Annotated in this window: 52 protein-coding genes (2 of these 52 cut by a window edge); 19 read left to right on the top strand and 33 right to left on the bottom strand. The window is 69.0% G+C overall.

From position 1 onward, the window contains the following. Both ACFYRH_RS08450 and ACFYRH_RS08455 read right to left on the bottom strand, forming a co-directional pair. Window positions 1–422 carry the 5' portion of an AAA family ATPase gene (locus tag ACFYRH_RS08450; RefSeq protein WP_387770154.1) on the bottom strand. Its footprint begins 91 nt before the window's first position, so the window shows 422 of its 513 coding nt (coding positions 1–422); it begins with the start codon at window positions 420–422; its stop codon lies beyond the left edge, outside the window. A gap of 71 nt (window positions 423–493) precedes the next feature. Further along, entirely contained in the window at window positions 494–1,102 is a 609-nt protein-coding gene (locus tag ACFYRH_RS08455) for a TetR/AcrR family transcriptional regulator (protein ID WP_387770157.1), read from the bottom strand. 76 nt (window positions 1,103–1,178) lie between these two features. Between ACFYRH_RS08455 and ACFYRH_RS08460 the strand changes: the two genes are divergently transcribed. The 3 genes from ACFYRH_RS08460 to ACFYRH_RS08470 are packed head-to-tail and all read left to right on the top strand — an operon-like array spanning window position 1,179 to window position 3,086. Beyond that, window positions 1,179–1,748 carry a 2TM domain-containing protein gene (locus ACFYRH_RS08460; RefSeq protein ID WP_387770160.1) on the top strand — a complete coding sequence of 190 codons (570 nt, stop codon included), beginning with the start codon at window positions 1,179–1,181 and terminating at the stop codon, window positions 1,746–1,748. Window positions 1,749–1,788: 40 nt separating this feature from the next. After that, window positions 1,789–2,430: a Pr6Pr family membrane protein gene (locus ACFYRH_RS08465; RefSeq protein ID WP_387770163.1), complete on the top strand. Its 642-nt coding sequence runs from the start codon at window positions 1,789–1,791 to the stop codon at window positions 2,428–2,430. Between the two features lie 5 nt (window positions 2,431–2,435). Next, on the top strand, window positions 2,436–3,086 hold the full coding sequence (locus ACFYRH_RS08470; RefSeq protein WP_387770166.1) for a class I SAM-dependent methyltransferase: 651 nt from the start codon (window positions 2,436–2,438) through the stop codon (window positions 3,084–3,086). Window positions 3,087–3,240: 154 nt separating this feature from the next. Here ACFYRH_RS08470 and ACFYRH_RS08475 read toward each other — a convergent pair whose 3' ends face one another. Together ACFYRH_RS08475 and ACFYRH_RS08480 are read right to left on the bottom strand one after the other, a co-directional pair. Further along, entirely contained in the window at window positions 3,241–3,879 is a 639-nt protein-coding gene (locus tag ACFYRH_RS08475) for a transglycosylase family protein (protein ID WP_387770169.1), read from the bottom strand. 261 nt (window positions 3,880–4,140) lie between these two features. Next, window positions 4,141–4,680 (bottom strand): DUF5946 family protein, encoded by a 540-nt coding sequence (locus tag ACFYRH_RS08480; protein WP_387770171.1) that lies wholly within the window; start codon window positions 4,678–4,680, stop codon window positions 4,141–4,143. 101 nt (window positions 4,681–4,781) lie between these two features. On the opposite strand from ACFYRH_RS08480, the gene ACFYRH_RS08485 reads away from it, so the two are divergent. Continuing rightward, a complete protein-coding gene (locus ACFYRH_RS08485; RefSeq protein WP_387770174.1) occupies window positions 4,782–5,381 on the top strand; it encodes a response regulator transcription factor in 600 nt (199 codons plus the stop codon). On the opposite strand, the gene ACFYRH_RS08490 is transcribed toward ACFYRH_RS08485, so the two are convergent. The 9 genes from ACFYRH_RS08490 to ACFYRH_RS08530 form a co-directional block, all read right to left on the bottom strand. Next, entirely contained in the window at window positions 5,360–7,042 is a 1,683-nt protein-coding gene (locus ACFYRH_RS08490) for an ABC transporter ATP-binding protein (RefSeq protein WP_387770177.1), read from the bottom strand. The genes ACFYRH_RS08485 and ACFYRH_RS08490 overlap by 22 nt on opposite strands. Beyond that, window positions 7,039–8,691 (bottom strand): ABC transporter ATP-binding protein, encoded by a 1,653-nt coding sequence (locus ACFYRH_RS08495; RefSeq protein ID WP_387770179.1) that lies wholly within the window; start codon window positions 8,689–8,691, stop codon window positions 7,039–7,041. The genes ACFYRH_RS08490 and ACFYRH_RS08495 overlap by 4 nt, the downstream gene beginning before the upstream one ends. Continuing rightward, window positions 8,688–10,520 carry a prolyl oligopeptidase family protein gene (locus ACFYRH_RS08500; protein ID WP_387770181.1) on the bottom strand — a complete coding sequence of 611 codons (1,833 nt, stop codon included), beginning with the start codon at window positions 10,518–10,520 and terminating at the stop codon, window positions 8,688–8,690. Before ACFYRH_RS08500 ends, ACFYRH_RS08495 begins: the two co-directional genes overlap by 4 nt. Before the next feature lie 191 nt (window positions 10,521–10,711). Further along, complete coding sequence (locus ACFYRH_RS08505) at window positions 10,712–10,849, bottom strand: SapB/AmfS family lanthipeptide (RefSeq protein ID WP_130387812.1); 138 nt, start codon at window positions 10,847–10,849, stop codon at window positions 10,712–10,714. Window positions 10,850–10,853: 4 nt separating this feature from the next. Further along, window positions 10,854–13,421: a class III lanthionine synthetase LanKC gene (gene lanKC / locus ACFYRH_RS08510; RefSeq protein WP_387770183.1), complete on the bottom strand. Its 2,568-nt coding sequence runs from the start codon at window positions 13,419–13,421 to the stop codon at window positions 10,854–10,856. A 290-nt stretch (window positions 13,422–13,711) separates the two neighbouring features. Beyond that, on the bottom strand, window positions 13,712–14,773 hold the full coding sequence (locus ACFYRH_RS08515; RefSeq protein WP_387770185.1) for an ABC transporter ATP-binding protein: 1,062 nt from the start codon (window positions 14,771–14,773) through the stop codon (window positions 13,712–13,714). Next, window positions 14,770–15,576 carry an ABC transporter permease gene (locus tag ACFYRH_RS08520; protein WP_387770187.1) on the bottom strand — a complete coding sequence of 269 codons (807 nt, stop codon included), beginning with the start codon at window positions 15,574–15,576 and terminating at the stop codon, window positions 14,770–14,772. Before ACFYRH_RS08520 ends, ACFYRH_RS08515 begins: the two co-directional genes overlap by 4 nt. Then, window positions 15,573–16,358, bottom strand: a complete 786-nt coding sequence (gene modA, locus ACFYRH_RS08525; RefSeq protein WP_387770189.1) for a molybdate ABC transporter substrate-binding protein — start codon at window positions 16,356–16,358, stop codon at window positions 15,573–15,575. Before modA ends, ACFYRH_RS08520 begins: the two co-directional genes overlap by 4 nt. Continuing rightward, a complete protein-coding gene (locus ACFYRH_RS08530) occupies window positions 16,358–16,753 on the bottom strand; it encodes a molybdopterin-binding protein (RefSeq protein ID WP_387770191.1) in 396 nt (131 codons plus the stop codon). The genes modA and ACFYRH_RS08530 overlap by 1 nt, the downstream gene beginning before the upstream one ends. Window positions 16,754–16,852: 99 nt before the next feature. Here ACFYRH_RS08530 and ACFYRH_RS08535 point away from each other — a divergent pair, with 99 nt between their 5' ends. Next, entirely contained in the window at window positions 16,853–18,775 is a 1,923-nt protein-coding gene (locus ACFYRH_RS08535) for an acyl-CoA dehydrogenase (protein ID WP_387770193.1), read from the top strand. After that, entirely contained in the window at window positions 18,768–19,394 is a 627-nt protein-coding gene (locus ACFYRH_RS08540) for a hypothetical protein (RefSeq protein ID WP_387770195.1), read from the top strand. Before ACFYRH_RS08535 ends, ACFYRH_RS08540 begins: the two co-directional genes overlap by 8 nt. 488 nt (window positions 19,395–19,882) lie before the next feature. Here the strand turns inward: ACFYRH_RS08540 and ACFYRH_RS08545 are convergent, their stop codons facing one another. Beyond that, window positions 19,883–22,447, bottom strand: coding sequence for a bifunctional FO biosynthesis protein CofGH (locus tag ACFYRH_RS08545; RefSeq protein WP_387771747.1), 2,565 nt, complete (start codon window positions 22,445–22,447; stop codon window positions 19,883–19,885). 139 nt (window positions 22,448–22,586) lie between these two features. Here ACFYRH_RS08545 and ACFYRH_RS08550 point away from each other — a divergent pair, with 139 nt between their 5' ends. Together ACFYRH_RS08550 and ACFYRH_RS08555 are read left to right on the top strand one after the other, a co-directional pair. Continuing rightward, a complete protein-coding gene (locus tag ACFYRH_RS08550) occupies window positions 22,587–23,141 on the top strand; it encodes a TetR/AcrR family transcriptional regulator (RefSeq protein WP_387770197.1) in 555 nt (184 codons plus the stop codon). 69 nt (window positions 23,142–23,210) lie between these two features. Then, window positions 23,211–25,037 (top strand): FtsX-like permease family protein, encoded by a 1,827-nt coding sequence (locus ACFYRH_RS08555; RefSeq protein WP_387770200.1) that lies wholly within the window; start codon window positions 23,211–23,213, stop codon window positions 25,035–25,037. Here ACFYRH_RS08555 and ACFYRH_RS08560 read toward each other — a convergent pair. The 10 genes from ACFYRH_RS08560 to ACFYRH_RS08605 form a co-directional block, all read right to left on the bottom strand. Continuing rightward, window positions 24,994–25,491 (bottom strand): DUF2867 domain-containing protein, encoded by a 498-nt coding sequence (locus ACFYRH_RS08560; protein ID WP_387770201.1) that lies wholly within the window; start codon window positions 25,489–25,491, stop codon window positions 24,994–24,996. The genes ACFYRH_RS08555 and ACFYRH_RS08560 overlap by 44 nt on opposite strands. A gap of 10 nt (window positions 25,492–25,501) precedes the next feature. Further along, window positions 25,502–26,032 (bottom strand): TetR/AcrR family transcriptional regulator, encoded by a 531-nt coding sequence (locus ACFYRH_RS08565; RefSeq protein ID WP_387770203.1) that lies wholly within the window; start codon window positions 26,030–26,032, stop codon window positions 25,502–25,504. 86 nt (window positions 26,033–26,118) lie between these two features. Next, window positions 26,119–28,539 (bottom strand): GH116 family glycosyl-hydrolase, encoded by a 2,421-nt coding sequence (locus tag ACFYRH_RS08570; protein WP_387770205.1) that lies wholly within the window; start codon window positions 28,537–28,539, stop codon window positions 26,119–26,121. 83 nt (window positions 28,540–28,622) lie between these two features. Continuing rightward, window positions 28,623–29,837, bottom strand: coding sequence for an MFS transporter (locus tag ACFYRH_RS08575; RefSeq protein ID WP_387770208.1), 1,215 nt, complete (start codon window positions 29,835–29,837; stop codon window positions 28,623–28,625). Next, window positions 29,834–30,280, bottom strand: coding sequence for a MarR family winged helix-turn-helix transcriptional regulator (locus ACFYRH_RS08580; RefSeq protein WP_387770211.1), 447 nt, complete (start codon window positions 30,278–30,280; stop codon window positions 29,834–29,836). The genes ACFYRH_RS08575 and ACFYRH_RS08580 overlap by 4 nt, the downstream gene beginning before the upstream one ends. Before the next feature lie 68 nt (window positions 30,281–30,348). Next, complete coding sequence (locus ACFYRH_RS08585) at window positions 30,349–31,506, bottom strand: hypothetical protein (protein WP_387770214.1); 1,158 nt, start codon at window positions 31,504–31,506, stop codon at window positions 30,349–30,351. A gap of 161 nt (window positions 31,507–31,667) precedes the next feature. Beyond that, window positions 31,668–32,279: a hypothetical protein gene (locus tag ACFYRH_RS08590; protein ID WP_387770217.1), complete on the bottom strand. Its 612-nt coding sequence runs from the start codon at window positions 32,277–32,279 to the stop codon at window positions 31,668–31,670. A 92-nt stretch (window positions 32,280–32,371) separates the two neighbouring features. Further along, window positions 32,372–33,670, bottom strand: coding sequence for a glycosyltransferase (locus ACFYRH_RS08595; RefSeq protein WP_387770220.1), 1,299 nt, complete (start codon window positions 33,668–33,670; stop codon window positions 32,372–32,374). Next, window positions 33,667–35,877, bottom strand: a complete 2,211-nt coding sequence (locus tag ACFYRH_RS08600; protein ID WP_387770223.1) for a glycoside hydrolase domain-containing protein — start codon at window positions 35,875–35,877, stop codon at window positions 33,667–33,669. The genes ACFYRH_RS08595 and ACFYRH_RS08600 overlap by 4 nt, the downstream gene beginning before the upstream one ends. A 191-nt stretch (window positions 35,878–36,068) precedes the next feature. Continuing rightward, the gene (locus tag ACFYRH_RS08605) at window positions 36,069–37,076 is read right to left on the bottom strand and encodes a LacI family DNA-binding transcriptional regulator (protein ID WP_387770226.1); all 1,008 of its coding nucleotides are present in this window, start codon (window positions 37,074–37,076) and stop codon (window positions 36,069–36,071) included. A 205-nt stretch (window positions 37,077–37,281) separates the two neighbouring features. On the opposite strand from ACFYRH_RS08605, the gene ACFYRH_RS08610 reads away from it, so the two are divergent. Together ACFYRH_RS08610 and ACFYRH_RS08615 are read left to right on the top strand one after the other, a co-directional pair. Next, window positions 37,282–38,283 carry a twin-arginine translocation signal domain-containing protein gene (locus ACFYRH_RS08610; RefSeq protein WP_387770229.1) on the top strand — a complete coding sequence of 334 codons (1,002 nt, stop codon included), beginning with the start codon at window positions 37,282–37,284 and terminating at the stop codon, window positions 38,281–38,283. A 19-nt stretch (window positions 38,284–38,302) separates the two neighbouring features. After that, on the top strand, window positions 38,303–41,041 hold the full coding sequence (locus ACFYRH_RS08615) for a sugar-binding protein (RefSeq protein WP_387770232.1): 2,739 nt from the start codon (window positions 38,303–38,305) through the stop codon (window positions 41,039–41,041). A gap of 53 nt (window positions 41,042–41,094) precedes the next feature. Here the strand turns inward: ACFYRH_RS08615 and ACFYRH_RS08620 are convergent, their stop codons facing one another. Then, a complete protein-coding gene (locus tag ACFYRH_RS08620) occupies window positions 41,095–41,391 on the bottom strand; it encodes a hypothetical protein (protein WP_387770235.1) in 297 nt (98 codons plus the stop codon). Between the two features lie 175 nt (window positions 41,392–41,566). On the opposite strand from ACFYRH_RS08620, the gene ACFYRH_RS08625 reads away from it, so the two are divergent. After that, window positions 41,567–42,727, top strand: a complete 1,161-nt coding sequence (locus ACFYRH_RS08625) for a cation:proton antiporter (protein WP_387770238.1) — start codon at window positions 41,567–41,569, stop codon at window positions 42,725–42,727. Here the strand turns inward: ACFYRH_RS08625 and ACFYRH_RS08630 are convergent. The 5 genes from ACFYRH_RS08630 to ACFYRH_RS08650 form a co-directional block, all read right to left on the bottom strand. Next, window positions 42,716–43,132 (bottom strand): lasso peptide biosynthesis B2 protein, encoded by a 417-nt coding sequence (locus ACFYRH_RS08630; protein WP_387770241.1) that lies wholly within the window; start codon window positions 43,130–43,132, stop codon window positions 42,716–42,718. The genes ACFYRH_RS08625 and ACFYRH_RS08630 overlap by 12 nt on opposite strands. Further along, window positions 43,129–43,380 (bottom strand): lasso peptide biosynthesis PqqD family chaperone, encoded by a 252-nt coding sequence (locus ACFYRH_RS08635; protein ID WP_387770244.1) that lies wholly within the window; start codon window positions 43,378–43,380, stop codon window positions 43,129–43,131. The genes ACFYRH_RS08630 and ACFYRH_RS08635 overlap by 4 nt, the downstream gene beginning before the upstream one ends. Then, entirely contained in the window at window positions 43,377–45,059 is a 1,683-nt protein-coding gene (locus tag ACFYRH_RS08640) for an asparagine synthase-related protein (protein WP_387770247.1), read from the bottom strand. Before ACFYRH_RS08640 ends, ACFYRH_RS08635 begins: the two co-directional genes overlap by 4 nt. Window positions 45,060–45,078: 19 nt before the next feature. Beyond that, window positions 45,079–45,207: a keywimysin-related RiPP gene (locus ACFYRH_RS08645; protein ID WP_387770250.1), complete on the bottom strand. Its 129-nt coding sequence runs from the start codon at window positions 45,205–45,207 to the stop codon at window positions 45,079–45,081. Window positions 45,208–45,315: 108 nt separating this feature from the next. Continuing rightward, window positions 45,316–45,852, bottom strand: a complete 537-nt coding sequence (locus ACFYRH_RS08650) for a hypothetical protein (protein WP_387770253.1) — start codon at window positions 45,850–45,852, stop codon at window positions 45,316–45,318. Window positions 45,853–46,001: 149 nt separating this feature from the next. Here ACFYRH_RS08650 and ACFYRH_RS08655 point away from each other — a divergent pair, with 149 nt between their 5' ends. The 3 genes from ACFYRH_RS08655 (at window position 46,002) to ACFYRH_RS08665 (ending at window position 48,691) form a co-directional block, all read left to right on the top strand. Next, a complete protein-coding gene (locus tag ACFYRH_RS08655) occupies window positions 46,002–46,604 on the top strand; it encodes a TetR family transcriptional regulator (RefSeq protein ID WP_387770256.1) in 603 nt (200 codons plus the stop codon). Continuing rightward, window positions 46,601–48,229 carry an MDR family MFS transporter gene (locus tag ACFYRH_RS08660; RefSeq protein WP_387770259.1) on the top strand — a complete coding sequence of 543 codons (1,629 nt, stop codon included), beginning with the start codon at window positions 46,601–46,603 and terminating at the stop codon, window positions 48,227–48,229. Before ACFYRH_RS08655 ends, ACFYRH_RS08660 begins: the two co-directional genes overlap by 4 nt. A 159-nt stretch (window positions 48,230–48,388) precedes the next feature. Then, window positions 48,389–48,691 (top strand): MTH1187 family thiamine-binding protein, encoded by a 303-nt coding sequence (locus tag ACFYRH_RS08665; protein WP_387770262.1) that lies wholly within the window; start codon window positions 48,389–48,391, stop codon window positions 48,689–48,691. A 29-nt stretch (window positions 48,692–48,720) separates the two neighbouring features. Here ACFYRH_RS08665 and ACFYRH_RS08670 read toward each other — a convergent pair whose 3' ends face one another. Next, on the bottom strand, window positions 48,721–49,461 hold the full coding sequence (locus tag ACFYRH_RS08670; protein WP_387770264.1) for an SDR family oxidoreductase: 741 nt from the start codon (window positions 49,459–49,461) through the stop codon (window positions 48,721–48,723). Window positions 49,462–49,560: 99 nt separating this feature from the next. On the opposite strand from ACFYRH_RS08670, the gene ACFYRH_RS08675 reads away from it, so the two are divergent. The 5 genes from ACFYRH_RS08675 (at window position 49,561) to ACFYRH_RS08695 (ending at window position 55,405) form a co-directional block, all read left to right on the top strand. Beyond that, window positions 49,561–50,427, top strand: a complete 867-nt coding sequence (locus tag ACFYRH_RS08675; RefSeq protein ID WP_387770266.1) for a helix-turn-helix transcriptional regulator — start codon at window positions 49,561–49,563, stop codon at window positions 50,425–50,427. Between the two features lie 42 nt (window positions 50,428–50,469). Beyond that, complete coding sequence (locus ACFYRH_RS08680) at window positions 50,470–51,744, top strand: RICIN domain-containing protein (protein ID WP_387770267.1); 1,275 nt, start codon at window positions 50,470–50,472, stop codon at window positions 51,742–51,744. A 21-nt stretch (window positions 51,745–51,765) separates the two neighbouring features. Continuing rightward, complete coding sequence (locus tag ACFYRH_RS08685; RefSeq protein ID WP_387770270.1) at window positions 51,766–52,836, top strand: WD40/YVTN/BNR-like repeat-containing protein; 1,071 nt, start codon at window positions 51,766–51,768, stop codon at window positions 52,834–52,836. Window positions 52,837–52,911: 75 nt separating this feature from the next. Beyond that, window positions 52,912–53,733 (top strand): endonuclease/exonuclease/phosphatase family protein, encoded by an 822-nt coding sequence (locus ACFYRH_RS08690; RefSeq protein WP_387770273.1) that lies wholly within the window; start codon window positions 52,912–52,914, stop codon window positions 53,731–53,733. Window positions 53,734–53,980: 247 nt separating this feature from the next. Beyond that, the gene (locus tag ACFYRH_RS08695; protein WP_387770276.1) at window positions 53,981–55,405 is read left to right on the top strand and encodes an NlpC/P60 family protein; all 1,425 of its coding nucleotides are present in this window, start codon (window positions 53,981–53,983) and stop codon (window positions 55,403–55,405) included. Window positions 55,406–55,450: 45 nt separating this feature from the next. On the opposite strand, the gene ACFYRH_RS08700 is transcribed toward ACFYRH_RS08695, so the two are convergent. Continuing rightward, complete coding sequence (locus tag ACFYRH_RS08700) at window positions 55,451–56,158, bottom strand: SDR family oxidoreductase (RefSeq protein WP_387770279.1); 708 nt, start codon at window positions 56,156–56,158, stop codon at window positions 55,451–55,453. Window positions 56,159–56,218: 60 nt separating this feature from the next. Next, a protein-coding gene (locus ACFYRH_RS08705; protein ID WP_387770282.1) for a LysR family transcriptional regulator crosses the window boundary here: on the bottom strand, window positions 56,219–56,860 show its 3' portion. 249 nt of this gene lie beyond the right edge of the window; 642 of the gene's 891 nt are visible here — the last part of the coding sequence; the start codon falls outside the window, past its right edge — the gene reads right to left on this strand; it ends in the stop codon at window positions 56,219–56,221.

Here is a 56,860-nt window from a genome sequence, read left to right on the forward strand (position 1 = left end):
CGCGGGCTGAACGCGTGCAGTTCGTAGTCGAGCTCGTCGACCAGATGCCGCGCGCCGCCGATCCGGCTGGAGATCACCTCCGGCCGTGGCGTCAGCACGACCAGATAGCGCGGCCGTGTCTGGATGCCGTCCAGGAACTCACGCAGCAACTCACCGATCACCACGTCCTGCAGTACGACGGTGAACCCCTCGCTCGCGTACTCGTCCGCGGCCATGCAGGCGAGCCGATAGCGCAGCTGCAACTGGCGTTGTGCCTCGAGTACGTCATCGGCCATCGAGGCCTGGCCGCTGACGATCATCCGCCGGAAAACGTCCCCCCGAAGATGCACGCCGTACTGGAACCTCTCGGCGAGCATCTGGGACACCGACGACTTCCCCGCCGCCATGATTCCGCTGACGACGATCACCCCCTCGGATTCCATGCGGTGATCGTGCCACGCGGTGCGGGGTTTTGGTCCGGTCCCGGCGATTCTTGTCCGAAAACCCCGATTTCTCAGGGGTTTCCGGCCGTCAGCGTCTCCAGATGATGGCGCAGCAGCTGCCGGATCCGCGGCGCCGTACTGCGGTCCGGCTGGATCGCCGCGTGCAGCGCGAGGCCGTCGATCAGGGCGTGCAGGTGTTCGGTCTCGCGCCGCAGATCGAGGCCGTCCCGCAGTGCGCCGGCCTCGGCGAGTGAGTGCAGCAACGATTCGCACAGCCGGCGCAGCCCGTTGTGCACGGTGTCGACGTGTTCCTGCAGAGTGCCGGCGCCGGTCTCGGCCCGCGCCTGCGCCATGAAGGCCAGCCAGACATCGAACTCCGCACGGCGCTCGGCGTCCAGCGGGAGCGCCTCCTCGAGGTAGCGCAGCGCGATCGTGGTCGCGCTGCCCTTCGGCTCGATCGCGCCGACCCGGTCACTGACGCGGCGCGAGACCAGGTCCATCGCGAAGCTGAGCAGACCCTCCTGGTCGGGGAAGTAGTAGCGGACCGCGCCCGCGGACCAGCCGGCCTCGGCGGCGATCGTGCGCACGGAGGCGGCCCGGATCCCGTCCCGGCGGACCACCCGCCAGAGCGCTTCGGCGATCTCCTCGCGGCGGGCGGCGTGGTCGACGATCTTCGGCATGGAGTCCTTTTTAGCACAGCTGTGTTAGTCTCGTTTCACAACACAGTCGTGTTTAAAAACTCGGGAGGGGAACACCGTGCTGCTCGCTGTGATCGCCGGGTGTGAGATCGGCTTCTGGGTCCTGCTCGCCGCCGGCCTGGTGACGCGCTACCTGCTGCGCTTGCCGAAGGTGGGTCTGGTGCTGTTGGCCGCCGTGCCGCTGGTCGACGTCGTGATGCTGGTCGCGAGCGTCCTGGACATCCATCGAGGGGCCGAGCCCGCGTTCAAGCACTCACTGGCCGCGATCTTCATCGGCGTCAGCGTCGGGTTCGGGCACCAGACGCTGAAGTGGGCCGACGGGTGGGCCGCGCACTTCCTGGCTGGTGCGCCCCGGCCGCCGAGGCCGCCGAAGAAGGGCCCGGAGCGGGCCCGCCGCGAGCGCGCCGGCTGGTTCCGCCACCTGTTCGCGTACGTCGTCGGTGTCGGCATCATGCTCGGTCTCGGCCTGCTGTCCGGCCGTGGGTACGACGCCGTCCTGGCGCCCGCGTGGACCTGGACGATCGTGCTGGTGATCGATGCGATCGTGTCGTTCAGCTACTCGTTCGACCGTGCGGGGTCCGAGGGCGAACCCGAGGAGAAGGCGCCGCGCGCGAAGCAGTCGGTGTGACGTCCGCGGTTCGCGCGGTGACTCGTCGTACATTTCCAGCATGACGAGGACGGGGCGGATCTGGGCGGCGGTCACGGTAGCGGTCGTCGCGGCCGGTCTCCTGCTGCAGGTGGTGGTGACGGCCAGAGGCCACGAGGGGTTCTACCCGGACAACCCCGAACGTGTGCTCAACATGTTCGCCTACTTCACCATTCAGTCGAACCTGCTGCTCGGCATCACTCTGCTCATGCTGGTGCTGCAGCCCGACCGCCCGCGCGGCGCTGTGTTCAACACGCTGCGACTGAACGGCGTGCTGTGCATCGCGGTCACCGGCATCGTCTACAACACGGTTCTGGCGGGTCTGTACGATCTCAAGGGCCTGGCCGTGGTCACGGACTTCCTGTTGCACACGGCGTCGCCGATTCTCGGCGTCCTGGGGTGGCTGCTGTTCGGCCCGCGCGGTGCGATCGACTGGCGGATCGCGGGCTGGTCGATCGCGTATCCGCTGCTCTGGGTCGTCTTCACCTTGGTGCGCGGCGAGTTCGTCGGGTTCTACCCGTACCCGTTCATGGACGTCGGCGAGCACGGCTACCCGCGGGTGTTGCTGAACTGTCTGCTGATCGCGGTACTGTTCCTGGCTCTGGCGGCCGGTGCGACGACTCTGGACCGCCGCCTGCGCCGGAAGACAACCGTCGAAAGGTAGGACCAGTGCTGGTGACCTCGCGCTCGTACGAGGAGTACGAAGCGATGTTCGACCTGAAGGAACTCCCGGACTCGGTGCTCGACTGCTGTGCCGGGGGTGCCGGCTTCACGGCCGAGGCCGCGGCGCGCGGCGTCGACGCGATCGCCGCCGACCCGGCGTACGAGCTGGAGACCGCCGAGCTCGTGGATACCGTTCGGCGCAGCCTGCCGGCGACGTCCGGGATCATCGACGAGCACCAGGGGAGCTTCGTCTGGCACTGGTACGGCTCACCGGAACGCAAGGACCAGTACCGGATCGAAGCGGCTGACCGGTTCCTGCAGGACGTGATGGACGCACCGGAGCGATACGTCGCCGCGGAGCTGCCCGAGCTGCCCTTCGGCGACCGTCGCTTCGAGCTGGTGCTCTGTTCGCACCTGCTCTTCACCTGGTCCGACAAGTACGACCGGGCCTGGCACGAGGCCGCGTTGCGAGAGCTGATCCGGGTCAGCAACGCCGAGGTGCGGATCTTCCCGTTGGTGCAGCAGGGTGCGGGCCAGTCGATCCCGTGGTTGCACGAGTTGCTGGACTCGCTCGAGGGCGTCACTTACGAGATCCGCAAGGTGCCCTACGAGTTCCAGGTCGGGGCCGACGAGATGCTGGTCCTCACCCGCCGCTGACCGCTTGGTGCTTCCCGCTCAGCGCGCTCACGGATGAGTTGCGCACTAACCCGCCACGCTGAGCGGGAAGCGGTCCGGGAGAGCCGGGGGGGGTGGTGGGAGGACGGAACACCACCACCCGCCCAGCAGGCTCGGGTCAGCGGACGGCGCTGCGTCAGCGCAGGTACTTGCCGCAGACCGGCCACGGGGAGGCGCCGCGCTGCGAGTAGAGCTTCTTCGCGCGCATCAGCTGCTCGCCCGCCGACGCCTTGGCCGGGTTGCCGGAGCCACCGACGCTGCGCCAGGTCTGCAGGTCGAACTGGAACAGTCCGTAGTAGCCGGCGCCGTTGACCGCGCGCGGGTTCCCGCTGGACTCGCAGTTCGCGACCTTGGCCCACGCGCCGCTCAGGTTGGCCTTGCCGCTGCTCGACTTCGGGCGGCTCTCGTCGCGGCTGGTCCGGGCGTCGCGGTTGACCTTGAAGTTCTTCTTCGCCTCGCTCTTGCGCGGCTGGACCTTCTCGGACACCTTCGGGGCGGAGGCGGCCTTCGGCGCGCCGTCCAGCGTCAGGGACTGCCCGATCAGGATGAGGTTCGGGTCCTTCAGGTGGTTGATCCGGGCCAGTTCGTGCCAGTCGGTCCCGTTGGCGGCCGCGATCTCCGAGAGGGTGTCGCCGGACTTGACCGTGTAGCCGTCGGATGCGAACGCCGCACCGGCGCCGGCGGCGGTGATGCCGGCTCCCAGACCGGCGATCGAGAGGGTTCGGGCCACCCGGCGAGTGCTTCGCCGGGCGCGCGCATGTCGAGCCTTGGACATCAGAAAGCGCTCCTTGTGAGCTAGGGCATGGCAAAACGCACCAGGCCCCCCGTGCAGGGGAGGGGCAATCGGACAGGTCACAGGACGGCGTCCGAACGGTCACGCCCCGGTAACGGCGCGACCTGAGTCATCCTCTGTGAGGTTCGCCGGAAACGCAAGCCCAGATCGTGATCTGCCCCGAACTTTTTTCGTCCACCGACCTTCCGAAACCCCAACAACAGAACGGTTTCCGGGTCGATCAGGAGGTGGGAACCGATCGGTTCAGCGGGTCCGGAAACAGCGTTCCGGAACCAGCTTCACGGTCAGTTCCCGGATCGTCCGGCGATCGTTGTCCGGCCAGGCGTCCCAGACCTGGCGGGCCCACCTGAGCAGGGTCGACTCAACCTCGTCGACGCCGCCGGCCACGAGCACGTCGTACGCCGTGAGTTCGCCGGCCCGGGCGGGTGGGACGAGCCGCGGCCAGTCGTCGTACGAGTTGGCCATGATGCTGTGCGCGGTCCGGACATCGACGTTCCCGGAGCCGCGTTCGAGGAACATGTAGAGGCCGTTCAATGCGAACACCGGGCCGATCCGTGGGCCCTCGGGGTTCACGTGCTGAGCGCCGTAGGCATCGATGCGGAGTTGATGCAGGTAGCCGAGCCGGGCGGCGTTCTGCACCTCGAACCCGAGCAGCTCGCCGGCGACCTCCGCGCACTCCGGTGATGCGTTGTACTTCGGTGTCTCCGGCCACTGTGAACCCGGCAGTACGGCGCCGCACCCGGGGCAAGTTGTCGAGTCAGGCGTGTCATCCGGTGAGTTCACTCGTTGATCGAAACACGGGCACCGTCGTCCGGCAGCTGCTTTTCCGCCGGGGGCGTGGGTGAACGGCGGATGAGGCGACGGATGTGATGGGGGCAGGAGCGGTGATCCGAGTGGCTCTCGGCCATCGCGGCACGTTGGTGCGTGGTGCACTGGCCGCGGTGCTGGCAAGGGAGAACGACCTGGACGTGGTGGCCGAGGTGGACCGCGCGGAGGAGGTGCTCCAGGTGGCCGGACGGCGCCCCGACGTCTTCCTGCTCGACCCGCAGCTGCCCGGCCGGATCCGGTTCGAGGAGCTCTGCCGCAAACTCGCCGGTCGCGGTGTGCTGGTGCTGATCGACCACGAGGCGATCGCGGCGACCAGCTTGGCGCTGGTGAAACAGGCGCCGCGGATCGGCCTGATCGCGAGCGATGCGACCACTGACCAACTGGTGCAGGCGGTGCGCGACGTGGCGAAGGGCCTGCCGGTGGTCGACGTACGGCTGGCAGTGGCCGCGTTGAAGGCCGGCGACAATCCGCTGACCGACCGGGAGTGCGAGGTACTGCGTCAGGTCACCACCGGCGCGACGGCGCAGGAGATCGCGCGGACCCTCAGCCTGAGCGCGGGGACCGTCCGCAACTACCTGTCGCGCATTCTCGCGAAGACCGGTTCCCGGAGCCGGATCGAAGCCATCCGCAAGGCTCAGGACGCGGGCTGGATCTGATCGGGTGTCCAGCTGCCGTGCAGGTCGCGGTACATCCGGGAGGTGCGCATCAGGGCGGTGTGGGTGCCGAGAGTGGCTTTGTTGCCGTCGAGCACGAGGATGCGGCGCGCCCGCAGCGCCGAGCTGATCCGGTGCGCGATCACGATCAGGGTCCCGTGGCGTTGGGCGAACGCTTCTTCGGCCCGGCGTTCGGCTTCCGGGTCGAGGAAACAGGTCGCTTCGTCGAGGACGGCGAGCGGAGCGGGTGACAGATAGGCGCGGACCAGCGCGAGCAACTGCTTCTCGCCGGCGGACAGCCGGCCCGGCTTCACCTCGGCGTGCAGTCCGCCCATCCGGTCGACCAGTTCACCGGCTCCGATCATGTGTACGGCCTGTGCGATCTGATCCTCTGTTGCGTCGGGCAACAAGTAGCTGAGATTGTCGCGCACGGTGCCGCTGAAGACGTACGCCTCCTGCGGGATCAGCACCCGGGTCCGGGCGAGCCGGTCGGTGACCACCTCGGTCGGCGGCGCTCCGCCGAGCAGCAGCCGGCCGCCGGTCGGGGCGAGCATCCCGCAGACCAATCCGGCCAGTGTCGACTTGCCGATACCGCTCGGTCCGACAACGGCGAGGTGTTCGCCTTCGGGGATCGTCAGCTCGAGCCCGTCGAGAACCGGTTCGGCCTTGGGGCCGTAGGCAAACGTCAAGTCGCGAATCCGCACCTGGTAGCCGTTCACCTCGTCGACCTGCCGGGGTCGTGCTGCCGCGGCAGACGTGTCGAGGATCCGGCCGAGAGTGATGACGTACCGGAGGCCGCTGTCGCCGAGCGCGTTCATGACGGTGTTCAGTGCCGGCTGCAAACCGATCAGCACGTAGGTGAGTCCACCGAGCAGCGTGCCGGTGCTCACCCCGCGCTCGACGAGCCACGGTCCGGTCGCGAGCAGGATCAGCAACGGCAGCCAGCCGCCGACCGCGAAGCACAACGTCCGCAACGCCGACACCTTCGCGAGTGCGCGCTCCGCCGTGGCCTGCGCCTCGATCGGTTCGCCGACGAGCCATTCGGCGTACTCCTCGGTCCCGGTCGCGGTGATGTCGCGTACTCCGCCGAACACCATGCCCGCCGACGCCGCGAGCGCCTCGTCCGCTGTGAGTGACGCCCGTACCCGATCCGCCGCCATCCCGAGCACCGCCAGCGACAACGCGAACCCCAGCAGGAACGGCGGTACGACGAACGCGGCGACGAGCGGAGCGAGCGACAGCAACCCGGCCAGTACGCCGAACAGCGTGACCGCGAAACTCCGCAGTACGAGGACCAGCCCTGCGAAGGTGTCGCGGACGATCTCCACCTGCCGGTTCAGCCGCGCGACGGCGCTGTCGTCACCGGACCGGAGCGCGCCGCCGACGACCCGGCGTACCAGATCGTCGCGCAACGGCTCGACCAGATCTCCGAGCCGGCCGTAGACCTGCCGCGCTCCCGTGGCCCCCAAGCACGCCGTCGCGACCAGACCACCGAGCCAGGCGACCCCTTGCCACGCGTGCCCATCGAGAAAGCTGTCCGTCGCCCGTGCCACCGCGATCCCGTAGACGGCCGTCGGCAGAATCTCCGGAACCGACCACGCGATCAGCCTGACCGTGGCCCGCTTCCGCAGCGCCCCAGCCCCGAACACCAACTCTCGCTTCATCCGAAGACGGCTCGGTAGGACGGGTTGTGCCAGAGGTCGGCGTGCGGGGCGATCGCGCGGACCTGGCCCTGGTCGAGCCAGATGACCAGGTCGGCGCGGGCGGCGGTGCCGGGGCGGTGGGTGACGATCAGGCGGGTGCGGTGGTGACGGTCCTCGGTGAGGGTGCGGCTGATCTGGCGTTCGGTGGCCGTGTCGAGGCTCGACGTGGCGTCGTCGAGCACCAGCAGGCGACGGGCCGACCACGCGCGGGCGAGGCCGAGGCGCTGCCGTTCACCGCCGGACATCGGTGCCTTGCGCAACGAAGTGAAGTAGCCGTCGGGGAGGCGGCTGACGAAGTCGTGCGCATGCGTTGCACGAGCCGCCGCCAACGTACGGATCGGGCTGACCGCGTGCGGATCGAGGGACTCACCAACAGTCCGGCCGACCAGCTGTGGACGCTCGAAGGCGCAGCCGACTGCGCTCCTCAGCGCCCGCCGGCTGACAGCCTGCAGCGGTACGCCGTCCAGCGAGACCTGCCCCGTCGACGGGTCCCGCAACCGCGCCGCGACCGCCGCGAACACGGACTTGCCGGCGCCACTCGGCCCGACGACCGCGATCGTACGGCCGCCCGGAAGATCGAGATTCACGTTGTCCAGCAGGACATTCCCGTCCGCGACGACGCTCACGTTGTCGAACGTCAACTGCCCGGGCCCGGCCGGCAGCGGCAGTGTGCCGTGCGCGATCGTGTCGATCGCGAGCACCTCGGCGGACCGCTTGACGCCGGCCTTGGCGCGGGCGATCTCGCCCAGGACACCGGTCAGGTTCCCGAGACCGGCCCCGAGTACGGCGTACTGCGACGCGGCGAACAGCTCGCCCGCGGTGATGTGGCCGGCCACGAGTTGCAGTCCACCGACCGCGAGTACGGCGACCAGGACGAGCGGGCCGACGACCGCGGCCTGTGCGCCGGACCGGGCGAGGATGCGCCAGGTGACGACACCGTGCCGGTGCAGTTCGGGGAGCAGGGCGAGGATGCGGCTCTCTTCACGGTCCGTCGTGCCGGCGGAGGTGATGGTGCGGATCCCGGTGAGGGACTCGGAGAGCAGGGCGGCGATGCGGCCTTGGGTCTCCTGGTAGGCCAGGCTGACGTCGGCGGTTCGTCTCGCGAACGTCCACAGCACGAGGATCACGAGGACGACGCCGCCGAGGAACGCGGCGGCGAGCCACACGTCGATGACCGCGAGCAGCACGAGACTGCCGAGCGGCGGCGCGATCGCGGCGATCGCCGTCACCGCGGCCGGACCGGCCTGAGCGGCGTCGGTCGCGTTGGCCGACACGCGCGTGACCAGGTCGCCGGTCTCGAAGTCGCGAGTTCCCTCGGGGCCGCCGCGAACGACGTGCCGGACCAGGCGATGCCGAAGCCAGGCCGTCGTCTCGGCGACGCACGCCGCGCCCGCGAACGCGTCGACGATGCTCGCCGCGATGCCGAGACCGATCAACGCGGCTGCCGTGATCAACCAGCGGGTGTAGCCGTCACCGGCAACGATCGCGTCGACCGAGCGGCCGAGAACGGTCGGCAGCGCGAGCGTCACCCCGCTCCCGATCAGCGCGTTCACCCCGATCAACGGCAGCCAGCCCCGGCCGCGTTTGGCCACCTCTCCGAAGGTGATCATCGGTCCAGACCTGTCTGGTCAGCGAGGAACGCCAGCATGTCGGCCGCCAGCGCGATGCCGCCGGTCGCGTGGCCGGCGTCCGGCTCGTACCTCAGCAGCACCGGTCGCGTGCTCGCCGTCGCGTGCTGGAGCGCCGCGCACATCTTCCGCGCGTGCAACGGATCCACCCGGGTGTCGTTCCCGAACGCGGTCAGCAGCACGGCCGGGTACTTCACGCCGTCGACGACCCGGTGGTACGGCGAGTACGCGAGCAACGCCCGGAAGTCGTCAGCGTCCTGCACCGTCCCGTACTCCGCGATCCAGCGCTCGCCGAGGCCCGAGAGCTCGTAACGGATCATGTCGGTCAGCGGCGCGGAGCAGACCGCAGCGGCGAACAACTCGGGCCGCTGGGTGAGCGCGGCGGCCGTCAGGAGGCCGCCGTTCGACTCACCACAGATCGCGAGCTGGTCCGGCGTGGTCCAGCCTTCGGAGATCAGGTACTCCGCGGCCGCGATGAAGTCGTCGAACGTGTTCTGCTTGTCGTGGCGGATGCCGGCCTGGTGCGAGGTCGCGCCGCGTTCACCGCCACCGCGGACGGCCGCCGTGACGAACGAGCCGCCCGCTTCGACCCAGGCGAGCGCGAAGGCGGAGTACGTCGGAGTCAGCGACTGCCCGAATCCGCCGTACCCGTAGAGGATCGTGGGGCGTGGGCCTGGTTTGCCGATCACGCGGAGCTCGACGCCGGAACTGGTGCTCACCGTGTGTGTCTCGAGGTCCGGGGCGGTCTGCGGCGAGTCGTCGTAGCGGTAGACCGTTGGTGGCGTGATCGCGTCGGTGTAGGTGTACCAGGCCTGATTGCCGTGGGCAGTGAGCGAGCCGACGGATCCGCCGGCGAGGTCGAGGGTGTCGAGGTGGCGGCCGGTTTCGCGGTCGTGCGCGCTGATCTTGTCGGCCGTACTCACGAGGACGACGTCGTCCAGGATCGCAAGCCCGGTGGGCGGCCCGTCCGGCTGGATGTAGTCGTGCCAGACGGTCGGCTCGGTCGGGTCGCCGACGCAGATCCGGCCGGTGGGAGCGTCCTGCGTCGTGACGACGTACAGGCGGCCGTCGGGGCCGACGGACATGATCGTGGTCGCGTCCTGCGGCAGGTGCGTGGGCGCGGCATCCGTCGACAGGTCCGCGAGCCAGACGTCGGTCGGCGTACAGATCGTCAGCCAGTTGCCGCTGATCTCCAGCCCGTACGACGCTTCGTCGGCGAGGACCGTGGCGTCGTCAGGGTCGCCCAGTGTGTGCCGGCGTACCTGCCGGAAGCGGACGTAATAGAAGGCGGTGCCGTCCGGGAGCCAGGCGACGGGCGAGTAGCGGCAGCCGTCAATGGGGCCGTCGACGAGCTGTCCACTCGCGATGTCGAGGACCGAGAGCGTGGACTGCTCGTCGCCGCCGCGGGAGAGCTGGAACGCGACCTTCGTGCCGTCCGGTGACGGTTGCCAGGCGTCGAGCGTGGTCAGGCCGGTCGGATCGAGCTGCTTCGGGTCGATCAGCGGCGTCTCGTCGAGGAACAGTACGGCGTGCTGCCGGCCGGACTCGCGGCGCAGCGTGAAGCAGCGGTCGCCGCGCCGGACGGGCGTGGACACACTGCCGACCTCGGACAACTGGCGGACGCGGTTCTTCCAGCGGAAGCGGGTGGTCAGTGAGCCGGCGTACGTCAGCCACAGGTCGTCCTGGGTGCGCAGCCAGCGCTGCGTGACCGGCGTTTCGGCGTCCTCGAGCCCGCGGTACGGGTCGGCGACGGTACAACCGTGCACCTGCTCCACGAGCGTCAGACGCTCGGCGCATGGATAAGACTGCACGGAAAAGTTCACCTCACTCTCCTTCTGTCCCACCCACACAACGAGCGCGGCGCCGCCGGGCTACCCGCCGGCGACCGAGGCGAGTCGGTCACCGGCGTGGACCAGGTCGGCCCCGGGCGGGTATGCCGCCCGCCCAGGGCCCGCTACCTGGCATAACAGGTGCTGTAACAGATCCTGGAACCGCTGCCGGATCAGTGGCAGAGCAGCAGGCTCAGGTTGCTCGGGGTCTGCGAAGCGCAGCCCAGCACGGTCAGCGTGGAGCCGCCGTGGTGGTGGCCGCCGTGGCCGTAACCCGGGGTCTCGAGACCCTGAAGGTCGAGAAGTGCCATGTGTTTACACCTCCTTCGATGTCGCTCGTCGGGACAGGGGCTCGGACCACTGGGGAGGTCCGAGGAACGGGAGGGTCGCCGGCGCGTCGTGCAACCCCGAATCCAGCGCCGTACCCAGAGCCAGCAGGACGCCGGCCGATCCGGTCGCCAGGTCCATCGAGAGCCGGAGGAGCTGGTTTCCCGGGAACGCGAGGCCGCTTTCGAACGGCATCGCGTGCCAGCCGAGGCCGTGGATCAGGTCGTCGACCTGATCGCCGAGCGCGGCTGCGGTGAGGAGCAGACCGGCGCGGCCCATGAACAGCCCGGGCTGGACGTAGTAGGAGCAGTGGGTGACGCGCTTGAGCTCTTGGAGCGTGACGGCGAGCTCCTCGGACGGGCGGTGGCGCAGGTACCGCTCCAGGACCAGCGCGATGCCGGCCGAGCCCTCTTCGAGGTACGGCAGCGTTCGCCAGCCCTGGTTGACCTGACGCATCCCGTCCTCGGTCAGCACGGTCCGCTTGAGGTCCTGCCGGATCGCGATCTCCGCGAGGTCGAGCAGACCGGTGTCACCGAGCTGCTCGAACGCGTTGAGGAACAGGAGGGCGGGCCCGGACGATCCGTACATCAGACCGGCCCGCGCATGCTGACCACCACTGATCTCCGGTACGTCGGCGTCCAGGCGATCCGCTACGAGATCGAGGACCCGGACCGCGCGCGCTCGCAGCGCCGGCTCGGTATCGAAGTGCAGGAGGTTCAGGCCGATGCCCGCGAGACCGGAGTACAGGCCGAGCTCGCGGGAACTCCAGTCATCGGCCAGCGTGCGATCGATCAGGTCGAGTGCGTCCTGGCGGTAGCCGAGCTCGTCGAGAACGTGCGCGACGCCGTGCAGACCGTCGTACAGTCCTGGTCCGGCGGGCGTGTTGACGGCCTGCTCGCGCAGCCAGTCGTCGTACTCCGGGAAGCGTCCGGCGCCCGTCCTGGCCAGCGCGTAGAGGACACCGGCCGCGCCGGTCGCGAGATCGATACCGCCACCGTCGCGGAACTGCGCGATGTCGCCGGGGAACAGGCGATCGGTGCGTTCCGGAGTGGCGCTGGCGACGATCGCCCTGGCGAGCGCGGCGCGGACCTCGGTCCAGCCGGCTTTACCGGGGAGCGGCAGGTCGCGGAGGTCGTTCGTGGTGTTGTCGCCGACGATCGTGGTGACAGCCTCGGCGAGCTCTTCGCGTGCGACCGGGAAGGTCTCGGCGATCATGTCGGCGAGCTGGAACGCCTTGCCGGGATGAAGATTCAGCAAGATCGTTGCCTGCGGCGCATAAACGCTCAGTGCGATACAGGCGAGCGCGTAACGGTCGACATCGACGCCTTGGCGGTCCTGCGGAGCGGCGTACCCCGGGTGCGCGAGCGTCGAACGGGCCTGGTCCTCGGCCTTCGTCGCGACCTCGAAGTCGATCAGGGTCAGCTTGCCGTTCACATCGAGCAGCAGGTTGTCCGGGTGCAGGTCGCAGAACACCACTCCGCGTTCGTGCAGCTGCCCGACCGCCTCGCCGACCTTGGCGACCATCGCGGTCGCCCAGTCGGCGTACGCCGCCTTGTCGGCCGCGGTCGCGTCCGGGTGGGTCAGCGGGTAACGCCGTACCAGCTCGCGTTGCAGCGACACCGAATCGATGTGCTCCTGGACGAGGAAGTGATGGTCGCCCAGCTGCAGGTAGTCGTGCGTCTTCGGTACGGCGTCCAGGCCCTCGAGTTGCTCGAGGATGTCGCGCTCGTGGGCGATCCGCGCCACCGCATCCCGGCCCGCCATGTCGAGACCGGCGTACGGGCGTCCCTCCTTGAGGACCACGCGGTCGCCGGAGTCGTTGTGGTGGCCGAGGTACACGCCGCCGCCGTTCGAGAACTGGATGACGCCGTCGATCGTGTACGCGAGGTCGTTGGTGGTGACCGCGTTGCGGGCGTCGAGGTGCGGCTGGAGGAACTCCGGGAGCTGGACCCACGGCGGTGTCACGAATGTCGGGCCGCGGTGGTCCGGGACCAGGTTGCCGTGCGGTCCTTCGAGGGCGAGGACGCGCTCACCGGCCTGGTTCAGGCAGTACCTGCTGACGAAGGCGCCGTACCTGGTGAAGAGCGGACCGTCGGCGTACCTCAGGTCGCTCAGGATGTACGGGCCCTCGACGCCGTGCAGGATCTCGTTGAGTTCCTTGAGGACGAGCTCCAGCTGGGCGTCGTCCGTCGGGTAGATCGTCACCAGCTTGCCGCTCGACCCGCGGGGAGCGGCCTTCGAGTTCACCATCACGAGGACGGCTTCGTTGCGCAGGAACTTGAACGCGATGCCGCGCGGGACGCAGTACTCCCACACCGCCTCGAGAGTGCGCTCGACATCCTGCAGACGGGCCGACACGTGGACCTTCCAGCCCTGGCTCGGGAGCTCGAGGTCCGCGGGTGCGTAGTGCATCCACTGCTCACCCGGCACGTGCTGCCAGTGCTCCGGCACCGCGCGCCGCGTGATCGCGAAGTCCGGGTGCCCGGCACCGCGATTGGCCGGCGTCTCGTAGAACCGCCGATCCGCAAGGCAGTAGAACTCGTAACTCTCGTGCATGACTGTCCGACCCCCCTTTCGTGGTGCCCCGCCACATCTTGGGCGGCACCCGAGGGGTCGGCGTAGTGCACGATGTCATCACTCTGATGTGAAGAACACATGCACTACGAGTGAGTAACTAAACACTCTTCGTTACGCCATCGCGCGTCCTGAGCGTGATTCACCCCGTAACAACATGTCAATCCGTCCCGAACCCATCACAACCCGTAACCCCACCCGAAGTACGTCGTACCCGACCGTCGGTCAGGTGTGCCGCGGAAGGCCGTGCTCTCGGCGGGGGCCACTCCCGGTTACACCGGGTAGGTGTGGACCTCGGTGGCTTTGAGGGTGGCGTGGAGGTGCTGGGCGGGGGAGAGGTGCAGGTCGGCGACCGCGGCGGGGGTGATGTCGGCGAGGAGGTCGGCCGGGCCGGTGGGGGATGCGTCGAGGCGGACTCGAACGGTGTGGGCGTGCTGTTCGATGCCGGTGACAACAGCCGGCCAGGTGTTGCGCGGGCTGCCGGATGGGAGCTCGGGATACAAGCTGACCGCGGTCGGCGGGAACGCGACGTGAACGCCGCCAGTAGCCGGTTCGGCCAAGGTGATCTTGCTGCCGTCGTTCAGCACGACCGTGGTGCCGGAGGCCGTGCCGCGGTAGAGGTTCAGACCGACCAGTTGGGCTACGTAGTCGGTGCGCGGCCGGTGGGCCACCTCAGTGGGTTTGCCTTCCTGGACGACCTGGCCGTTCTCGATGATGACCAGACGGTCGGCGAGAACCATCGCGTCCAGTGGGTCGTGGGTGACCAGGAGAGTGTGGCCCTCGAAGCGGTCCAAGTGCTGGCCGAGCTCCGCGCGGACGTGCAGCGTGGTTCCGGCGTCCAATGCGGCCAACGGCTCGTCCAGCAACAGGAGATCGGGCTCGGTGGCCAGCGCCCGCGCCAGCGCCACGCGTTGAGCCTGCCCGCCGGAGAGGGCTTGAGGTCGCGAACGCGCGTACTCCGACAGACCAACGATCTCCAACCACCGTGCGGCCTGCCGACGGGCGGTGGGCTTGTCGACACCCCGAGCGCGGAGGCCGAAAGCCACGTTCTCCAAGCAGCTCAGGTGGTTGAACAGCAGGTAGTCCTGGAAGACCACACCGATAGGCCGCTGATCAGGAGTGCTGAAGGTACGTGGTGGTTCGTCCCAGACCGTGGAGTCGAGTGCGATCCGTCCACCGTTCAACGCGAGCAGTCCGGCGATCGCACGGAGCGCAGTGGTCTTGCCGGCGCCGTTAGGGCCGAGAAGGGCTACAACCTCACCTGGCTCGACGGTCAGGTCCAGAGACAGGTCGAAGGAGCCCCGACTCACGCGAAGGTCGGCGTACAGGGTCATCGGAGTCCACTGATCCAGCGCTCGCGGAGAGACGCCAGTACGACGACGGACACGAACAGCAGCACCAGACTCAGTATGACGGCCACATCGGGATCAGTCTCCAACGCCAGATAGACAGCCAGCGGCATGGTCGTCGTACGGCCCGGGAAGTTGCCGGCAAATGTGATGGTGGCGCCGAACTCGCCCAATGCGCGTGCCCAGCACAGCACCGTCCCGGCCACGATGCCCGGTGCGATCGACGGGAGCGTCACGCGCCGGAACGTCATCCAGCGACCCGCACCGAGCGTTGCGGCCGCCTCTTCGTACCGCGGGTCGGCGGCGCGCAATGCACCCTCCACGGAGATCACCAGGAACGGCATGGCCACAAAGGCTTCCGCCACGATCACTCCGGCCGTTGTGAACGGCAGGGAGATACCGAACCACGCCTCCAGGTGCTGACCAATCAGACCGCGTCGCCCGAGCACCAGGAGCAGCGCAACGCCACCAACCACGGGCGGCAGCACCAGCGGCACTGTGACGAACGCGCGGATGACATTCCGTCCCGGCAACCCACCACGAGCGAGCAGCCAGGCCAGCGGGACGCCTAGCACCAGGCAGACCGCAGTTGCAGCGGTCGCGCACACCAGCGACAGCCTCAGCGCCTGCCCAACGTCTGCGCTGAACAGCCGGCCCGGCAGCGTCGACCACGGGGCCTTGGCGAGCAGGCCGACCACTGGGACGAGCAGGAACGCCAGGCCGAGCAGTGCGGGCAGCAGCAGTACGAGAGGCAGCCGCCCGCTCGTACTCCTGCCACGACGACTCACGGTGCGGTGAAGCCGGCCGCGGCCAGGACTGCGGTGCCCTTGTCGGACAGCACGTAGTCGACGAACGCCTTGGCGCCATCCGGGTTCGGAGCCTTGGTCAGCGTGGCGATCGGGTACTCGTTGACCGCCTCAGTCGCCTCGGGGAACTCGATCCCCTCGACCTTGCCCTTCGCGGACAGCACATCGGTCTTGTACACCAACGCCGCGTCGACCTCACCCAGGCTGACCTTGGTGAGCGCCGCCTTCACGTCCTGCTCGAGGCTGTCCGGCTTCGCGGTGACTCCGGCCGCCTTGAAGACCTTCTCGGCCGCCGCGCCGCACGGCACCTGCGGTGCACAGATCGCGATCTTCTTGCTCTCGTCGGCGAAGTCCTGAACGCCGGTGATCTTGCCCGGGTTCCCCGTCGGTACGGCGATCTCCAGCGTGTTGGTCACGAACGTCGTCGGCGCGTTCTTGTCCTGCACGTCGGCCATGTTCTTCGGCGCCGCGGAAGCGAACACGTCGGCCGGCGCACCCTCGTTGATCTGCTTCGCGAGCGCCGAACTGCCGGCGAAGTTGAAGTTCACCTTCACCCCCGGGTGTGCGGCTTCGAAGTCCTTGCCCAGCTGGGTGAACGTCCCGGTCAGCGACGCGGCGGCGAACACCTCGACCTTGCCCGACAGGATCGGCGTACCCGAGCTGCTCGGGGAGGACGACGATCCGGCCGAGGCGTCGTCGCCACACCCGGCCAGGGCGAGCGCGGCGACGGCGGCGAGGGCGGCGAACGCGGTACGGCGGAACATCAGGCCTCCGGGATCTCGACGACGACATGGGTGGACTTGATCGACGCGACGGCCACCACGCCGGGCTCCAGCCCGAGCTCGTCGGCGGCCTCACGACTCATCAGCGACACGACGCGGAACGGCCCGGCCTGCATCTCGACCTGGGCCATCACGCCGTCCTTGACCACCCGGGTGACGATCCCGCGCATCCGGTTGCGCGCCGACGCGGCCGTGGTGGTGCCCGGCTCCGGCGACTCCGCCAGCTCCTGGGCGAACGCGGCGAGCGCTTGCCCGTCGACGGCCATCCGGCCGCCCTCCTGTTTCGACGGCAGCCGGCCCTGGTCGATCCAGCGACGCACCGTGTCGTCGCTGACCCCGAGGAGCGCGGCCGCCTCACTGACCCGCAAGTTCGGCACGGAAGACAGCATACTTCCGCAGATACGGATTCATGCCAGCTTTTCCACAGTGACGAAGTAGTGACGGAAAGTGTCCGCGAATCCTCGTAAGTTAAAGGTATGAGCACATCGGGGATGCGGGACTACCTGGACGGGCCGCACAAGGCGGCCCGGGACATCGTGCGGGCCGAGCTGGCCGCGCACGCCGAGATGGCCGACCTGGCGGTGCGGCTGCCTCGGGACGAGTATCGGGACAAGGTCCTCGAGCTGCTGCTGGAGTCGGCGGCCGACGGGCTGCCCGCCCGTGGGTATCCGAAGGAGTACGGCGGCGCGGCAGACCTCGGTGGGTTCATCGCGGGGTTCGAGACACTCGCCTTCGGTGACCTGTCGCTGATGGTCAAGGCGGGCGTGCAGTTCGGTCTGTTCGCCGGCGCGATCCTGCATCTCGGGACCGAGCAGCACCACGAGCGGTATCTCGCGGACGCGATCAGTGGGCGGCTGCTCGGGTGTTTCGCGATGACCGAGACCGGCCACGGGTCGAACGTGCAGGCCCTCGGTACCACGGCGACGTACGACGAGGAGACGGAGGAGTTCGTCGTCCACACGCCGACGCCGGCGGCGCGGAAGGACTACATCGGCAACGCGGCGCGCCACGGGCGGATGGCGGCCGTGTTCGCGCAACTGGTCGTCCGTGGGGAGACCCATGGCGTGCACTGTCTGCTGGTGCCGATCCGCGACGACGACGGTGCGGCGCTGCCCGGTGTGACGCTGTCCGACTGTGGTCCGAAGCTCGGGCTCAACGGTGTCGACAACGGGCGCATCGTGTTCGACCAGGTCCGGGTGCCGCGGGCGGCGCTGCTCGACCGCTACGCGCAGGTCGATGCTGAAGGCAACTACATCAGCCCGATCGAGAACCCGGACCGCCGCTTCTTCACCATGCTCGGGACCCTGGTCCAGGGTCGCGTCTCGGTCGGCGGGGCGGCGATCAACGCCAGCAAGGTCGCCCTGACGATCGCGATCAGGTACGCCGCTCAGCGACGCCAGTTCGGCGCTCCGGGGAGTGCCGACGAGGCACTGCTGCTCGACTACCGGATGCATCAGCGACGACTGCTGCCGTTGCTCGCCCGGACCTACGCACTGCATTTCGCGCAGGCCGAGTTGGTCGACGAGTTCGCCCGCGTGTTCACCGACGACCGTGACGAACACGACCGCCGCGCCCTGGAGGCGCAGGCCGCCGGGACGAAGGCGCTCGGCACGTGGCACGCGACCGAGACGATCCAGACCTGCCGCGAGGCGTGCGGCGGCGCCGGTTACCTGGCGGAGAACCGGCTGGCGACCCTGAAGGCCGACACCGACGTCTTCACCACCTTCGAGGGCGACAACACGGTCCTCCTGCAACTCGTCGCGAAGGGTCTGTTGACGGACTACCGGGAGTCCTTCGGCAAGCTGGACCCTCTCGGAACGGCGCGGTTCGTCACGGCGCAGGCAGTGGAGATCGCGGTCGAGAAGGCGGCCCTGCGGCCGTTGATCGAGCGGCTGCGCGACGCCGTACCGAATCGGAGTGAGGCGGCGGATCCGGATGCGGGGCTGCGGGACGACGACTACGACTCGGGGCTGCTGCGGTTCCGGGAGGAGCACATGCTGTCCGGGGTGGCGCGGCGGTTGAAGGCCGGCATCGATGCGGGCGACGAGCCGTTCGAGGTGTTCAACCGGTGCCAGGATCACGTGATCGCGGCCGGGCGGGCGCATGTCGACCGGGTCGTCCTGGAGGCGTTCCAGTCCGCTGTGCGGAACGCCCCGGCCGAAATCCGGCCGTTGTTGCAGGACGTGTACGACCTGCACGCGCTGGTGACGATCGAGTCCGAACGCGCGTGGTACCTCGAACACGGGCGGCTGTCGCCGGGTCGCTCGAAGGCGATCACGGCGCTGGTCAACGAGCTGTGCGCGACCGTCCGGCCGGCGGCGCTGGACCTCGTCGACGCGTTCGGCGTACCGGGCGCGGCAGTGGAGGTGCCGATGGTTGTACCGTCGCAGCATGAGTGAGCCGATCGAACCCGCGTCGGCCGCCGAGGCCGCCCGTGAACTTGCCCGGGTGTTGCTGGAGCAGGCCGACGCTCTGGACCTGCACGACTTGCGGGCCACCGGCGCGATCGAGAACGTCCGGGTCCAGGCCCGGGCGCTCGCGGACGCCGTCCACGAACGGGGGTGGGGTGACATCTTCCTCGGGATCGACTCCTACGACCCCGACGAACTGGACGACCTGCCCCTCGGGCCGGACGACTTCGACGATCCCGCGGACTACCGGGAGATCGTCGAGGGCAGTGGCCTGGACGACCTCGAGGAGCTCGAGGAGCAGCCGCTGCCGGAGAACGGGGTCCGGCTCAGCTACCAGGCGCGGTACGACTACGTGGTGACCGACCCGGAGGCCTTCGTGCGGTACGTGCGGAGCCGGGCGGACGAGGCCCAGAACGACGAAGTGGTCGACGACATCGAGGACGCGCGGTCCGCGTTCGAGCTGCTGTGCTACCTCGACGGGCTGGGCTCGAAGGATTACGAGTCGTTCGGGCTGATCCCGGGCGGCGGCGAGGAGTCCCACAAGGTCGTCCAGTTCTCCCTCTGGGACCTGGACCCGACCCGCCGCGACGACACCTACCCGTACTAGCCCGTTACGAGCGGCGAGAGCCCCGCCACAAACGGAGCTTCCTCGCTGTACTGGTCCCCAGCAGCACCAGTACAGCGAGGAAGCCTCCAAGAGAAACGCCGACCGTGCCGGGCGTTGGTCGCCACCTCACTGGCGACCAACACCCCACCGACACGGCCGGCGTCCTGCTGTTGCCCCGAGAGGGCATGGCCCGAAGGAGGGTGGCCCGAGTCTCTTTCCGCGGCCGGCAGGGGAGGTACAGTCCGGTCGCGGACGGGAATCCCTGGAACCACCTGGACCCAGTGCCGGCGACCCGTCCGCCGCCGACAACTGAACGTTGTCACGCAGGCCTACTGGCCGGGAACTCCCGGGATCAAACATTTGCATTGCCTTTGAAGTAGGCAACGCTGAGTAAAAGTTCCTTCACTTTCCGTAGAGACGTTGCCTGCTGCAACAAGTACCCGACGGCGGAAATAGTCCGATCCTCAACAACCTTTGGTCGGTGCCGCTCAGGCCAGCTCGAGGGACGGACGGCTGGGGACCTCGCCGTACGTCGTGGTGCGCTGGCGGGCCGGGCGGCCCGCGGCGTCCGCCATCGCGGTGAGCTCGGCGATCGACTTGCGGCTGCCGTGCTTGGAGCCGGCCATCCGGCTGATCGTCTCCTCCATCAGCGTGCCGCCGATGTCGTTCACGCCACCGTTCAGGACCGCGACGCAGCCGTCGACACCGAGCTTCACCCACGAGCACTGGATGTTGTCGATCCGCCCGTGCAACATGATCCGCGCCATCGCGTGCACCGCACGGTTCTCGTCGTACGTCGGACCTGGTCGCGCGACGCCGGCGAGATAGATCGGCGAGTTCTGGTGGATGAACGGGAGCAGCACGAACTCGGTGAACCCACCGGTCCGGTCCTGGACCGCGGCGATCGTGCGCAGGTGCTGGACCCAGTGGTGCGGTGCGTCCACGTGGCCGTACATCATCGTCGAACTGGAGGGCAGACCGACCTTGTGTGCGGTGCTGATCACCTCGATCCAGCTTGCCGTAGGCAACTTTCCCTTGGTGAGGATCCAGCGCACGTCGTCGTCGAGGATCTCCGCCGCGGTGCCCGGGATGCTGTCCAGGCCGGCCTCCTTGACCGAGATCAGGAACTCCTCGATCGACAGGCCGGTGCGGACCGAGCCGTTCACGATCTCCATCGGCGAGTACGCGTGGACGTGCATCTGGGGAACCCGGTCCTTCACCGCGCGGACCAGGTCTGCGTACGCCGTCCCTGGGAGGTCGGGGTGGATCCCGCCCTGCATGCAGACCTCGGTCGCGCCGATCACCCAGGCCTCCTCGGCGCGCTGACCGACCTCGTCCATCGACAGCGAGTAGGCGTCGGCGTCGGTCCGGCGCTGCGCGAACGCGCAGAACCGGCAGCCGGTGTAACAGACGTTGGTGAAGTTGATGTTCCGGTTCACGACGTACGTGACGTCGTCGCCGACCGTTGCCTTACGCAAGTTGTCGGCGATCAGCGCCAGCTCGTCGAGGGCCGGCCCGGTCACGGTCATCAGCGTGAGCGCCTGGGCGTCCGACAGGCCGGCCGGATCCCGCTCCGCAGCGGCCAGCGCGGCCTTGACCTCGGCGGAGATCCGCTCCGGCGCCCCCGCGCCGGAACCGCCCGGAACCGTGCCCGCCTCTGCGTCCGCGTTCCCGCCAGCCTTTGCGTCCGCCGCCTCGGCGGCGCGCCGCGCGGCGACGTCCTCGCGCAGCACGTCCCAGTCGCCGTACGCCGCGTCGAAGTCCGAGCGAGTCTCGGTCCGACGGCCCTCGGCGTCGATCGCCGTGTGCAGGTCGGTCCGCCCCACGCTGTCCCAGCCGCCGTCCGGCTCCTGCCACGGCAGTCCGACCGGCTTGGCGTCCTCGTCGGCCAGGCCGGTCTCCGGGTCGACCAGCGCCTCCACGTGGGAGATCAGCCGCGGGTCGAGCCACGGCTCCCGCAAGTACTCCGGGTGCGTGGTCAGACGCTCGCGCAGGACGAATCCGGCATCGGCGGTGACCTTCGCGAGGTCGTCGATCTGGGGCCACGGGCGTTCCGGGTTCACGTGGTCGGGAGTCAGTGGCGAGACGCCGCCGAAGTCGTCGATCCCCGCCTCGAGGAGGGCGCGGCACTCGGCGAGGTCGACCAGGTTCGGCGGCGCCTGGACGCGCACCCGCGGCCCGAGCACGATCCGGGTGACGGCGATCGCGGCCAGCCACTCCTCCAGCGGAACGTCGGCGTCGTTGCGCATCGCCGTGTCCGGCTTCACGCGGAAACCCTGGATGATCACTTCCTGGATGCCGTTGTACTGGCGGGCGATTTTCCGCAACGCGAAGATCGAGTCGGAACGTTCCGTCAGCGTTTCCCCGATGCCGATCAGCAGTCCGGTCGTGAACGGAACGTTCGACCGGCCGGCGTCCTCCAGCACCCGCAGGCGCACCGCCGGGTCCTTGTCCGGCGACCCGAAGTGCGGCTGGCCCTTCTCCTCGAACAGCCGCCGCGACGTGGTCTCGAGCATCATCCCCATGCTCGGCGCGACCGGCTTCAGCCGCTGCAGGTCCTGCCAGGACATGACGCCGGGGTTCAGGTGCGGCAGCAGGCCGGTCTCCTCGAGGACCCGGATCGCCATCGCCCGGACGTAGTCGAGCGTGCTGTCGTACCCGGCCTCCTCCAACCAGGTCCGCGCCGCGTCCCACCGCTCCTCGGGCGCGTCGCCCAGCGTGAACAGCGCTTCCTTGCAGCCGAGTGCCGCCCCTTGGCGGGCGATCTCCAGCACCTCGTCCGGCGAGAGGTACGGCGCGTGCACCCGGCCAGGCGTGGTCGCGAACGTGCAGTAGTGGCAGCGGTCGCGGCACAACCGGGTGAGCGGGATGAAGACCTTCTTCGAGTACGTGATCACGCCCGGCCGGCCGGCGTCGGCCAGGCCCTGGTCGCGGACGCGGGCCGCGGTCGCCATCAGGGCGGTCAGCGCGTCACCGCGCGCACCGAGCAGCACCTCCGCTTCCGCCACGTCGAGGGTCTTGCCGTCGGCTGCGCGCTTCAGTGCGCGACGCATCGCCGTACTCGGGGTGCTGGTTCCTGCTGCGTTTTCCGAAGGGGCCACGGAATCCGAGCCTAAGCCGCCGAAACCGGTCGATCTCGCGATTCCGGGGACCAAAATCAATCCGTACAGACGTCCTGATAGTTTGCTGTTCGTGCAGGTCAGCCGGGGTGTCGACGGCCGCCGGGTGCGCGGTGAGCAGCGCCGGAGCGAGTTGCTCGCGGCGACGCTGGCCGTGATCGAACGCGACGGAGTCGCAGGTGTCAGCCATCGTGCGGTGGCCGCGCAGGCCGACGTTTCCGTGGCGTCGATCACCTATCACTTTCCGACACTGGACGATCTGCTGGTTTCCGCGTTGCGGTCCGCCGCGGAGGATCTCGCCGTCGAGCTGCACGGCCGGGGGAGTGAGCTCGGCGCGCGTCCTGCCGACGAGCTGGCCCGGCTGATCGAGCACAGCGTCGTACGGCGGCGTGGGCGGACGCTGGCGCTGTACGAGCTGTACCTGTACGCGGCACGGCGGCCGGAACTGCGGGGAACAGCCAGGGCGTGGCTGGAGCCGTTGACGGAAATCGCGCGGACCGTCGCCGGCGATCCGGTGAAGGCACGGCTGCTCGTTGCAGCGCTGGACGGGTTGCTGGTGCAGGCGCTGATCGGTGCGCGCGAGGTGGATCGTGGAGACGTCGCCGCGTTGCTCGAGGTGCTCAGGTAGCGCGCGAGCTACCTACGGCCGGGTGCCGGGGCCAGAGTCAGCCGCGCCCGCAGCCGGTTGGCTGAGCACATGCTGAGGTTGTCTGTCGGGGCGCTGCGGACCAGGTGGCAGTTGTTCGCCGGCGCCGTGGTCGCTGTCGCGCTCGGAGTTGGGCTGGTGCAGTCCGGTCTGCAGATGCTGGCCGCCACCGACCGACCGGTGCTGCCTGCCGGGCTGTCGGCGTACGACCGCGCCAGGGTCCGGGAGGGGTACGTCGGCGCGGCGACGCTGCTCGGGATGTCGGTCATGCTCGCCATGTTTCTGAGCGTGTTCATCGTCAGCACGACGTTCGGGTTCATGACCGTGCAGCGACGCCAGGAGTTCGGACTGTTGCGACTGGTGGGCGCGCAGCGCGGCTATCTCTGCCTCATGGTCGTGACCGAGGCAGGTCTCCTCGGCGTGGTCGGCAGCGTGATCGGCCTGCCGCTCGGTGCGCTCGCGACCTGGGCGCAGTCGTGGTTGTTCATCCAGTTGGGACTGTTGCCGAGCTGGTTCGACGCGCCGTGGGACCGGGGCGCGGTCTGGGCGGCGATGCTGATCGGCGTAGGTACGGCGTTGGCCGGCGTCCTCGCAGCGGCCTGGCGGGCGTCGCGGGTGAACGCGCTGGAGGCAGTCGTCGAGGGGCGCGCGACGCGGCGGGTGATGACGCGATGGCGCTGGTTCTGGGGGCTGTCGGCCGCGTTCTGCACGGTCGTACTGGTGATCGCGGCACAGGCGGCACGGGATCTCGTGGCGGGGTTGATGATCGGTCTCGTCGTGATGATCAGTGGTTCGATGGCGTTGAGCCAGTTGAGTCCGGTCGTCGTACCGCTGGCCGGCCGTCTTCCCGCACTCGTTGTCCGAGGCAACTTGATCGCGGACCTCGCGCGGGCGGGCGTCCTGCACGCGGTACGGCGGAGCGCGGCGACCGCGGCGCCGCTGATCGTGCTCGTCGGACTCGTCATCGGGTTGTGGGGAACGTTCGGTTCGCTGGCGAAAGCGGTCGGGGTCGAGCAGGAACGCTTGATCACGGCGGACGTGGTGGTCGGCCACGCGGTCGCGCCGGGTCCGGACATCGCTGCCGCTTCGGTGCAGACCGCCGTTCCGATCGCCGTCACGAGCGGCAGGAAAACGGTGTACTCCGAGGCGATCGGGATCGATCCGGCGGCGTACCTTCGAACGCACAAGGTGCGGCCGCGGAAAGGGTCGCTGGATCGTCTGACCGGCCGGACGATCGCTGTCGGGCCGGGGATGGCGGCCGAGGGGTACAAGCTCGGGTCGACGCTCGAGGTGGCGCTCGGAAACAGAAAGATCGCCGTGCGCGTCGTGGCGATCATGCCGGAAACACTTGACGTCAGCGAGAACTTCTTCATTCCGCGGCGCCTGCTGCCGGCCGGCGGGCGGACCGAGACACTGGTGAAGCTGGCGCCGGGCGCGACGATGGACGGGCAGCCGGTCGCGGAGTGGGCGGCGGCGCGCGGCGAGGTACAGCAGCGCAGCAACTCGGGGCTGTTCGCCGCGCTGATGGGCCTGGCCGGAATCTTCACCGCGGTCGCGGTCGTCAACGCGGTGGTGATGTCGACGGCTGATCGGCGGCGCGAGTTCACCGTGGCGCGGATGGCCGGGTTGACCCGCGGTCAGGTGGTGGCGGTCGCGTTGGTGGAGTCCGGGACGGTCGTGGTGGTCGGCGTACTGCTCGGCGCGTGTGTCGCCGGCGCGGCGCTGGCCGGGATCGCCGCAGGCCCGTACGGCCTGGCGGCGTTGGCGATTCCGTGGCGGCTGCTCGGGTCGGTCTTCGGTGCGGCCCTGGTGATCGTGGGGCTCGCGGCCGGGCTCACCGCCTATCGCGCCACGTCTCGCCGGCTCGGCACATACTGAGCAGGATCACGTGGTGGAAGGGCCTGATCAGGTTGTAGTAGAACCGTCCGGCGGGGCGCAGGAACTGGATCAGGGTCACGACTTTGAAGGTCGCGGGGCGTTCGTTGTCGGTGAAGAACGCCAGGTACCCGTCGAGGTGGTTGTCGGAAATCTTCAGCACCAGGTAGTGATCCTCCTCGCCGCGCAGGACGGTGAAGAACGCGTTCTTCTCGCCCGGAACGAAGCTCACCGTCTCCGGCCGCAGTTTCCGCGTTTCCGGGATGCCGGTGGTCTCGAGCCGCAGTACCGCCGCCACAGCCATCCGGACGGCGAACAAGGCCTTGACCCACAGCGGACTGTGGCCCAGCGCGCCCGCGATGAACTCCCGCAGCGTCACTTCGCCGTGCGCTGTCTTGACGTCGATCTCGTCCATGATCGGTACCAGATCGTCGAGCTCGTGCAGGGTGGTCGGCATTGCCGCTCCTCTAGTCGATGAGGCGGAGCGTCAGGTCGTAGATCTCCCGCAGCCCCTCGTGGTCGATCGGCGGCAGCACCTGCTCGGCGCCGATCAGAATCAGGTACAGCAACTGCGCGAACCGGTCCGGATCCAGACCCGCGTCCAGCCCACGGCACAACTTCTTCAGGTACTCCGTCCGCGCCACATCCACCCGCTGCTGCGCCGCCCGTACGACGGGATCCTGCAGAGCCCACGCCCGTACGGCGATCTCCAGTGCGGCGTTGTCGGGATCGGCCAGCACCAGCCGCAGCAGGTGCCGGAGCTTGTCACCCGGCCGCCCGCCGTCGGCGTCGACGACATCGATCAGGCGAGTCGTGTACTGCGCCTCGAAGTGCTCGAGCAGCGCGGTCTTGAACCCGCTCGCGCTCTTGAAGTGGTGGTAGTACGAGCCCTTCGTGACCCCGAGCTCAGCCGTCAACCGCTCGATGGTCACCCCCGGCGCCCCCTCGGCCGCCAGCAACCCGAGCCCAGCCTCCAACCACTCCGTCCGTGTCACCACCCTGGGACCATACCATACCGTTTGGTATGGTCTTGAGCCGCCGACGACTGCCGGCCGCCGCGCCGGCCGGTGGCGGGATGTGTGGGTCAGGTGAAGTGTGGGCTGATGAGTTGGCCGTTGAGTTCGACGGCGTGGATGCGGGCTCGGCCTTCGCGGATGGCTAGTTCGTGGGTGGTGGTGTTGAAGGTGCCGAAGGCGTCGCCGGTGGACCAGAAGAGGTTTTGGGCGCCGGCTTGGCGCGGCGCGAAGCGGAGGGTGCCGGTGCGGGCGTCGTAGTCGAAGCCGGTGAGGGCGATGACGGCGCCCCAGCTGGCCATCGCGCGGGCGTAGTGGTGGCCGCATTCGGCTTCGTCGTAAGGGTTTCGGCGTTCGCCGTCGTAGCGGTTGCGGATGTTGGTGATGACCTCCAGGCCTTCGTCGACGAGGCCCTCGGTGATCAGGCCGACCGCGAGGATGTGCTCGAAGCCGGTCATCACCTCGGTGAAGTACGGGAACGGGCGTTCGGGGCGGTTGCCGCGCGGATAGCTGCACATGAGTACGGCGGACTCGTCGTCGCCGAGCACGTAACTGCGCATGTGGTTGAAGTGCCCCGTGAAACCGGCCAGGCCGTTGTGCTTCAGGATGCTGCGCAGCGTCGTACGCACACGGTCTTCGTCGAGCAGGGTGCCGAGTTGGGTCAGTCGCGCGAGGTGTTGCCCGACCAGTTGGTCGACCAGGCAGCCGTCGCCGAGTTGCAGGACGGGATGGGTCGGATCGGCGGCGCCCATCGTCTCGCGCAGACCGGCGGCCACGTCGTCGGCCGCGGCCGGCGGCCGGATCTCGTGCCGGTAGTACTCCCCGTTGAACAACTGCTCGTCCATCCACGCACTGCCGTGCTCGAACAACTTCCGGCACTCGGCGGCGAGATCGTCGCCGAGGTACGTCGCCATCTCCTCGCAGGCCCGTAGCGCGGCCAGGTACCACGACTGCATCTGCGGGTTCGGTCCGTAGTACTCGACGTCCATGGTGTTGTGCTGGCAGCCCTCCATGACGCCGTCACGGTCCGCGTCCCAGCCGCCGGGGATCCAGCAGAACTCGAGCGCGCGGCGGGCCGCGGGCCAGAGTGCGCGCAGCAGGCCGTCGTCGCCGCTGAGTCGCCAGTCGCGGTACAGCTTCACGAGACAGCCGAGCTGCCCGTCCGCGGCCGCGACCTTCCAGTCGCTGGCGTTCGTCTCCAGCGGGAGACCGACGCGGAAACTCATCAATCCGTTCTCGTCGGTCGCGTGACCGAACTCGATCTCACGGAGCGAGCGCGCGATCTCACCGAAGAGGAACGGCGTGGCCTGCTCGTAGTTCCACACGTGCGTGCAGTTTCCGAAACAGCTGCCCTCGTGGTCGGAACACCCTTCCCAGCCGAAGAACCGTCCGTCCGGGGTGCGGAAAACGGTTTGCGTGCGCAGCGTGCTGAGGTTGAAGAGCGCGGCTTCCTTGACCTGCTCCGGCAGATCGCCGGCCAGGAAGTCGTTGACGAAGGCAACGGTACGTCGTTCCAGGTCGGCGAGCTGTGGCGCGAACCCGGACAGTGCGTCCCAAGCGTCGGCGAACAGTGTCGTGTAGTGGTTTCCGACCGTTTCCGGCTTCTCCCAGGCACGGCGGTTCGGAAAATGCCAGGAAAGCAGGAACGTGAAGTGCTCGGTCGCGCCCGGTGCGACGGTACGGCGGTCTGCGACGGAGGCAACCGGGGTGGGCGAGTCGCTGGTGCGTTCGTCGAGCCGGCCGTCGGCGGTGAAGTCGTCCCAGAAATCCAGCAGGCTGTCGCCCCAGGTGCGATCGGCCCAGCCGGTCCGGCGGGAGACATCCTGTCCGTCCAGGACCGCGAGTGCCACGGAACCGAACTGCTCGGCGGTGGGATCGACACCACGACTTCGCAGCAGCACACCCAGTGCGGCTGTCTGATCCCCGCCGGAGAGCGTGTTGTAGTTTCCGGCGGCGACGTCGGTCGTGCCATCGCGGCCGATGAAGTTCTGGAGGGCGCCGGCGACGGAAACCGTCAGCTCCTCCGAGCCGCGGTTCGTGACCGCGAAGCGCAGTACGGCGACCGGCCAGGAACTTGCCGCCACGTCCGTGGGAACGAACGGGTTGAACGCCTCGAGGTCGACGGAAACCGGAACATCGGCGTCCCGCAACTCGAGCCGCCCGAACGGGTACGCCGTGGCGAACGTCGCGTCCCGGAAACGCGGCAGACCGTGATTCTGCGCGCCACTCCCGTGGGCGCCTTCGTATTCGCTGAGGTCCAGTGGGCCTTCCACCGCCCGGGCGGTCACGGCGCCGGAAGGCGACACCGTGCGGACCGCGAAGAACGCCGTACCCGGGCGGAAACCTTTCGCCGGGCGGTTCACGATCTCCCAGTCGCGGAGGTTGCCGCGGCCGCCGAGGCTGACGGTTCCGGTGCCGATGCCGCCGAGCGGCAGGGCGATCCGGCGGAGGTGGCGGCCGGTGTACGTGCGCAGCGTGGGCCAGGTCGTCATACTCATCGACCCTAAACGCGAAGACCCGCCGGAGAAATCGATCTCCGGCGGGTCGGCTAGACCAATCAGGCCAAGCAGGCCGGTCAGGCGTCGGCGACGGTGAGCGCCTCGGCCTCGACCTCCGAGTGGTTGGCGGGGACCCGCAGGTGAGCCAGCGGCTTCCAGCCGGTGGCCAGCGCGCCGACCGCGAGCAGCACCGCGAAGGCGCCGACGTAGAACGGCAGCTGGATGTTGACCTCCTCGCCGAGCTTTCCCGCCAGCCAGGGCGCGACCGCGCCCCCGGAGAACCGGACGAAGGAGTACGCCGCGGACGCCGTACCGCGCTCGACCGGGGCGGCGCCCATCACGGCCTCGGTGATCAGCGTGTTGTTGATTCCCAGGAACAGACCGGCGACGACCACACCGATCGCGAGCACCGGCTTGTGGTGCGCGTAGACACCCATCACCGCGAGGTCGATGGCGAACAGCAGCAGCACCGTCATCGCCACCGGCAGCGTGCCGAACCGGCGCTGCAACCGCGGAGCCACGAACACCGACGTGAACGCGAGGCACAGACCCCAGCCGAAGAAGATCAGCCCGATCTCCCGAGCCGACATCGCCAGCGGGAACGGGGTGAACGCGAGCAGCGTGAAGAACCCGAAGTTGTACAGCAGTGCGGTGACCGCGACCGTCGCGAGCGACCGGTGCTTGAGTGCCTTCAGCGGCTCGAGGATCGACGTACGACGGGCCCCGGGAGGCGACGCGGGGAGCAGGAAGGCGGTTGCGGCGAGCGCGATCGTCATCAGGACGGCGACGCCGAAGAACGGGCCACGCCACGAGATCGTGCCGAGCTCACCGCCGACCAGCGGGCCGGCCGCGATGCCCACCCCGAGGGCGGCCTCGTAGAGGATGATCGCCTCGGCGACCGATCCGGCGGCCGAGTTCACGATCGTCGCGAGGGCGGTCGCGATGAACAGCGCGTTGCCGAGGCCCCAGCCGGCCCGAAAGGCGACGATCATGCCGATGCTGTTCGAGAGACCGGCCAGTGCGCTGAAGACCACGATGATGGCCAGGCCGATGAGCAGGGTGCGCTTGGCGCCGATCCGGCTGGAGACCGCGCCGGTGATCAGCATCGCGACCCCGATGACCGCCATGTAGCTGGTGAACAGCAGCGAGACCTGGGACGGGCTCGCGTGCAGTTGTTCGGCGATCGGCTTGAGGATCGGGTCCACCAGGCCGATGCCCATGAAAGCGATCACGCAGGCGAACGCGACCGCCCACACGGATTTGGGCTGCTTCAGGAAGGACGAGTTGCTCACCGGGGCGTTTCCTCCAATGGCTCGAGGGTGAGGAGTTTGTGGATGACGGTGGCGGCGGCCTCCAGGGTGGCGAGGTCGTGCGCGGGAAGTTGGCCCAAGTGGGCCGCGAGCGCGGTGCCGGCCTGGCTGCGCGCGCTGCGCAGCTCCGCGAGACCCGCGTCGGTGAGGCTGATCAGGCTGGCGCGGGAGTCGGCGGGGTCGGCGCTGCGCCGTACCCAGCCCTGCTCCTCGAGCCGTTGCACGAGGTTGGACATGGTCGGCTGGGAGCACCGGTCGGCCTTGGCCAGCTCACTGATCCGGGCCTGACCGAGCTCGTCGAGCCGCCCCAGCACCCGCATCGCGGCGTGCGGCAGCGTGTTCACGTTCCGGGTGGCGAGCCGCGACAACCGGGTCGAGGCGACCACCAGCTGCTCACCGAGCTTGGTCAGATCCGTAGCAATCACACCTCCGAATATACATAGCTTTGCTATGTATCTCCACAGAAGTGAACCAGCTCACGCGCCGAACGGCCTCAGGCTGGGGAGATGCGGTGGACCTGGGCGAAGCCCTTCTGGCTGACGACCAGCCAGTCGCGGGAGACGTCCGCGAGCTCGTAGCCTCCGCGCAGAGCCGGCGCGCACTCGGCCCCGGTCCGGTCCAGGACGACCAGGCCCTCGAAGGCCGAGTCCTCCGGCTTGCTTCCCAGGGTCGTCTTGGTCCTGCCCCACAGGTACGGCCCGACGCCGTACGCCCCGCTGAACCAGACGCCGTGATGCCGGTGCTTGCCCTTCGTCGGTGAGCCATTGGGCAAGGTCTGGGTGACGAATCCGTTCGGCCCTTTGGCCACCCATGAGCCCCCGCTGTCCCACACCAGCAGCGGCGGATCGGACGCCATGACCATCGGAATCTCGTCCGTCTTGAGCTTGAGCTGCTTCCCGGTCGACAGCCGTACGACCTGTACCACGCCCTTGTCTGTTGGATTCAGTACGACGTGGTCCGCGGCCGTCCCCTCGTGGTCGATCGCCCCGACCAGCCGAACGTCCCCGGTCCAGCGCACCTCGCCGGTCCGCGCGTCGCGTACCTCGGGGAACCACTCGGTCGTCGTCCGCTTGGCGACGACGACCGAGTTGCCATCGCCCGAAAGCCCGACGACGTCCTTCGCCCGCCACAACTCCTGCCCCGACTCGGCGTCGACCGCGACCGTGGTCGGCTGGTGCGCGCGATCCGGAAAGAACGGCCCGAACGGCGCGCTGACCGTCGCCAGTACGACGGACTCCGCGACCGCGGTCACCATCGTGCGATCGGTGGACGCCACCGGCATCGCGGTGAAGCCCCAGACCGGATCCCCGGTCCGCACATCAACCCCGACCACCCCGCTGGTCGTCGCCCCCTTGACGGCACCCGCGTACGAAACCGGAAGCACATCTCGCGCCACCCGCACCGTCGGTCGCTGCACCGGCTTCGACACGTACCCGAGGAACGCCGGCCCGACAACACAGAGCCATCCCTCGCCAACTCCCGGGACGCTCATCGCCCGGCTGCCGTCGATCGCCCACTTCTTGCTGCCGTCGGCAGCCCCGAAACACATCACCCGCCCTGTCTCGGTGCCGGTCCCATCGACCACCACCACCGAGTCCCCGACAATCCGGGCCCGCCCCACCAACGCCTCGTACGGCACGGTCAGCGGCACCTGCCAAACCTTCTCCACCTTCAACCGCGGAGCGGCCCGATCAGCGGTCTCCGCACACCCCGCCACCATTGGCGCCATCGGCACCGAAACCAAAGCCCCCAGCAAGACCCGCCGCCGCACCATCACCACCCGACCGTAACAACCCACGAGTCCAGCGTTGCTCAGGTGAAGACGTTGACGGCTCGGGCTACCACGAGGCCGACGACGGCCAGGGCGATCATCGACTGGGCGCCCATGGCGAGCTTGGCCCACTTGGCCAGCGGCATCACATCGGTGGGGCTGAAGGCGGTGGAGGTGGTCAGCCCCAGGTAGAGGTAGTCGCCGAAGCCCGGGCGCCAGTTCGGCCGGGCGATCTCCGGACTGAGTTGCTGCGTGAAGGCGAGGTCGAGGTACTGCGGCATTCGGTGGGCCCGGTTGGCGGCGCCGCCGGCGTCGAGTTCCCAGTACAGCAGCGCGAACGCGAGCAGGTTCGACAACCACACGACGGCGCCGGCGGCGAGCAGCTTGGTCGGTGAGTTCGTCATCGACCCGCCGTGGATCAGCGCCACGATCAGCCGGACGGTCGCTGCGAGCGCGTCCAGCACGAGCAACGCCGTGACCGTGATCGACACCCCACGCAAGAACGACGACCGCTTGTCGATCCGCCCCGGATCTCGCACGATCAGGACCGCCAGCAGCACGGTCTCGACCACGGGCAGCACCCACAGCGGAAACAGCCGGACGTCCTTGGGCCGGATCAGCGTCAGCAACATCGCCACCACCACGGCAGTCACACTCGGCCACCGCGGCTCCCCCCGAACAGGCCCGGAATCCGCACCCCCCACGCCAACCACGGTACGCCCACGGGCGCGCCGCTCGGCAGATCTCAGACGGGTACGGCGGGTGGCTCGGTGAGTGCGAAGAGGCGGTCGAACACCGCGACCCGATCGAACCGCAACGCGTACGCCCGCGCGCGTACCTCGGCCGCCGCTCGCTGCTCGGGCGTCCAGTCGCACACGACCTCGTCGAGCACGGTCCGCAGCGTGTCCGGATCGCGCTGTGGCACCAGCAGGGCCGTGTCACCGACCGCCTCGGGTACGCCGCCGGTCGCGCAGGTGATGACCGGCCCACCGCCGGCGAGCGCCTTCTCGACCAGCGCGATCCCGAACGTCTCCACGAACTCCGGCTGTTCGCGAGTCGGCAGCACGAACGCCGCGCTCCCGGCCATCAGCGCCGGCTTCTCCGCGTCGTCCACGTCGGTCAGCACCCGCACCCGCTCGCCCAGACCCGTTGCCGCCACCCGTGCCATCACCTCGGCTTCGTGCGGTCCGCGCCCGGCCAGCACGAGCTGGACCCGTTCGGCCGACCGCGACCCGGCGTACGCGTCGATCAGGTCGTCGACCCCTTTCGCCGAGGCGATCCGGGACAGGAACAGCACGTACCCGTCCCGCGAAAGGCCTCGCCGGGCAAGCGTTCCGGTGATCCGGTTCTCGGTGAGCGACAGGTACGGCCAGGAGTCGACTGCCGGGTACGAGATGGCGATCCGCTCCCGGCACCGCTGCGCGAACGTCGTACCGTGCATGCCGTCGAGGGTCGCCGCCGAGGCCACGATCAGGTCCCTGGTGTACTCCGATACCGCCACGCAGTGGTCGGCCGCCAGGTAGACCGACAGGATGTGCGCGGCCGCCCCGAACCGCCCGGTGTTCACGCACTCGCGGACCACGTTGGTGATGTCGGAGCCCACTGCCTCGGCGACCGTGACGACCCGCGCGGGCCCGATGCGGCGCGCGACCTGCACGGCCTCCTGTACGGCGATCGCGTGCGGACTCAGGTACAGCGACATCGCCACCGTCGGTACGCCGTCACTGAACAGCTCGACCAGTCGCCCGATGAGACCGGACAGGTGACGTCCGTCCGGAACCCGGTAGTCGCCCACGGGATCGGGCCGTTCCACGGTGATGCCGGGGCTGTACGGCAGCACGCGATCGAGTGGTTTCATCGGCAACCCGGCCGCCGCCAGCGCATCCAGCGGCCAGGTCACGATGCGGACGTCGTCGAACCCGCGCGTGAGCGCCACCTCGGCGAGGCACCGTGCCTCGCCGGAATGCCCGCAGATCACCGGATCGGCACGGACGACAATGACCAGGCGACGGGTGGGTGCGAGCGTGTCGTCGGCACTGCTCATGCTTCACCTCCGGTGGGATCGGATGTGGATGGTGGTCTGATCCGCGTGCCCCAGCTGGAGGGCCGCGGGCCGAGCTCGATGTGCAGGTTGCGGATGTGCCGGAGCTCCCGCCCGGAGATCCACGGGCGCTCGGCGGTTTTGCCGTCCACTGCGACGGACTGGACGTACGACACCGGTCCGCCTGCCTCGACCGGCTCGAATCCGCTGGTGGTGATGGACAACGAGCTCTCCGGCAGCTGGATCGTGGACTCCGCCACGGCCGGCGCGCTCAGCAGGAACAGGCTCTGCCCCGCCACCGGGAAGATCCCGAGCGTCGCCCACACGTACCACGCGGACAGCCCGCCGGAGTCGTCGTTGCCAGGCAGCCCGCCGCGGCCGGTGCCGAACTGATTGGCGATCGCGGCATGCACCACCTCGGCGGTTCGATCCGGTCGTCCGGCGTAGTGGTAGGACCACGGCGCCTCGTAGTCCGGTTCGTTGTTGAGTCCCTCGAACCGGCATAGGTCGTACCCGGCGTTCATCTCGGCCACGCTGGGCGCCACTCCCGGCTGGGTGACCGGTACGGCGTCGTACCCGAAGAACTGGTCGAGGAGACCCACGAACGCCGCGTCGCCACCGGCGAGCGCGATGCGGGTGCGCATGTCGTGCAGCAGCCGGAAGGAGTAGTTCCAGCGGCCGCCTTCGTAGAACGTCGAGTCGCGCAGCAGGCCGGTGTCCGGGTCGTACGCCGCCTGCCAGCCTCGCGCGAGGTCGCGCATCTGCTGGACCAGCTGTCCGTCGCGCACCTTGTGGGCGATCGCCGCGGTGCAGTGGTACGCGTACGCCAGGTCGAGGGTGTGGCTGATCGGATGCGCCACACCGTGCACCAGGTAGTCCTCGCCGTACGTGCGGCGCAGGTCCATCTCGAGGTGCACCATGGCCCAGTCCCAGTCGATTCCCGGGAGATCCAGTTGGCACAGGTCGGCCAGGAAGGTGTGCGCGAGCGCGCTGCCCTGCCGGGAGAACCGGTCGGCGCCCTTGGCCATCCGGTAGCCGATCGGCAGGTTGCCCTCCTGCTCGCAGATCGACAGCAGCGCGCCGGCCAGGGCGACCGAACGCTGCGGGAACAGCGTGTTCATCAGCGGCAGCTGAGTGCGGTAGATGTCCCACATCGTGCAGATGTCGAACGCGTACGGGCCCTCGGTCGTCCACGACGGGCTCTCGTCCGGCGCGAAGCACGGTTTGACCAGCGAGTGGTAGAGCGCAGTGCCGAAAATCGTTGCCTGGTCGTCGGATTCGGCCTTGATCTCGACCTTGCCGAGGTGGTCGCGCCAGGTGGCCGCCGTACGGTCGCGCCGTCCGGCGAAGGTGGCCTGGGTGCGTCCGACGTCCTGGTGCAGGTTGTCGCGGGCCGTGCCGCACCCACGCAGGGAGAACCCCAGCCGTACTTCGACAGTCTGCTCGGCGCGCGACGGACCCATGAACATCAGCCCGAACGGCCGCAACGTGGTCGGCCGGATGTAGTCGAAGTCGAGGCGAGTTCCGCCGGGCATCAGGCGCCGGTCGTACCACAGCAGTTGCCGCCAGCCGGGAGCGTCGACTTCCAGGTGTACGGCGAGCGGCACGCCCTCGACGTGGATCTCCCCCTGGGCAACGCCCGGCTCGAGCATCGCCAGATGCGCCTTCAGCGGCACGGTCCGGCTGTGCGGGATGGCCAGACCGCCGGTCGAGGCGTCGATGACGATCCGGGCGGCGTCATGCGCCGGAAAGGTGTACCGGTGGACGGCCGACTTGGGGCCGACCGTCAGTTCGCAACGCACCCCCGAGCTCAGCGTGGCCGAGTAGTAGCCGGGCTCGGCCACTTCGTCCAGCAGGTCCCAGGTGGTGCCGAGATCGTCGAGTGGCCCGAGCATCGGAGTCACCCGGAAGTAGTTGTAGTACTTGCGGATCGCTCCGGTGCCGGACTGCTGGAAGTGGGTGAAGCCGGAGGCGACCGGGCGGTCGTACAACAGGTCCGGCACGCCCTCGGTGTTGAAGTCGTACAACCCGTAGCCGGTCGGGTAGGCACCGGAGTACGGGCAGGCCGACACCATTCCGAAGGGGTACGTCGCGCCGGGGTGGGTGTTGCCGACCTGCGGCTTCGGCCACCACCACGTCCCGGCCAGGCCCTTGGGCGTGGGCAGCTCGGTCGCACCGGTCCCGATGAACGGGTCGACGTGTTCGTACATCGGCTCACCGCCTCGCCCGGCCTGACGTGGGCTCTCAACGTAGGAAGCGTGTGTTTCAGCCGCATGACCGCACGAGACGCGCAGGTTACGGCCGCGCCGGGTCCGCCCGGGAACGGATCGCGGAAGCGATTATTGTGAAACTGCTTTCACGGTGATTTGTACTGCGTTGTGGAAATACCCGAAGGGTGATTTCAGGAGCGGCTTGAGGGGCCGACGGCGAGGGTCGGCGTGCTGAAGTGCTCGCCGGCGGTGTGCTCGCCGGTGGTCAGGCTGGCCGCACCGAGCCGGCCCAGTTCCATCAGCTCGAGGTCGACCGAGGTCAGCTGGCGGGAGCCGTCCTGGTCGACGACCGTGCCCTCCCAGTTGTCGACGCCGATCAGCGCGATGTCGTCGGGGATGCGGAGGCCGGCCGCGGCGCAGGTCTCCAGCGCGCCGAGGGCGATGTGGTCGTTGGCGCAGAACACAGCGTCGAACTCCGCGCCGGACGCGAGCAGCTCGGCCATCGCCACCGCGCCGCGCACCCGTGTCCAGTCGCTGTTGACGACCGGGCCGGCGGGTTGCAGGCCGGCGCCGGCGAGGGCATCCCGCATGCCCGCCCGCCGGCGCTGCGCCGCGATGCTGGTCTCGGGGCCGCCGAGGTGCGCGATCCGGGTGTTCCCGGTGTCGATCAGGTGCTGCGTCGCCATCCGCCCTGCCTCGCGATTGTCCGGCAGGTACATCACGTCGCCGGGGTCGCTGGACGCGGTGAAGATGTAGGTCACCGGTACGTCGAAGTTGTGCGTGAGCGATGGCGACGCGTGCTCGTGGCCGTCGCCGATGACCAGCAGACCGTCGATCCGCCGGGCCTGCAGCTCGCGGATGCTGTCGGCCATCGCCCGGGTCTCCTGGACGTCGCCGTCGTACACGAGGGCGGCCTGGTTCTGGGCGCCGAGTTGCAGGATGGCGCCCATCGCGACCGGCCGCGCGAACGTGTTCTTCGCGCGGTGGGTGAGGACGCCGATGGTGCCGCTGCGCCCGGAGGCGAACGACCGGGCCAGCGCGTTCGGCCGGAAGTCGAGGCGGTCGGCCGCGGCGCGGACGCGTTCGCGGGTCGCGGCCGAGATGCGCGGGTTCCCGTTCAGCGCCTTGGAGGCGGTCGCCAGCGAGACGCCCGCGACGGCGGCGACGTCGCTCAGCCGGACACTTTTCGCTTTCGGCACCCGAAAAGCATATCGCCGGTCGCGAGGTCTTGACGGGACCTGCGAACACATCGGATGCTCGGCAAAGTGTGAAACCGCTTTACCACGGTTTCCCGAGCGCCCGCGGCCACCGTGCCGCGGGCGGTTCCGCCGCGTGTCGTCGTGCGCCCCGCCGCTCACCGGGGCGCCTCGAGCGGGCCGTCGTGCCCTAGGGAGGAAGCACGTCATGATCGAACGCCGCACTTTCCTCAAACTCACCGCGGGAGCCGCCGCCGCTTCCGCCGTACCGCTGTCCACCGCGTTGGCAACTGCGCTGCCTGCTGCCGCCGCGACCACGTTGTCGGCCTGGGGTGTCTGCGGGCACCCGCCGTCGATCGACGACACCTCGTACCCGGCCGCCGGGGTCTGGGACCAGCTCGCGCTCGCCGCGTCCCTCGGGGTCGGGTACTACCGCGTCGACTTCATGATCCCGACGACCGACAGCGCGTCGACCGACTGGAGCTGGTACGACGCGGTGCTGTCGGCCGCCCGTCAGAACGGCGTCCAGCTGATGGCGATCCTCACCGTTCCGGACGCGATCGCCGACGCCGACAACGGCTGGATCCAGAGCCAGGTGTCGATGCTCGTCGCGCGGTACGCCGGACAGATCCCGCTGTACCAGATCCAGAACGAGATGGACGGCGTCTGCATCAACGGCCCCGGTGTCGACGGGTCGTCGATCAACGACTACAACCCCGACCGGTACGCCGCTGTCCGCGACCGGATGTGGGCGATCTGCGACGGAGTGCGGGCGTCGGACTCACAGGCCGGACGCGTCGTGAACATGACCTGGAAGCACACCGGGTTCCTGCAGCTGCTGAACAACGACGGTCTCCCGTACGAGGTGAACGGCCTCGACTGGTACTGGGGGATGGACGACCTGATCAACACACTCGTCGTGATCAACCGGTTCCAGCAGCGCGAGATCCTGATCACCGAGCTGAACATCGCGGACGGAACGCGGTCCGCCTCCGAGGCGGACCAGGCGAACTACATCGCGGGCGCGGTTCAGCAACTGCGGTCCCTGGCGCCCGACAAGGTGCACGGCGTGTACATCTACGAACTCTTCGACCAGCCGGCCTGGGACGACTCCCAGGCGCACTACGGCCTCGTGCGCGTGAACTCCGACGGCAGCTGGGGTCCGCACAAGCAGGCCTTCGACACGTACCACCAGATCATCACGGGCTGACTCATCCCCTGGAGAATGCATGAAACGCAGAACCTTTCTCGGCGTCGGTGCCGCGACGGCCGGCGCCGCGCTCGTCCACGGAAGTCCACTCAGTGCCGCGGCTGGTACGTCGGGCTCGACGGCCTTGACGGGTCTGTCGGGGCCGCAGGCGTTGGCGGCGTCCAACGTCTTCGTCGCGCCGGCGGTGCCGCGGCTCGTCGTACCGAATGCTCAGCCGGGCGAGAAGATCACCGTCACGGTGACCGCGCCGGGAGGTGACCGCATCTGGTCGGGAACGGCGCGTGGTGCGTCATCCGGTGCGACCACCGTCGTCGTACCGGTCGGTCCCGGGTACTACGACGTCGACTACAGCACGCAGTCCGGGACATCGACCGACTCGTTCTGCGTGCTCAGCAAGCTGGCGGGCGTCGTTCCCGGTCTCGGTGTGAACACGCACTTCGGTTTCGGGCCCGACCCGTGGGATCCGAACGTGCTCGCCCCGATGGTCGCGGCGGCCGGTATCGCGATCGTGCGCGACACCCAGGAATGGTGGGGCGCGGAGTCGGCCAAGGGCACGTACGACTTCACGCTCTACACCACGTACCACGACGTACTCGTCGGCAACGGCCTCACCGACCTGCCGGTGCTCAGTTTCAACAACGCCAACTACGACGGCGGTGCGACACCGTACACCGACGCGGGCCGCTCAGGGTTCGCGCAGTACGCGGTGGAGCTCGTCCGGCAGAACCCGAAGGTCGCCGCGGTCGAGGTCTTCAACGAGTTCAACATCCCGACGTTCGGTGCCCGGGGCAACAGTCCGGCGAACTGTCAGCCGGACTACTACTTCCTGCTGCTGAAGGCGACCGTCACCGAGCTGCGGAAGCACTACCCGCACCTGAGGTACGTCGCACCCGCGACCGCCGGCGTACCACTGGACTGGATGAAGGTCGTCTTCGACAGCGGCGGCCTCGACTACATCGACGGGGTCTCGATCCATCCCTACAACTATCCGGCGTCACCCGACTCGCTCGCGCAGCAGATCCGCAGTGTGGCCACCCTCATCGAGTCGTACGGCGTTCAGCGGGACATCTGGATCTCCGAACTCGGCTGGCCCGCGGGTACGGCGCACCTCGCGGTCGACACCCGATCGCAGGCCGCGTACGCGGTCCAGGGCGCCGCGGCCGCGTACGCCGCCGGCGTGACGAACTTCTTCTGGTACGACTTCATGAACGACGGCACGAATCCAGCGGAGACCGAGCAGAACTTCGGCATGGTGAAGATGGTGTCGGGCGGCGCCAGCCGGCCCAAGCCTGCCTATGTCTCGTACGCGAACCTGGCCCGGCAGATCTCCGGTGCCGCCCGTGGGACGACGCCGACCGGTCTGAAGCAGGACTCCCCGGTTGACGCGGTGAGCCGGGTGGTGATCCCGAACGGCGCCGCGACGACCTGGATGCTCTGGGCCGATTCCCCGACACCGTTCGCCGTCGAGGCCGCCCGATCGGCGACCTTCACCGACACGTACGGCGACGCATCCCGAGTCGAAGGCGCTGACGGGCTCGTCTCGCTGACGCTCGGCAAGGAGCCGGTCTATCTGTCGGCGACGGGTGCGCTCGCCGTGGCGTCGACCGTGCGGCATCAGTTGACGGCGAAGGACACCAAGCGGGGCGAGAACCTCACGGCGACGTGGGTCTTCGACAACAGCACCGGGAAGCGACGGGCCTCGGCGACGTTGGTGAGTGGGCGGCAGGTGGTGGCGTCGGTCTCGGTTCCGGCCGGCGGAAAACAGAGCACCGAGGTCTCGTTCGGCCCGGCGACGACGGTCGGCCGGCGCACGGTGCATGCCTCGGTGACCGAGTCGAGTGCGGTGGTCGGCAAGCTCGTCGCCGACTACGAGGTCGCCGAACCACTCTCCCTCGCGGTGCAGCACGTGTTGAAGGACGGCACGGATCAGTTGCGGATCCGGGTCTCGAACGACAGCAGCGCCGCGCAAACGGCGTCCACGATCGCCTGGACGGTGGGTTCGGCGAAGGACTCCGCGTCGAACGTCTCCATCGCCGCCGGAGCGGTCGACGAACGGTTCATCAGTCTCACGGGCGTCTCCGGCGGCACGTCGTACGACGTGACCACGAGGTTGAGCGACGGTACGCCGCTGAACGCGACCGGCAAGGTGGTGATCGTGGCGGCGGCCGACCTGCACCACGCCGCGCGCAAGACGATCGAAATCAACGGCGTCAACCAGTTGGCGGGTACGACGCCGACCGGTTCGTCGAACGAGGGCAACGTTGTCGTCACCGGCTACAACGGTCCGCAGGATCTGTCGTTCGACCTGTGGGTCACCCATGACGCCGACAAGCTGTACCTCACGGTCGCGGTGACCGACGACGTACTGCACGCGACGGCCGGTGGCGACCAGGTCTGGCAGAACGACTCACTGCAGTTCTCGGTGAGCTCCGGTACGCCGGGTGAGGCGCAGAGCTGGAACGAGATCGGAGCGTCACTGGTCGGATCGGACGTCGACACCTGGCGCTGGTCAGGTCCCGCGACCGGGCCGCTGCCGGCCGGCGACGCCGCGATCGTCCGCAGCGGTACGACGACGACGTACACGACCGGCGTCGCCTGGACCGATCTGGGGATCGACCCGACGGGCACGCTGATCAGCGTCTCGATGCTCGTCAACGACAACGACGGGCAGGGCCGCAAGGGCTACATCGAGTGGGGCTCTGGGATCGGCAACGGGAAGGACTCCGCGCTGTTCAAGGCGTTCGTGCTCGACGCCTGAGCCGGCCTGCCGGGGTGGGCGTTCGCGCCCACCCCGGCCACGCGCTCAAACCCTTACGCGCTCAGCCCGCGGTACATCGCCGTGGCCGGGGAGCGGCTCGGGTACGGGCCGCCGGCGTACCGGTTGAACTCGACGACGTTGCCCGCGGTGTCGCGGATGATGTGGCACTGACCGTTCCACCGGGCGACTTCCACGCCGACCGCGATCATCCGCGCCCGGCTCGGGCCGGACGCGAACGGTTCCGGGGCGTCGCAGCGGCGCGTGTGCCAGGCGCCGTCGCGGTAGAAGGTCTCCACGTCGGCGTGCAGTGTCACGCCGTCCAGGAGGATGGTGTCGTCGGTCGTTGTCATGCAGGCTGCCCTTTGCTCGCCGGTGCGTGGGCTCGGCCCCAGATCTGGCCCCCCTCGAAACTCCCGTCCGACTGTGCCGCAGGACCTGGTGGCGGGGCATGGGCCAAAGGTCCCGGACTTGCGGGCCCTACGCGGGTCGTAGGCACAATGGCGGTCTGGCGAGAGGAGCCGCTCGGTGAGCTTCACGATGCTGGCGGTGGTCGTCGCGGTCGGCCTGATCGGGCCGTTGCTCGCGCTGCGACGTGGCTGGCACATCCCCGTCGTGCTCGGCGAACTGGTCGCAGGCGTGCTCCTCGGCAAGACCGGGATCGGGTACCTGGTCGCGTCCGACGTGGAGTTCAGCTTCCTCGCCGAGATCGGGTTCGGTCTGGTGATGTTCGTGGCCGGCACCCACGTCCCGGTCCGGGACGAGAGTCTGCGGCGGGCGATCCGCCCCGGTCTGCTCCGCGCGGTGGTGACCGGCGTCGTCGCGACCGGGCTCGCGTTCGTCCTGAACGTGGTGTTCGAGACCGGTCACGTTGCGCTGTACGCCGTACTCATGGCCTCCTCGTCCGCGGCGCTGGTGCTGCCGATCGTCGACTCGCTCGGGCTCGGTGGGCGGCCGGTGGTCGAGTTGCTGCCGCAGGTCGCGATCGCCGACGCCGCCTGCATCGTCGCGCTGCCGCTGGCGATCGACCCGCGTCACGCCGGCCGGGCGGCGCTCGGCGCGCTCGCGGTGATCGCGGCAGGTGCGGTGGTCTACGTCCTGCTGGACCGGGCCGAGCGGTCCGGCGTACGGCGCCGGGCGCACCGGGTCTCGGAGGACCGGCGGTTCGCGGTCGAGTTGCGATTCAGCCTGGTGGTGCTGTTCGCGCTCGCCGGTCTCGCGACCGCGATGCACGTGTCGATCATGCTGGCCGGGTTCGTGCTCGGGCTGGCCGTGGCGGCGGTGGGTGAGCCGCGGCGGCTGGCGCGCCAGTTGTTCGCGCTGACCGAGGGCTTCCTCGGGCCGGTGTTCTTCGTCTGGCTCGGGGCGTCCCTGGACCTGCGCGAGCTCGTCGAGAAACCGGAGTACATCGGTGTCGGTGTGGCGCTCGGCGTGGGTGCCGTGGTGAGTCACCTTTCCGGGATGCTGACCGGGCAGCCGGTGAGCATCGGTGCGCTGGCGGCGGCCCAGCTCGGGGTCCCGGTGGCCGCGGCCACGGTCGGCGAGTCACTCGGTGTTCTCCAGCCGGGCGAGCCGTCCGCGCTGATCCTCGGCGCGCTGGTGACGATCGGGGTCAGCGCGGTCGCGGGCGGTGCCGCCGTACGGCGTGGTTTGGTCAAGGAGAAGTCGGCATCGGGTTCAGCCGACTGAGAAGAGCGTCGCGTGGTAGCTCGGCGGATGCGGTTCCCCGATCGGGTGGCCTTCGGCTTCGACCCAGGCATGGGCTCCGAAAGGCGGATAGCGGCGTACGCCGACGTACCAGGTGGGCCAGCGCCCGCGGAGTCTGCAGTACAACGCGGTGGCGATCGATCGGGGCAGGCAGCCTTGCGGGCCTGCGCAGGTCAGGCTGACGGCGACGACCGCGGCGCGAGCGCGGGTGGTGAGTTGGGCGTCGGCCGGGCGCGTGCCTTTCGCGAGCACGCCCATCAGGCGGCGGAGCTGGGCGGGCGGCCGCGCGGCCAGGAGCTTCGCGAGCGGTACGACGAGCCGGACGGCGATCCGCTGCCGCCGCGGCGCTGCGCGTGGGTCGTAGGTGACGACGCCCGTGATGCTCACGTCGTCACCAGCTGCGCCTGCTCGAGTTGTTGCAGGAGGTCTTCCACGTCGGCGCGGGCGGTCGCGGCGTCGACGGCGTACCGGGTGGTGATCTGGCGCACCGCGTCGTCGAGGCCGGCGCCGTCGAGGAGTGCCTGGACAGCGAGCACGCCCGTCGGGTTCAGGCTGAAGAACTCGCCCGCGCGTTCGTCGAGGAGCACCCAGCCGTACTCGGTCTCGACCATGGTGACTGCCGCGTTCAGCTTCATCCGGATCCTTTCGTTGCCGTCCGCAACCATGACGCGAGGTCGAGGAACTGCCGGACGGGACCACACCTCGCCGCGTCGTACGGGCCGGTGCAGATCCGGCGTACGGCGGCCGCGTCGATCAGGCCGAGCCGCGCGAGCCGGGAGTCGTCGACGAGGTCCACGAGCTCGGACCGATGGGTGGCCCAACCGCGGCCGACGGTCATGGAGATCTCCGACTTACTGGCCCGGTTCAGCGTCCGCGGCGGGAGGACGCCGGTCATCGCGGACACGAGCTGTGGTTTGTAGCGCGCCGGATCGATCGAGTCCTCGGGCCGAATCGCCAAGCAGGCCTCGAGAACGCGATCGTCGAAGTACGGGAGCGCGACCCGCATCCCGTCCGCGGCGCCGAGCTGCGCGATGTGCCGTGCCGCGAGCGCACCGGTGTGCACGGCCTCAAGCGTCGCGTGCATTCCCCGATCGGCAGCCAGCGCGCTGGCCGTCGCGTCGGCGACGGCACTCTGCGCCAGCTCGACGGCATCGGCCGTCAACCAGCTGGGCACAGCAGGCGGGATGCCCCAACTCATCGTCTGCCACTCGCCAGGCTGACGACCGTCCAGACACCCGGCGAACCACTCAGGGTACGTCGAACGCGCCGCGACCAGGCCCGCGAGATCACCAGCCGAGAGCCGGTACTTCGCTTGCACGCGACGCGCCAACCGAGCCGCGCGCAACGGGTGCCGACGGGCGATGTCGGCGAGCCACACCGGCGGCGGCATCAGCACCTCGTCACCACCGTGCCCCGCGAAACGCAGGCTCGCCCCGTGGGCCGCGGCCCGCGTGCTCGTCGTACCGATCCTGGCTCGGTACGACGAGACCCAGGTCGGCTCGTCGAACGGGCCGGCGTCGTCGCGCAACCCCTGGAACGGCAGCGGAGCGTCGGCGGCCGCGAGGACGTCGTGGGCGGCTCCGAAGGACTCGGCCAGCTGCCGTGCGTAGGCGACGTCCTCGTCGCCGGGATCGTCGGCTTCGTAGGTGAGGCCAACGACCGGACCGTGCTGGGCGGTGAGACCGAAGAGCGAGCTCGAATCCAGACCACTGAGATCGCACGCGACCAGGTCGTGGTCGCGCCGGTCGATCGCGTTCTCGAGGGCCGTGCGGAGCAGCAGGCCCGCGTCGGACAGCGGGAGTTCCGGTGCGGGCGGGGTCCACCAGCGTTCGTGCGCGGCGGTGCCGAGATCGAGCCAGTGACCTGGTGGAACGGACGTGACGTCGCTCCAGACCGAGTGCCAGGTGAGCGGCCACGGGGCATGGGGCGAGAGCAGGCGCAGTACGAGGCCGGAAGGATCTGGTGTGGATCCGATCAGCCGGGCGAGCGTGTCGGCGCGGTCGGCCGCGACAGTGACGCCGTACGTCGTGGTGTGGAACAGGCGGTGCAGGCCGGACGCCGTACCGCGGGCGCGCGCCCTGCCGTTCTCGGAGCTCAGGTGATGCTCGCCGAGCGTGACCGTGATCTTGTCGCGGGCCTGAACAACTGTGGCGTTGTCCCAGCAGCCGAGGACGAACGGCCGGCCGGACGGATGGTTGATGACCTGCGCAGCCTGCAGACAGTCGACCATCTGGCCGGTCGCGGGCGTGTCCGGCAGTACGACGAACCACGGGTGCGCGCCGGCAGCCCGCCCGCCATCGCGGACGGGCTGCACGCGGCTGTCGCTGGTCAGCTCACAACCCCAGGCGGCCGCCGGAACCGTCTTCCCACTTGCCGGTCCGGCCCGCGGTCACCTGCTGGAAATCGCCCTGTCGCGTCAGGGTCGGGCGTTCGTAGTCCTGCTTGTCCATCTCTTCGTGCATGGGGGTGTCTCCCATCTCCGACGATCTGGTCCTTACCGGTTCTCCCCAGTTCTACGCGGCCGGGCGGCCGCGCGCACGACCTTTCAGCCGCGCTCGAAACCCTTGTTCTCAGCGCGGTTCGGTGCCGTCCGGGGTCCGGAACAGGCGCACCGGGATCGGCCCGCGGTGCAGGACGTGCGGGATGTCCGCCCAGGGATAGAGGGGTTCGGTGGCGTTCAGGTTGCGGAGCCGGTGCAGCGCCCGCTCCGACGGTACGGCGAGCTCCGCGACCGCGGCCGGCGAGTACGGGATGAAGTCCTCGGGCGGCTGTGGCCGCATCTCGGGGTCGTGCCGTTTGAGCAGGATGCAGGTGACGGCCGGGTCGAGCAGGTCGGCGTCGAGGGTCCAGTAGTCGATGACGGCCGGACCGATCCGGCCGGACTGTTGCAGGGCCTCGAAGATCGGGGCCGGGTGGACGGGGGACAGGAAGACCACGTCGCCCCAGGTGCAGTCGAGGGGATAGACCGGTGTGTTCACCCGGTGCGGGCGTGCGGCGTACTTGCGGAAGTGGCGTTCGTACAGGTCCGGGTAGCGGTCGCGGAGCTGGTTGAGCGGGAGGATCTCGTCGCCGAGTACCTCGCCGGCGGCCTTGTAGAGAAGGGTCATGAAAAAAGCCTCCGACCGCGGGTATCCGCGTCAGAGGCTCTCTTGGATTATACGCCAGGGCAGGGTCGTGCCAGCAGGTCCTGCAGGCGCTGCAAAGTTGCAGGATTAATAGTTTGCATTGAGTGCAAGTTTGTTCTTAGCCTGGATCCGTGCGGCAGGTCGAGGGTGGGTTGCGGGAGCGCAAGAAGCTGCAGACGCGGGAGGCACTGGCCGGCGCGGCGCTGCGGCTCGCGCTGGAGAGGGGGCCGGACCACGTCACGGTGGAGGAGATCGCCGAGGCGGCCGACGTGTCGGTGCGGACCTTCTTCAACTACTTCCCGCACAAGGAGCACGCGATCCTCGGGCGCAATCCCGAGGACCTCGAGCGGGCGCTGGAGCGGATCCGGACGGCACCGGAGGACCAGTCGCCGCTGACCACGATGCACCTGATCATCAGCGACGTACTGCACGGCCTGCTGAGTGACGGTGAGCTGTCGCGCCGGGGCGAGCTGATCATGGGCTCGCCGTCGCTGCTGTACCACCTGATGCTGCTGAGCCTCGACGACGAGCGGCAGCTGTCCGCCGCACTCGCGGAGCGGATCGGCGACCGGCTCCGGGCGAGCCTGATCGTCAGCGCCGCCGGGACCGCCTGCCGGGTCTGCGTCGAGCTGCACAAGGACACCCCGGACAGTTCGCCGGCCGACCTCGTCGACGCCGCGTTCGAACTACTTGCCCAGGGCATGGACCCTGACTACCAGAAAGGCCGCTCATGACGACGACCTCGTCACCCACACCGGAACCGGTGGGTGAGGTCACCGCCTCCGAACCGACGACTCCCGAAGCCGACGCGGCGGCCACGACTGCCACGACGGCCACTGTGGCACTCACTCCACGACAGACCGTGCAGGCCATCTCCGGTCTGATGCTGGGCATGTTCGTGGCGATCCTGGCCGGCACCGTGGTGTCGACCGCGCTGCCGCGGATCATCAGCGACCTGCAGGCGAGTCAGTCGTCGTACACCTGGGTCGTGACGCTCGAGCTGCTCACGATGACGGCCACCGTGCCGCTGTGGGGCAAGCTCGCCGACCTCTACAACAACAAGCTGCTGGTCCAGATGTCGCTGGGCTTCTTCGTGATCGGCTCGCTGGTCGCCGGCTTCGCGCCGAACATCGAAGTACTGCTCGGCAGCCGGGTCCTGCAGGGGCTCGGCGCGGGCGGTCTGACCGCACTCGTGCAGATCGTGATGGCGGCGATCATCCCGCCGCGCGAACTCGGCCGGTACTCCGGAATCTTCGGCGCGATCTTCGCGTCGGCGACCGTCGGTGGACCGCTGCTCGGTGGCTTCCTGGTCGACTCGCCGCTCGGCTGGCGGGCCTGCTTCCTGGTCGGCGTGCCGTTCGTGCTCGCCGCGATCATCCTGCTGCAGCGCACGCTGAAGCTGCCGACCGTGCGCCGCGACGTGAAGATCGACTGGTGGGGCGCGGTCCTGATCATGGGCGGCGTGAGCACGCTGCTGGTCTGGTCCTCGTTCGCCGGCAACAAGTTCGACTGGGTCTCGGGCTGGAGCTTCGCCCTGGTCGGGGTGGCCCTGGTCGCACTGCTGGCCGCGGTACTGGTCGAGCGCAGGCACCCGGAGCCGATCATCCCGATGGACCTGTTCCGGAACCGCACCGTGACGCTGGCGATCATCGCGAGCGCGCTGGTCGGTGTCGCGATGTTCGGTGGCTCGGTGTTCCTGGCGCAGTACTTCCAGATCGCGCAGGGGTACTCGCCGACCAAGGCCGGGCTGATGAGCCTGCCGATGATCCTCGGCATGATGATCGCGTCCACGATCGCCGGTGGACTGATCACGAAGTACGGCCGGTGGAAGATCTACCTGGTGGTCGGGAGCGTCCTGCTGCCGATCGGGCTGGCGCTGTTCGGCACGATCGACGCGCACACCTCGAAGTACATGCTGTGGGGCTTCATGATCGTGCTCGGTGTCGGCATCGGTCTGGTGATGCAGAACCTGGTGCTCGCCGCGCAGAACGACGTACCGGCGCGGGAGCTCGGGGCGGCCACCTCGGCGGTGAGCTTCTTCCGGAGCATGGGCGGCACCATCGGCGTCAGCGTGCTCGGGGCGATCCTGGCGAACAACGTCGCCGAGGCGCTGAACCCGGGCGGTTCCTCGTCCGGCGGCGGGAACGCCGTACCGAACATCGCGAAGCTGCCGCCCGAGGTGCGGTCGGTCGTCGAGAACGCGTACGGCGCGGCGACCGCGGACCTGTTCATGATGTCGGTCCCGTTCGCGGTGCTCGCACTGATCGCCGTCCTCTTCATCAAGGAGAAGGCCCTCCTCACCACGTCCGGCGCCGAACGCCGCGCCGCCGAGGAGCCTGACATCCCTGCCTCCCACTGACAACGTCCTTCACACGCTGGCGGCGCCCAGGCACGCACCTCGCTGCGTTGGAGGAGCGTCCACGATGAAACCCGCATCGAGGACGCTCCTCCGCCTTGCGATGCACGCACCTGGACACCGCCAGCGTGCAAACGACGTCGTCAGTGGGAGGCTGGACGCATGATCGTCGCATTCAGCATCAGTCCTTCCGCCGGTGATGAGACCGGAGGGGTGAGCGAGGCGGTGGCCGAGGCCGTCCGCGTCGTCCGTGCCTCCGGTCTTCCCAACGAGACCAACGCGATGTTCACCAACATCGAGGGCGAGTGGGACGAGGTGATGGCGGTGGTGAAGCAGGCCGTGGACGCCGTTGCCGCCGTCTCGCCGCGGGTCAGCCTGGTCCTCAAGGCCGACATCCGCCCCGGGTACACCGGCCAGCTCACCGCCAAGGTCGAGCGCATCGAGCAGGCGCTCACCGACCAGTGACCTGAGTCGGGACAACTAGCGGCCGTCCGCTAGTGGGGGAGGTTGAGGGCCGCGACGACGTCGTCGTAGCGGCCCTCGCGCTCGGCGTGCCGGAGGAAGCGGACGCGGTCGACCAGGATCTCCTCGGCCGCGGGCTGGTCCTGGAGAAGGCGCATCGTCTCGTCGAGGTACTCGTCCAGCGGCATCGCCCGCTCGTCGTTCTTCTGGTTCAGCAGCGTGGTCCGGACCGCGGGCGGGACCACCTCGATGACCTGCAGCCCGGTGCCGGCGAGCTGGATCCGCAGACTCTGGGTGTAGCTGTGGATCGCGGCCTTCGTCGCGCTGTACGTCGGCGTGATCGTCAGCGGCACCGAGGCGAGACCCGAGGAGACCGTCAGGATCGCCGGGTCGCGCTGCTTCAGCAGGTACGGCACGAACGCGGCGATGGTCCGGATCGTGCCGAGCAGGTTGATGTCGATCGTCTGCTCGGCGGTGGCGACGTGCTTCGGGTCGCGCAGGTCCTCGGGCAGCATGATGCCGGCCATCGTGATCAGCACGTTGACGTCGTACCTGCTCGTCACCTGGTCGAAGGCGGCCGCGATCGACGCCGGGTCGGCGACGTCGAGCGTGACGCCCTCGATCCCGTCCTCGGCGGCGATCGTGTCGAGCAGCTCCTGGCGCCGGCCGCTGATGATCACGGTGTTGCCGAGGTCCCGGAACCGCCGCGCCAGCTCGAGGCCGATACCCGACGTACCGCCGGTCATGAAGATCGTGTTGCCTGTGGTTTTCATGTCTCCAGCGTGTGGCCGGATGCCGACGGCAACCAGGCTGCGCTCAGCCACTGCTCGGCAAGCAGTGGTTAACGGCGCGCCGCCGTGGACACTGGAGACATGGAGTATGCCGATCTGTCCGACTTCCTGCGCAAACGCCGGGAGGCACTGCAACCCGAGGACGTCGGCATGCCACGCGGGCGCCGCCGCCGTACGCCGGGTCTGCGGCGCGAGGAGGTCGCCGCGCTGGCGTCGATGTCGGCCGACTACTACAGCCGGCTCGAGGGCGGCCGCGGACCGCAACCGTCGGTGGAGATGCTCACCGCGATCGCCCGCGCGCTCCGGATGACGCTGGCCGAGCGCGACCACCTGTTTCTGCTGGCCGGTCACGGTACGCCGCCGCGCACCACGCGCGCCGACCACGTCGACCCGGGCATGTTGCGGATCCTCGACCGTTTGCAGGACACCCCGGCCTTGCTGCTGAACCGGCATGGCGAGACCCTCGCGCAGACGCCGGCCCATGTCGCGTTCGCCGGCGAGCAGACCAACTTCGACGGCTTCGAGCGCAGCGAGGTCTACCGCTGGTTCGCCCATCCGCAGACGCGGGCGCTGTACTTCGATCCGGAGCTCGGCACGCACAGCCGCCTCCTGGTCTCGAAGCTGCGCACGGTCGCCACCGTCGACGGACCGAAGTCGTACGCCGCCTCGATCGTCGACGAGCTGCGGAGAATCAGCCCGGAGTTCGCCGAGATCTGGGACGCCCATGAGGTCGTGGACGGGCACAGCAGGACCAAGCGGTTCCGGCATCCGGTGGTCGGCGAGCTCGAGCTGTACTGCGAGCTGATCGACAACCGTGATCAGCAGCAGACGCTGATCGTGTTCACCGCGGAACCGGGCAGTGAGAGTGCGGAGAGGCTGCGGCTGCTGGGCGTTCTGGGCAGTCAGGCGATGAACTCTGGACAGGGCTTTGATCGAGAGTTAATTTAAGTCCTGAAATTTCAGAAGGTTCTGACGGAAAGGTCCGCCCCCATGCTTTCCGATCGATTTCGCCTGCCCACTTTCCTGCTCGCCGTCCTGCTGCTGGTCGGCGGGCTCACCTCGACAGCGGTCGCCAAGGCCGATGCGACCTTCAAGGTCCTCGCGTTCTACAGCGGGACCTGGGACGCCGCGCACATCGACTTCGAGAAGGAAGCGAACCAGCGCTTCCCGCAGTTCGGCGCCGACAACGGTTTCTCCTACACGGCCACGGACAACTGGGATCAGCTCAACAATCTGACTGCCTCGCAGTACCAGGTGGTGATGTTTCTCGACGACTCGCCGCACACCGACGCGCAACGCAACGGGTTCAAGCACTACATGGACAACGGCGGGGCGTTCTTCGGCTTCCACGTCTCGGCGTACAACGACGCCGGTGGTGGGTGGCCGTGGTTCAACAACACGTTCCTCGGCACCGGCCGGTTCCAGTCCAACACCTGGGGACCGACCGCGGTGACGTTGCGGACCGAGAACCGGTCGCACCCGGCGCTGGCGAACACCGGCGCGACGTTCCGCTCGTCGGTCAGCGAGTGGTACAGCTGGCAGAACGACCTGCGGAACAATCCGGACATCCAGATCCTGGCGTCCATCGACCAGTCGAGTTTCCCGGTCGGAACGGATCCGAACCAGACCTGGTACAGCGGCTACTACCCGATCATCTGGACCAACAAGAACTACAAGATGATCTACGCGAACTTCGGCCACAACGCGATGAACTACGAGACCAACACCCGGCTCTCGTCCACGTTCGACAGCCCGGCGCAGAACCAGTTCATGATGGACGCCCTGAAGTGGCTCGGTGGCGGCGGTACGACGACTCCGCCGGTCGGCCAGCCCGAGCCGGCGGCGTGGTACCAGATCGCCAGCAAGGGCAACGGAAAGTGCGTCGACGCCCGTGCGGCCGGAACCGCCAACGGGACAGTGATCCAGCAGTACAGCTGCAACGGGACGCAGGCGCAGCAGTTCCAGTTCCAGCCGACGTCCGGCGGCTTCACCCGGGTGAACAACCGCAACGACGCGACCAAGGTGATCGACGTGACCGGCGTTTCGCTCGCGGACAACGCCGGGCTGCAGCTGTGGACGTACAGCAACGGAAACAACCAGCAGTGGCAGGCCGTTTCCGAAACCGGCGGCTATTTCCACTTCGTCAGCCGGAACAGCGGCAAATGCCTGTCCGTCCCGAACGGCTCCGTCGCCGACAGCACCCAACTCGTCCAACTCACCTGCGACTCAGACACGGCACAGTCGTTCAAGCTGACGGCGAGCTGAGCTGCGGTTAGATTGCCGCGCATGAGAATCCTGCGTGTGGCCGCTCTCGCGGCAGGAGGTCTGTTGTTGATGGCTCAGGTCGTTCCCGCCCAGGCGCACGGCGGATCGTCGTACCGTTGGGAACTGACGCCGACCGGAAGTACGGCGCAGTTCCGCGGGCTCTCGGCGGTCAGCAAGGACGTCGCCTGGGTGGGTGGGACCGAGGGGACGGTGCTGCGGACGACCGACGGTGGCAAGCACTGGCAGAACGTCAGTCCGGCGGGTGCGGAGAAACTGCAGTTCCGCGACGTCGAGGCGTTCGACGCGCAGCGCGCCGTCGCGCTGACGATCGGGACCGGCGAGGACTCCCGCGTCTACCGCACCGCCGACGGCGGGAAAACGTGGTCGGAAACGTTCCGGAACACCGATCCGAACGCGTTCTACGACTGCTTCGCGTTCCACGACGGAAAGCACGGTCTGGCGCTCAGCGATCCGGTCGGCGGCAAGTTCCGGATCGCCGCGACCGCGGACGGCGGAAAGTCCTGGAAAGTGCAGCCGAGCGACGGAATGCCGGCCGCGCTGACCGGCGAGTTCGCCTTCGCCGCGAGCGGCACCTGCCTGGTCGCCGGACCCGGCGGTACGGCGTGGTTCGCGACCGGAGGCGGCGATCGGCCGCGGGTCTTCCGCACCATCGACGGTGGCCGGCACTGGAAGGCCGGTGACTCGCCGATGGCCAGTGGTGAGGCAGCCGGAATCTTCAGCCTGGCGTTCCGGAACCCGTTGTTCGGCGTCGCAGTCGGTGGCGACTTCACCAAGCCGACCGAAGCTGTGAACGCGGCGTCGGTCACCTCCGACGGTGGCCGGACCTGGCAGTTGGTCGCAGCGGACAAGGCGCCGAAGGGATATCGCAGCGGTTCGCACTTCGTGCCGTGGTCGCCGTTGACCGTCGTTGCGGTCGGCCCGTCCGGAAGCGACGTCAGCCTGGACGGCGGCCGGAGCTGGCAGCAGTTCTACGACGGAAGTTTCGACAGCGTCGAGTGCGCCGGCCACGGCGTCCAGGCCGGCTGCTGGGCCTCCGGCGCGAAGGGCGCCGTCGGGCGGTTGGTCCACTAGGGCGCCCGCTCGCGTTCAGACCGGCGACACTCGCTCGTCGAGCGGGTGTCGCCGGTTTTCCGGAAGGATGGTCACATGCGTAAATTGCTGACGGTCCTCGTGGGGTTCCTGATGGTGGTGCCAACGGTCGCGGCGGCCCAGCCGGACACCCGGTCAGCCGGCCGCCCGGGCCGGCCGCTGACGGTGATGACGTACAACATCCACCACGGCGCCGGCATCGACGGCGTCCTCGACCTCGAGCGGATCGCGGTGCTGATCCAGAAGTCCGGCGCCGACGTGATCGGGCTGCAGGAGGTCGACCGGCACTGGGACGTCCGGAGCAACTGGGTCGACCAGCCGGCCTGGTTCGCCCAGCGGCTCAAGATGCACTACGCGTACGCCGCCAACCTCGACCTCCCGCCGGTGAACCCGGGTGAGCCGCGTCGCCAGTACGGGACCGCGATCCTGTCGAAGTACCCGATCCAGGGCTTCGAGAACACCTTGCTGCCGAAGTACCCGGCCGGTGAGCAGCGTGGCCTGGCGGTGGCGGACCTCACCGTGCGCGGCGCCAAGCTGCGGTTCGCGAACACGCACCTGACCAGCAACAACAACGCCGAGCGGCTGGAGCAGGCGCAGCAGGTGGTCGAGCTCCTCGGCGGTTCGACGACCCCGACCTTGCTCGTCGGCGACCTGAACGCGACGCCGGCCGCGCCGGAGATCAAGACCCTGACCGCGGTGTACGACGACACCTGGGCCGAGGTCGGCGACGGCCCCGGTTACACGATCGAGGCGGACAATCCGACCAAGCGGATCGACTTCCAGTTGCACAGTGCGGGCCTGCGCCCGACGCAGGCCGCCGTACCCGTGACGCCGGCCTCGGACCACCTCCCGGTGGTCGCCTCGTTCGTCCTCAGCTGAACTCCTGAGTCCGCAACAACGCCCCTCCGGCGCCGGTCGGAGGGGCGTTTTCGTGGGCCCACCTGCGGATTCGCGGAATTACAAGCTTGTAGTTTGTCAAGCCGACACACGGGTGAAATAAAGATACTTGTGTGAAAGCTGTTCCCAATGGGGCTGTAGGCAACTAGTGTCACCTATGTGGTCCAGGAGGACCAAAAGTTCACGAACCCTGGGGAAGGGGTTCGTGACCGGCGGAAGGAACGACCCGATGCGGACGCCCTCGAGGGCCACGTCCGGTGAGCGGGTCGCGAGCACTGGGAAGACCGGCCGGGCAGGCAAGGTGCTGCTCTCCGGTGTGCTCGCGATCTGTCTGGCCGGCTCCATGGCCGTCCCCACCCTCCCGGCGGAGGCCGCGAAGCCGAAGCCGCCGGTGATCCCGTCCAAGGCCGCCGTCGAGCGCGCCAAGCAGGCCGCGGCCTCGAAGGCCGGCCAGGTCGCCGCGATCGAGCGCCAGTTGGCCGCGGCGAACGCCCGGCTCGAGCAGCTCGGCATCCAGTCCGGGATCGCCGACGAGGCGTACAACGGCGCCGTCTACCGGCTGCAGCAGGCGAAGGCGGAGGCCGCGGCCGCCGCCGCCCGCGCCGCCGAGGCGCAGAAGACTCTCACCACGCAACGGCAGCAGATCGGCCGCTTCGCCGCCGCGTCGTACCAAGGTGGTGGGGACGTGGCGAAGATCGCGCCGCTGTTCACCGCCGACGGTCCGCAGCAGCTGCTCGACTCGGCCGGCGCCGCGCACTCGGTCTCGGCCGCGATGCAGGGCTCCTACCTGCGGTACTCCGCGACGCAGGTCATGACGAACCTGTTCAAGGTGCAGGCCGACCAGGCGGTCGTGAAGGTGAAGAAGGCGACCGACGAGGCCGCCAAGGCGAAGAAGGCGGCCGAGGACGCGGAGGCCGCGCAGGCCTCCGCGGTCACCGCGATGGGGGTGCAGCGGACGCAGTCGATCGCGCAGCTCGCCACCCTGCAGAACATCTCGGTGCGGGTCGCCGCCCAGCGGCAGGCGGGGCTCGAGGAGCTTGCGCGCCAGCGAGCCGCCGCCCTCGCCGCGAAGAAGGCCCGCGAGCTGAAGGCGCGGATCGCCGCCCGGGAGGCCGCCGAGCGGCGCGCCGAGGCGGCCGAGCGGGCCCGGGAAGCGGCCGAGCAGGCGCGCGAGGAGCGCGAGGAGAAGGCCGCGGCGAAGAAGAACCACGGCAAGAAGCCGAAGCACCACAAGCCGTCCGCGCCGACCCGGGACAACGACAACGGCGGCGGCAGCCACGGCTCGAAGAAGGGTTCCCGGGCGGCGATCGACTTCGCGCTGAAGCAGCTCGGCGACATGTACCTGTGGGGTGCGACCGGCCCGAACCGCTGGGACTGCTCCGGTCTGACCCAGGGTGCCTGGGAGCAGGCCGGTGTGCAGCTCCCGCACTACAGCGTCGCGCAGTACGAGCAGATCCAGCACATCCAGGAAGACGACCTGCGGCCGGGCGACCTGATCTTCTGGGCGCTGAACCCGAACGATCCCGGCACCATCCACCACGTCGCGCTGTACCTCGGCAACGGGCAGATGATCCACGCGCCGCGGACCGGCAAGCCGGTGCAGATCGACAGCGTGTACTACTGGGTCCCGCCGAACTTCTTCGGCCGTCCCTGATAGTTGCCCCCGGCGCCAATGCCCTGGTGCCGGGGGAACATACTCCTAGACCAGCCGGTGTCCGCCGTCGGCGTGCAGAACGGTGCCGGTGATGAAACCATTGCGGAGCAGGGCGATGATCGCCGCGGCGATGTCCTGGGTCCGGCCGATCCGGCCGACCGGGAGGCGGGCCGCCATCGCGGCCAACGTCTGCGGAGCGGCGTCGCCCGCGACGTCTTTCCAGATCGGGGTGTCGACCCAGCCGGGTGACACCACGTTGACCCGCAGCGGGGCGAGCTCGACCGCGAGTGCCGCGGCCAACGAGGCGAGTGCTCCGTTGAGTGCCGCGAGCAACGAGGCCCGGGGGCCTGGCCGGTACGCCGCGATGCCCGACGTGAACACGAACGAGCCGCCGGGTTCGAGCAGCGGCGCGCCGTGCTTGGCGAGCAGCAGTGGGCCGAGCAACTTGGAGTCGACCGCGGACCGGGCCGCGGGGACGTCGTACTCGCTGATCGGCTGGTAGGCGCCTCCGACGTCGGCGGCCGTGCTGACGATGTGACTGACCTTGCCGGTGGTCGCGAACAGCCGCTCGATGTCCTGCTCGACGGCGAGGTCCATCGCGACGGTGCGGACGCCGAGTTCCCGGCGTACCGCGTCGAGCTTGCCGGCGGACCGGCCGGCGACGGTCACCTCGCTGCCTTGGGCAACGAGCTCGGCGGCGAGGGCGTGGCCCATACCGGAGCTGCCGCCGACGACGACTACATGTTCCTGCATTGAATCTCCAGCACTGAATCTCCTTCGGTGGTTGACGTTTCGAGCCAACCACCGGAAGCGTCAGTCCACCACGACTTGCTGGCTAACGATCGTTAGACCGGGGCTAACGGTCATGGCCCGGAGCACCGGGTTGTGCGAGTCGGTGCGCCAGACGGCGGCGTACCGGGCGACCAGCGGGCGGCCCTCGATCGGTCGCCAGACGACCTCCGGTGTCGCGGCGCGCCGGGAGCCGAGGCTGATCGCGGTCCGCCGGACGAGCAGGGCCGAGCGCAGCTGCGAGTGGCTCATGCTGATGTCACTGAGTCGTACGCCGGGCCCGATCCGGCGGAGTGCGTCGTCGTGGAACTCGGGCGCTGCCGCGCGCGGGATCCAGATCAGTTCGAGACCGTTCAGATCGGTCAGCGTGAGCTGAGGTCTGGCCGCGAGCGGATGAGTCGCGGTGAGCAGAACTCCGAGCTCCTCGGTGGCGAGGTGCTCGGAGGTGATTGCCGGGGGCAAGGTCAGCGGCGTACGGACCAGGCCGAGATCGATCTCGCCGGAGACCAGCATCCGGAGCTGGTCGGCGGTGGTGCCGGCCTCCAGGGTGACGGTGCTGTTCGGGAAGCGTTCGGTGGCGAGCTGTTCGAGGGCGGCCGGGAGTGAGCCCGGGATGCCGTTCAGCAGGCCGAGGCGGAGTACCGGCTCGTCCAGGCCGGCGGCCCG

Source organism: Kribbella sp. NPDC004875 (assembly GCF_042873375.1).
Taxonomy (GTDB): domain Bacteria; phylum Actinomycetota; class Actinomycetes; order Propionibacteriales; family Kribbellaceae; genus Kribbella.

Bases quoted from the DNA above. Each gene is read 5' to 3' on its own strand.
- ACFYRH_RS08455 (WP_387770157.1), bottom strand. From the start codon at position 1,102: ATGCCGAAGATCGTCGACCACGCCGCCCGCCGCGAGGAGATCGCCGAA.
- ACFYRH_RS08465 (WP_387770163.1), top strand. From the start codon at position 1,789: ATGACGAGGACGGGGCGGATCTGGGCGGCGGTCACGGTAGCGGTCGTC.
- ACFYRH_RS08475 (WP_387770169.1), bottom strand. From the start codon at position 3,879: ATGTCCAAGGCTCGACATGCGCGCGCCCGGCGAAGCACTCGCCGGGTG.
- ACFYRH_RS08490 (WP_387770177.1), bottom strand. From the start codon at position 7,042: ATGAAGCGAGAGTTGGTGTTCGGGGCTGGGGCGCTGCGGAAGCGGGCC.
- ACFYRH_RS08495 (WP_387770179.1), bottom strand. From the start codon at position 8,691: ATGATCACCTTCGGAGAGGTGGCCAAACGCGGCCGGGGCTGGCTGCCG.
- ACFYRH_RS08505 (WP_130387812.1), bottom strand. From the start codon at position 10,849: ATGGCACTTCTCGACCTTCAGGGTCTCGAGACCCCGGGTTACGGCCAC.
- lanKC (WP_387770183.1), bottom strand. From the start codon at position 13,421: ATGCACGAGAGTTACGAGTTCTACTGCCTTGCGGATCGGCGGTTCTAC.
- ACFYRH_RS08515 (WP_387770185.1), bottom strand. From the start codon at position 14,773: ATGACCCTGTACGCCGACCTTCGCGTGAGTCGGGGCTCCTTCGACCTG.
- modA (WP_387770189.1), bottom strand. From the start codon at position 16,358: ATGTTCCGCCGTACCGCGTTCGCCGCCCTCGCCGCCGTCGCCGCGCTC.
- ACFYRH_RS08535 (WP_387770193.1), top strand. From the start codon at position 16,853: ATGAGCACATCGGGGATGCGGGACTACCTGGACGGGCCGCACAAGGCG.
- ACFYRH_RS08540 (WP_387770195.1), top strand. From the start codon at position 18,768: ATGAGTGAGCCGATCGAACCCGCGTCGGCCGCCGAGGCCGCCCGTGAA.
- ACFYRH_RS08545 (WP_387771747.1), bottom strand. From the start codon at position 22,447: ATGCGTCGCGCACTGAAGCGCGCAGCCGACGGCAAGACCCTCGACGTG.
- ACFYRH_RS08555 (WP_387770200.1), top strand. From the start codon at position 23,211: ATGCTGAGGTTGTCTGTCGGGGCGCTGCGGACCAGGTGGCAGTTGTTC.
- ACFYRH_RS08560 (WP_387770201.1), bottom strand. From the start codon at position 25,491: ATGCCGACCACCCTGCACGAGCTCGACGATCTGGTACCGATCATGGAC.
- ACFYRH_RS08570 (WP_387770205.1), bottom strand. From the start codon at position 28,539: ATGACGACCTGGCCCACGCTGCGCACGTACACCGGCCGCCACCTCCGC.
- ACFYRH_RS08595 (WP_387770220.1), bottom strand. From the start codon at position 33,670: ATGAGCAGTGCCGACGACACGCTCGCACCCACCCGTCGCCTGGTCATT.
- ACFYRH_RS08600 (WP_387770223.1), bottom strand. From the start codon at position 35,877: ATGTACGAACACGTCGACCCGTTCATCGGGACCGGTGCGACCGAGCTG.
- ACFYRH_RS08610 (WP_387770229.1), top strand. From the start codon at position 37,282: ATGATCGAACGCCGCACTTTCCTCAAACTCACCGCGGGAGCCGCCGCC.
- ACFYRH_RS08615 (WP_387770232.1), top strand. From the start codon at position 38,303: ATGAAACGCAGAACCTTTCTCGGCGTCGGTGCCGCGACGGCCGGCGCC.
- ACFYRH_RS08620 (WP_387770235.1), bottom strand. From the start codon at position 41,391: ATGACAACGACCGACGACACCATCCTCCTGGACGGCGTGACACTGCAC.
- ACFYRH_RS08635 (WP_387770244.1), bottom strand. From the start codon at position 43,380: ATGAAGCTGAACGCGGCAGTCACCATGGTCGAGACCGAGTACGGCTGG.
- ACFYRH_RS08645 (WP_387770250.1), bottom strand. From the start codon at position 45,207: ATGCACGAAGAGATGGACAAGCAGGACTACGAACGCCCGACCCTGACG.
- ACFYRH_RS08650 (WP_387770253.1), bottom strand. From the start codon at position 45,852: ATGACCCTTCTCTACAAGGCCGCCGGCGAGGTACTCGGCGACGAGATC.
- ACFYRH_RS08660 (WP_387770259.1), top strand. From the start codon at position 46,601: ATGACGACGACCTCGTCACCCACACCGGAACCGGTGGGTGAGGTCACC.
- ACFYRH_RS08665 (WP_387770262.1), top strand. From the start codon at position 48,389: ATGATCGTCGCATTCAGCATCAGTCCTTCCGCCGGTGATGAGACCGGA.
- ACFYRH_RS08670 (WP_387770264.1), bottom strand. From the start codon at position 49,461: ATGAAAACCACAGGCAACACGATCTTCATGACCGGCGGTACGTCGGGT.
- ACFYRH_RS08675 (WP_387770266.1), top strand. From the start codon at position 49,561: ATGGAGTATGCCGATCTGTCCGACTTCCTGCGCAAACGCCGGGAGGCA.
- ACFYRH_RS08680 (WP_387770267.1), top strand. From the start codon at position 50,470: ATGCTTTCCGATCGATTTCGCCTGCCCACTTTCCTGCTCGCCGTCCTG.
- ACFYRH_RS08685 (WP_387770270.1), top strand. From the start codon at position 51,766: ATGAGAATCCTGCGTGTGGCCGCTCTCGCGGCAGGAGGTCTGTTGTTG.
- ACFYRH_RS08690 (WP_387770273.1), top strand. From the start codon at position 52,912: ATGCGTAAATTGCTGACGGTCCTCGTGGGGTTCCTGATGGTGGTGCCA.
- ACFYRH_RS08695 (WP_387770276.1), top strand. From the start codon at position 53,981: ATGCGGACGCCCTCGAGGGCCACGTCCGGTGAGCGGGTCGCGAGCACT.
- ACFYRH_RS08700 (WP_387770279.1), bottom strand. From the start codon at position 56,158: ATGCAGGAACATGTAGTCGTCGTCGGCGGCAGCTCCGGTATGGGCCAC.